This is a genomic window from Amycolatopsis sp. cmx-4-61 (genome assembly GCF_046548775.1).
Lineage (GTDB): Bacteria > Actinomycetota > Actinomycetes > Mycobacteriales > Pseudonocardiaceae > Amycolatopsis.
The window spans coordinates 281,280-337,929 of the sequence record NZ_JAEBEI010000008.1 but is presented as its reverse complement, the minus strand read 5'-3'; the positions used below and the strand labels follow the sequence as shown (position 1 = coordinate 337,929).

Below are 56,650 nucleotides of genomic sequence, written 5' to 3'. Positions count from 1 at the left end.
CGGGAACCTCGCCGCGGCGCCGGTGGCGGCCGTCCACCTCCCGCAGCGGGTGCCCGCGGGCTTCCACGGGAACTGGCTGCCGGACGCGTGAGGGCTCAGGCGAACTTCGTCTTCGGGCGGTCCTGGCGGACACCGTCGACGTAGACGTCGACCTTCTCGTCGAGGAACGCGATCAGCCCGGCGACGCGGGTGCTTTCGGGCAGCGGCGTCGGGTAGCTCCAGGCCAGGTCTTCCCGCCCGGCCACGTCGAAGTGCTCGGCGGCGCCCTTGTACGGGCAGTGCGTCACGACGTCGATCTTCGTCAGCAAGTCCATCCGCACGTCGACGCGCGGCAGGTAGTAGCGGGTCGGCAGGCCGGTTTCGAACAGCAGGTGCGGCCGCACCGAGTCGGCGACCGTGACGCCGCCGACCTCGATCCGCACGTGGCGCGAACTCGGCAGGATGTCGACGCGGACGCCGGGGTCGCGCGGGTGCGTGAAGATCTGTTCGTCCTCTTCGAACCAGTCGAACGCGCCGAACTCGAAGCGGACGTGGCCGCGGAGCTCTTCGATCGGCGAATCCGGGTACTCCAGCGCGCCGTCCACCGCCTCGGCTGCGGCACCCTTTATCGTCGACAGAACAGCTTCTCCGCGGCTCGGCGAGTGCGCCGTCCGGCCGGAGGGGGTGAGAACACCGCTCACGACGTCCGCGCGCGGGAGGTAGTACGTGGGGTAGTACGGGACTTCCCACACCAGGAGGGGGTGCACGGTGTCCGCGACGAGCTGCCCGCCGAGGAACACCCGTACCCGCTTCGCGCCCTGTGCCACGCGGACCCGGCCGCGTCCCGGAGTGCTCATGCTCCGCTCAACGGGCCGCGAAGTGCGGGTATTCCGGCGGGCTCGGGGGCGGGACGGCTAGCGTGGCAGGCAGCACGAGGACGACAGGAGGCGGGCACGGGTGGCCGGCGTAGAAATCCCCACGGTCGGTACCCCCGCCGGGATGCGCAAGATCAACCAGCGGGCGGTGCTGGACCTGCTGCGCCGCGGCGGGCCGGCGACCCGGCCACAGGTCGCGAAGGACACCGGGCTGTCGAAGCCGACGGTCAGCCAGGCGCTGCTGGCGCTGGAGGCGGCCGGGCTGGCCCGCCCGACCGGGCAGACGTCCACCGGCACCGGACGCTCGGCCGTGCTGTACGAGGCCGACCCGACCGCGGGGTACGTGCTCGGGGTCGACATCGGCCGCGAGCACCTGCGGGTCGCGGTGTCGGACCTGGGCCGCACGCTGGTGGCCCGGCGCGACGAGCGGAACACGGCACGGTCCGGTGCGGCGCTGGTGGCCGCGGTGGGGAAGATCGCGGCTTCGGCGGTCGCGGAGGCCGGTCTTTCGGCGGGCGACATCGTTGTCCGCGTGGTCGGCTCCCCCGGTGTCGCCGATCCGGAGAAGCGCTGCTTCCGGCACGCGCCGAACCTGCCGGGCTGGGGGCGCGCGGGGCTCATCGACGACCTCGAAGCGGCCCTGGGCCCGGACCTGATGGTGGAGAACGACGCCAACCTCACCGCCGTCGGCGAGTGGGAAAGCGGGGCGGCGCGCGGCGCGTCGGTGTTCGGCTGCATCACGATCGGCACCGGCGTCGGCATGGGCCTGATGGTCGACGGCCGCGTGTTCCGCGGCGCGACCGGCGCGGCGGGCGAGATCGGCTACCTCCCGTACGGCCGCACGCGCGCGGCCGACGAGCCCACCACCCCGCCGGCCCGCGGCCACCTCGAAGAGGCGACGGCGGCCCAGTCGGTGGTCCAGGGGGCCCGCGACCTCGGCCTGGGCACGGCGAAATCGGCCCGCGAGGTGTTCCGGCTGGCTCGCGAAGGCGACGAACTGGCGCGGCGCGCGGTGGAGACGGAAGCGGACCGCCTGGCGTACACGGTGGCCTCGGTGGCGGCGGTGATCGACCCGGAGCTGATCGTCCTGGGCGGCGGCATGGGCACGGCCGCGGACCTGCTGCTGGAGCCCATCGACCGGGCGTTGCGCGCGTTCACGCCGCTGGTGCCGAAGGTCGTCCAGGGCGAACTCGGCGAGGATGCGGTCCTGACCGGGGCGATCAGCGTGGGCCTGCAGGCGGCGGAGGGCCTGGTGTTCGACCGCCGGGTCGGTGCCGCCTGAAGCACCGGCCCTGGTGATCGGGACGCGGCCATTGAAGGCCACCCTGGCCGAAACTAATGACTAGTGAACTAGATACACTCCCCTGCTGCCTTGCGCTCGAGAATTGGTACTGAATATAGTACTAACTCGTGGACGACGAGACAGTGAAGGCGGTGCGCCGGAGCGTGCTCCGGCTGGCGCGGCGGTTGCGCGGCAGCCGCTCCGCGGGGGCCTTGAGCCCCGCCAAGGTCGGCGTGCTCGGGTACCTCTCCCGGCACGGCGCGAGCAGCCCGCGCGAGATCGCCGCCGCCGACGCGCAGCGGCCGCAGGCGCTGACGAAGGTGTTCACCGAACTCGAGGCCGACGGGCTGATCAGCCGGTCGCCCAACGAAGAGGACGGGCGCAGCGTCGTCCTCGGCCTCACCGCGTCGGGGGCGGCCGCGCTCGACGCCGACATGCGCGAACGCGACGAGTGGCTGGCCGCCGCGTTCGGCGCGCTCGGCGAAACCGAGCGCGGGGTCCTCCGGCTGGCCGCTCCCCTGCTCGAGCGCCTCTCCGACCATCCGGCCGCCGCCGCCGCCGCCAAGGAGGAAGCATGACCTTCCCGCTGCCCCGGGCATGCCCGTACACGCCGCCGCCCGGGCTGGCCGACCTGCAGCGCGAGGCCCCGATCACCCGCGTCCGGATCTGGGACGGGAGCACGCCGTGGCTGCTCACCCGGTACGCCGACGTCCGCGCGGTGCTCGCCGACCGCCGGTTCAGCGTCGATCCGGCCCGGCCCGGCTACCCCGCCCGCGGCCCGGCCGGCCGGGGCCGGCGGACGGGCCGCGGCTCGTTCATCTCCATGGACGGCCCCGAGCACCTCCGCCTGCGCCGGATGCTCATCGGCGAGTTCACCGTGCGGCGGGTCGAAGCCCTGCGGCCGTCGATCGAGCGCACCGCCGCCGAGCTGCTGGACGAGCTGACCGCCGGCCCCCAGCCCGCCGATCTGGTGGAGCGGTACGCGCTGCCGCTGCCGTCCATCGTCATCAGCGACCTGCTCGGCGTGCCCTACGAAGACCACGCCTTCTTCGAAGACCGCGCCCGCGCGATGCTGGACGACTCCGCCGGCGACGAGGCCAACCGGGCCGCCACCGCGGAACTCGCCCGCTACCTGGGCACCCTGCTGCACCGGCGAAGCACCCGCCCCACCGACGACCTGCTCGGCCGGCTGAGCGCGGAACAGGTCGCCACGGGCGCGCTGTCCCGCTCCGACGCGGTGGCCACCGCCATCCTGCTGCTGGTCGCCGGCCACGAAACCACCGCCAACCAGATCGCCCTCTCCACGGCGTTCCTGCTGGACAACCCGCAGCACGCCGAGGCGTTCCGGAGCGCGGACGGTCCCCCGGCGGCCGCGGTCGACGAACTGCTGCGGCTGCTGACGATCACCCACCTCGGCCGCCGCCGCGTCGCGACCGCCGACGTCCGGCTCGGCGACGTGACCATCCGCGCCGGGGAGGGGGTCATCGCCGCGGCCGACATCGCCAACCGGGATCGGCGCGAGTTCCCCGATCCCGACGAGGTGGACCTCCGCCGCAGCCCCAACCACCACCTCGCCTTCGGGCACGGCGAGCACCTCTGCCTCGGCCACCACCTGGCCCGCCTCGAACTCCGGGTCGCGCTGACCGCACTGCTGCGGCGGCTGCCCCGGCTCCGGCTCGCCGTCCCGGCGGGCGAGCTGCCGTTCCGGCACGCCCACCCGATCTACGGCATCGACCGGCTCCCGGTGGCCTGGGACTGACGGAACGCGGCAGCTCGGGACGGCACCGACACCGAGCGTCGGAAAAGCGCAGGTGCCCGACCACCTCCCGCGTCACCGGGGACTACGGCACCTCGCCGAACCGGGCCAGCTCGGCGCGGGAAGTGACGCCCAGCTTGGGAAACGCGTTGTACAGGTGGTACCCCACCGTCCGCGGGCTGAGGAACAGCTGCGCCGCGATCGCGCGGTTGGTCGCGCCCGTGGCCGCCAGCCGGACCACCTGGGCCTCCTGCGCCGTCAGCGCGTCCAGGGCCGCGGCCTGCCGGGCCGTCGTGCGGGGGCGGGCGCCGATGGCCGCCAGCTCGTGCTCGGCCCGCGCGAGCCACGGGGCCGCGCCGAGGCCGTCGAACAGGTCCGCCGCGGCGCGGAGCCGGGAGGCCGCGTCCGCGCGGCGGCGGGCACGGCGCAGCCATTCGCCGTAACCCAGGAGCGTGCGCGCCTGCTCGAACGGGCGGGTGCCGCCCTCGTGGTGCGCCAAGGCCCGCAGGTAGTACGGTTCCGCCTCGGCCGCCGGGGCCAGCAGAGCGTGGCAGCGGTGCGTCAGCTCCAGCGCCCACTCCTGTTCGCCCGCCTCCGCCCAGTCGCGGAACCGCGCGGCGTACCCGGCCGCCGCCTCCTGCTCGCCCACCCGGACCAGCGCCTCGACCAGGCTCGGCGTCGCGGACCGGCCGACGGCGGTGTGCCCGCCCGGCCCGGTCAGCAGGCCGGTCAGGTGCCGCACCGCGGCGGGGTGGTCGCCGCGGCCCAGCGCCAGGACGCCTCGGGCGTGCTCGCCCCACCACTCCCCCGCGGCCACCCCGCTCGCCTGCCCGGCGCACGCCTCGCACCGCGCCTCGTCGCCCTCGATCGCCGCCACGAGCGCCAGGATCCCGCGCAGGTGGCCGGCCCGGCGGGTGTGCCCGGTCGCTTCGGCGATGTGCAGCGCCTCCGCGCCGTCGGCCTCGGCTTCGGCGTGCCGGCCGTGCAGGATCCGCAGCTGGGCCCGGATCTGCAGCGCGTGGGTCAGCTCGCCGATCCGGCCGTGGTCCCGGCAGTACCGGACGAACTCGTCGGCGAGCGCGGCTCCCTCCCGGTCCGCGCCGGCGATGATCGTGGTGAACAACCGGTAGAGGAGATCGGCGTCCGGGGCCGTCCACGTCGCACGCAGGAGCCGGAACGCGCCGCGGTGGTCGCCGGACAGCAGCAGCGCACAGCCCCGGACGCCGGCGAAGACGTTCCCGGCGAGCTCCGGGTGCCGCCCGGTCACGGCGGTCATCAGCCGCTGGGCCTGCTGCACGGTCTCGACGTCGCCCGCGAGGTAGGCGTACGTGGCCGCGTCGCCGAGCATGGCCGTGGCCTTTTCCGGTGCCGGGGCGGCGATGGCGCCGACGGCGTCGACCGCGATGCGCCCCGCGGCCGCGGCGTTGCCGAGTTCGAACTCCCACGCCGCGCGCACGCCGGCCAGTTCCGCCAGGAGGCCGGGGTCGGTGGCGAGCCGGGCGCCGCGTTCGGCCAGCGCGCCCGCCCGGGCCAGCTCCCCGGCCTCGGCCGCCGTGACCGCGGCCCGGACCAGGAGCCGCGCCCGGGTTTCGTGGTCTTCGGTCAGCTGCGCGGCCCGCTCGTAGGCGGTCGCGGCCACGGCAGGAGCACCGCGGCGGGCGGCCCGGTCCGCGGCCTGCTCGACCAGGCGCCCGAGCGGCTCGTCGGTCCCGGTGGTCGCGGCCGCGAGGTGCTGGGCGCGCCGGTCCGCCGCCTCGTCGTCCCCGCCGGGCGCGAGCGCGGCGGCGAGCGCCCGGTGCGCGTTCTGCCGTCGCGCCAGTGCCGCGCCCCGGTAGGCGGCGGCCTTGACCAGCGGATGGCGGAAGACGAGCAGCTCGCCGTCGATCCGGACGAGCCCGGCGTGCTCGGCCGGTTCCAGGTCGGCGACGCCGGCACCCAGGGTGGCCGCGGCCCGCACGACCAGCGCGAGGTCCCCGGTGCCGTCGGCGGCGGCCACGGTCAGCAGGGTGCGGCTGCCGTCCGGCAGGGCGCCGATCCGCGCGCGGAAGGCGTTCTCCACCCGCCCGAGCGGTGACGACGCTTCGGTGTGCCACCCCAGCGGCGGCAGTTTCCCCGCCCGCTGCTCCGGCCCGAGCGAGCGCGCCAGCTCGATCAGGGTCAGCGGGTTGCCCGCGGACTCGGCGACGAGGCGATCCCGCACCGCCGGGGCGAGCTCGCCGCCGTGCTCGCCCAGCACGGCGGCCGACTGCGGCTCGTCGAGGCCCGGCAACGCCAGTTCGGGCAGCCCCGCGGCGGGGAACGGCCGGTCGCCGTCGCGTACCCCGAACACCACCGCCACCCCTTCCGCCTGCAGCCGCCGCGCGGCGAACAGCAACGCCTCGGCCGAAGCCTGGTCCAGCCACTGGGCGTCGTCGGCCAGGCAGACGACGGGCCGTTCCTCGGCGGCCTCGGCGAGCAGGGTCAGCACGGCGAGCCCGGTCAGGAACCGGTCGTGGCCCTCGGGCGCGGCGGCCAGGCCGAACGCCGCGCGCAGGGCGCCCGCCTGGGGACCGGGCAGCGTGTCCACGCGGTCCCGGAGCGGGCGGAGCAGGGCGTGCAGCGCGGCGAACGGGAGGTCCACCTCGGCTTCGGTACCCGTCACCCGCAGCACGCGCGCGGCACCCGCGGCCAGTCCCGCCAGGTGCGCCAGCAGCGCGGACTTCCCGATCCCGGCTTCGCCGTGGACGACCAGCGCCGCGCCGCGCCCCCGGGTCACGGCGCCGAGTACCTCCGCCAGGCGCGCCTTTTCCCGGTCACGACCGTAGATCACGTCCCGAACCTACCGGTCGATCCAGGTATGGATGACTGATTCGGTCAACCGTCCGGCCGCCTACCGTCGCTGCGGTAACCACTACCGAAGGGGATCGTGATGCCGGACGTGATCGTGGTGGGCGCCGGACCCACCGGGCTGCTGCTCGCCGGGGACCTCGCGGAGGCCGGGGCCGAGGTCACGCTGCTGGAAAAGCGTGACGGCACGGTGTCGAACCTGTCGCGGGCGTTCGCCGTGCACGCGCGCACCCTCGAGGTGCTCGACGCGCGCGGGCTCGCCGAGAAGCTCGAGGAGACGGGCGTGAACCGGCTGTCCGAGGCCCGGCTGTTCGGCCGGGTGACGGTGAACCTCGGCCGCCTGCCGAGCCGCTTCCCGTACCTATTGGTCACGGCCCAGTACAACGTCGAACGGGTGCTGCGGGAGCGCGCGGTCGCCGCAGGGGTGGAAATCGTGCCCGGCACGCAGGTCACCGCGGTCCGGCAGGACGACGACGGGGTGACGGCCGAAACGCCCGGCAGCGTCTACCGCGCGGCGTTCCTGGTGGGCACGGACGGGTTCCACAGCACCGTCCGGACCGCTCTCGGGCTGCCGTTCCCCGGCAAGTCGGTCCTGCGCTCGATCATGCTGGCCGACGTGCGCCTGCGGGAGGCACCGCCGGAAACCCTGACGGTCAACGGGTTCGGCAACGAGTTCGCGTTCATCGCGCCGTTCGGCGACGGCTGGTGGCGCGTGCTGGCCTGGGACCGGCTCCGCAGCGTGCCGGACGACGCGCCGCTGGACCTCGAGGAGATCCGCGCGATCACCCGGCGCGCGCTGGGCACGGACTTCGGCATGCACGACGCCCGCTGGATGTCGCGCTTCCACAGCGACGAGCGGCAGGCCCCGCAGTACCGCGTCGGGCGCGTGTTCCTCGCCGGCGACGCCGCGCACGTCCACTCCCCGGCGGGCGGGATGGGCATGAACACCGGCCTCCAGGACGCGGCGAACCTCGGCTGGAAGCTCACCGCCGTCCGCCACGGCGCGTCCCCCGCGCTGCTGGACACCTACCAGGCCGAGCGGCACGCGGTGGGCGAGGAGGTGCTGCGGATCAGCGGCACGATCATCCGCATGGCGATGCTGCGGTCCCCGGTCCTGCGCGCGCTGCGCGGGCTCGTCGGCGGGGCGGTGGTGCGGGTGCCCCCGGTCCACCGCACGCTGATCGGGCGGCTGAGTGCGGTCGGGTTCCGCTACCCGGCGCCGGGCGGGGAGCACAAGCTGGTCGGCACCCGGATGCCGGACATCCCGCTGGCCGACGGCACCCGCCTGTACGAGGCCCTCCGCGGCGGCCGGTTCGTCCTGCTCGGCGACACGAAACCGGACGGCTGGACCGGCCGCGTGCACGTGGCGGCGCCGGCCGAACCGGCGGGCACCACGGTCCTGGTCCGCCCCGACGGTTACGTCGGCAAGGTCTTCCCCGGCGCGCCCGGCCCCGCCGAACTGCACCGGACGCTCACCGCACTCGCGGGCCGCCCCTGAGCCCCGCCCGGCGGTCACGGTGCCGCGCCCTACGCCGCTCGCCAGGCCTCGCCGCCGGCCGAGAGCCGCCAAGGTGTCAGGCGCAGCACCGTGATCTTCGGGTCGCGGTGGTCCTCGCCGCCCAGGATCTTCGGGTCGAAACCCAACGGCTCCGGGGTCGAAGCGAACAGGTTCCACAGGTCTTCGCGCGTCCGCTCGTCGTTCTCGAACTCCGCGCGGCACTCGGCCACCGCCACTTCGTGCTGCGGGTCCCAGTACGAGCACGACACGTACGGCGACGCCGCCAAGTGGGCGAGCTTCAGCGGCGTCGGCCGGGTGAACAGGCGGCCGACCAGGCCGTCCGGCGTGTGCTGCCAGATCGGGTGGACGACGCGGGAGCGCGGCCGGCCCCGCCGGTCGACCGTCACCAGCGTGCACCAGACGATCCGGTGCGCCACGCGCACGAACGCTTCCGCCAGCTCCGCCGGCACTCTGCTAGATTCCACAACCATGGTTGTGCATCCTAGCAGCCTCGACCTGTCTCTCACGGCGCTCTTCGCGGGCTGGGCGATGACGGACGAGGTCCAGCGGCGGCTGGCCGGGCGCGGCTTCGGCGGCTTGCGCTTCAACGACGGCGTCGTGCTCCAGCACGTCCTGGCCGCCCCGTTGTCCGTCACCGCGCTGGCCGAGCGGATGGGCGTCACCCAGCAGGCCGCGTCGAAGGCGGTCGCGGACCTCGAACACCGGGGTCTGCTGCGCCGCGAACCCGACCCGGCGGACGGGCGCACGAAACTGCTGCACCTGACCGAGCACGCGCTGGCCGCCGTCGAAGCGACGCGCGTGCTGCGGCAGGAACTCCAGGAGGAACTGGTCGCCGAATACGGCACCGAGCGGGTTTCGGATGCGCGCGCCCTGCTGGCGTCGGTCATCGGCCGCTACGGCGGCGACGACGCGATCCGCGCGCGGCGGGTCCGGCCGCCGCGGTGAGCACCTCGCGCGTCATCCACACCCGTGCCGCGGGGGAACCCGGCCCGCTCGTCGAGCGCCGGAACGTGCAGCAGCCCCTCAGCGCGTGATGACGCAGGTCCCCGACGCCGTGGCCAGCAGTTTGCCTTCGGCGTCGCGGATTTCCCCCTCCGCGAAGGCGATCTGCGAGCCTTCCTTCACCACCCGGCCCGTCGCGCGGATCTCCCCGCGCCCGGCGTGGATCGCGCGCAGGTAGCTCACCTTCAGCTCCACCGACGCGTAGCCCACTCCCGCCGGCAGCGTCGTGTGCACCGCGCAGCCGATCACCGAGTCCAGCATCGTGGCCGCCACACCGCCGTGGACCATGCCGATCGGGTTGTACAGCGACTCGTCCGGCTCGGCGACCGCCACCACCTCGCCGGCTTCGACGCGCTCCCAGCGCAGGCCGAAGTGCGCGGCGATCGGCGCCGGCGGAACGCGGCCCCCGGCAATGGCCTGCATGTACGCCAGGCCGGACATCGTGGCGCCGAGCCGCGCGGACTCCAGGGGGTCCTGCCACGTGATGGTCTTCGAACGGACCTGCGCTTCGACGTCGGTCATCCCGGCTCCTCGATTATGACAACTGTCTTAAGGGTCGCCCGCGGGACGGCGAGCGTCAAGCACGCCGTGACCCAGACCACCGGTGGTCGCCCCGCGCCCCGGGTGGAATCATCCGGGGGTGAGCACCGACCGCAAGCCGATCGACCCGGGACGCGTCGCGGCCGCGGTCGACGGGCTCGGCGACCGCGCCGGCATCGACGAGTGGGCCCGGCGCTTCTCCGTGGTCGCCGACCCGTCCCGGCTGGCGCTGCTGGTGTCCATCCACTACGCCCGCGAGATCAGCGTCACCGACCTCGCCGCGGCCACGGGCATGACGGACACCGCCGTGTCACAGGCCCTGCGGCTGCTGCGCGCACACGGACTGGTCACGCCACAACGCGACGGCCGGGTGGTGCGCTACCGGCTGGCGGACGCCACGGTGCACGAACTCATCCACCACGTCCGCCCCCACGCCAAGCCCCCCGGACAGCACACTGAGACAACCGGGGCTCCGCCCCGAGCCGGGGGCTTCGCCACCCGGACCCCCGAACAACACACAGAGACAACCGGGGCTCCGCCCCGAGCCGGGGGCTTCGCCACCCGGACCCCCGAACAACACACTGAGACAACCGGGGCTCCGCCCCGAGCCGGGGGCTTCGCCACCCGGACCCCCGAACAACACGCGGGAGCCGCCGACGACCGGTAGCGTGCGGGCATGACGGGATTGCCCGAGACCATCACCGCCTGCCTGTTCGACCTCGACGGAGTATTGACCGGCACGGCCGTCCTCCACCGCGAAGCCTGGAAACGGACATTCGACGAATTCCTCCGCGCCCGCGACGGCGCCGGGTTCGCCGAGTTCACCGACCGCGACTACGCGGCCTATGTGGACGGCCGCCCGCGCGCCGACGGCGTGCGGGAGTTCCTGCGGTCACGGGGGATCACGCTGCCCGAAGGCGAGCCCGACGACCCGGTGGACGCCCCGACCGTGAACGGCGTGGGCAACCGCAAGAACGAGCTGGTCCTCAAGATCATCGACGAACGCGGGGTGAACCCGTACCCGGGTTCGGTGCGCTACCTCGAAGCGGTCAAGGCCGCCGGGCTCCGGGTCGCCGTCGTGACGTCGTCGGCCAACGGCGCCAAGGTCCTCGACGGCGCCGACCTGAGCAAGTACGTCGAGGCCCGCATCGACGGCATCGTCATCCGCGAACAGCACCTGAAGGGCAAGCCCGCGCCGGACTCGTTCCTGGCCGGCGCCGCGGCGCTCGGCGTCGAACCCGCGCACGCGGCCGTCTTCGAGGACGCCCAGTCCGGCGTCCAGGCCGGCAAGGCCGGCGGCTTCGGGTACGTCGTGGGCGTCAACCGGGCCGACCAGGCCGCCGAACTGCGCGCCCACGGCGCCGACATCGTCGTCGACGACCTCGCCGACCTCCTGGAGAACCGATGACCGAACCGCACGGCTACGAATGCTCGCCGTGGGAACTGCGGTGGCGCGGCATGGACGTCGACGCCCTGCAGCGCACCGAATCGGCGTTCGCGGTGTCCAACGGCCACATCGGCCTGCGCGGCACCCTCGAGGAGGCCGAGCCGCGCGGGCTGCCCGGCACCTACCTCAACGGCTTCTACGAACAGCACGAACTCCCCTACGCCGAGGCCGGCTACGGCTACCCGGAAGAGGGCCAGACCGTCGTCAACGTGACCGACGGCAAGATCATCCGCCTGCTCGTCGAGGACGAACCGCTCGACATGCGCTACGGCGCGGCCACCGCGCACGACCGCGTCCTGGACTTCCGCACGGGCACGCTGTGCCGGACCACCGAGTGGTCCTCGCCGACCGGACGGCGGGTCCGCGTCCGCACCGAACGGCTCGTGTCGTTCACCCAGCGCGCGATCGCCGCCATCCGGTACGAGGTCGAGCCGCTCGACGAGGACCTGCAGCTGGTCGTCCAGTCCGACCTGCTGGCCAACGAACCGATCGAGTCCGACACGAGCGACCCGCGGGTGGCCGCCGCCCTGAACTCGCCGCTGGTCGGCGAGTTCCACCGCGCGTCGGACTACAACGCCGTGCTGGTGCACCGGACCCGCCGCTCCGGGCTGCGGATGGCCGCGGCGATGGACCACAAGATCGAGGTGGACGACGGGATCCGCGCCCGCATCCACTCCGAGGACGACCTCGCGCGGCTGACCGTCGCGGTCGACGTCCCGAAGGGCGGCCGGCTGCGGATCACCAAGTTCCTCGCCTACGGCTGGTCGGCGCAGCGATCGGTGCCCGCGCTGCGGTCGCAGGTCGAGGCGGCGCTGGCCGGCGCCCGCCAGACCGGCTGGAAGGGCCTGCTCACCGAGCAGCGCGAATTCCTCGACGACTACTGGCGGACGTCGGACATCGAGATCGAGGGCGATCCCGAACTGCAGCAGGCGGTCCGCTTCGCGCTGTTCCACATCCTGCAGGCCGGGGCCCGCGGCGAGAGCCGCGCGATCGCCGGCAAGGGGCTGACCGGGCCCGGCTACGACGGACACGCCTTCTGGGACACCGAGTCCTTCGTGCTGCCGGTGCTCACCTACACCATCCCGGACGCCGCGCGTGACGCGCTGCGCTGGCGTCACTCCACAATGGACAAGGCGCGGGAACGCGCGCACCAGCTCGGGTTGCGCGGCGCGGCGTTCCCGTGGCGGTCGATCAACGGCGCCGAGTGCTCGGCGTACTGGCCGGCGGGCACGGCGGCGTTCCACGTCAGCGCCGACATCGCCGACGCCGTCGTGCGCTACCTCAACGCGACCGGCGACGAGGAGTTCGAGCGCGACTACGGCACCGAGCTGCTGCTGGAAACCGCGCGGCTGTGGGCGTCGCTGGGTCACCACGACCGCCACGGCGCCTTCCGCATCGACGGCGTCACCGGGCCTGACGAGTACTCGGCGGTGGCGGACAACAACGTCTACACGAACCTGATGGCGCGGCGGAACCTGCAGGCGGCGGCAGCGTCGTGCGAGCGGCACCCGGACGTGGCGGCGCGGTTCGGCGTCGACACCGTCGAGCTGGACTCCTGGCGCGCGGCCGCGGCGGCGATGTACCTGCCCTACGACGAAGAACTCGGCGTGCACCCCCAGTCGGAGGGGTTCCTGGACCACGACGAGTGGGACTACGAGGACACGGACCCGTCGGACTACCCGCTGCTGCTGCACTACCCGTACTTCGACCTGTACCGCAAGCAGGTCGTCAAGCAGGCGGACCTGGTACTGGCGCTGCACCTGTGCGGCGATTCGTTCAGCGCGGAGGAGAAAGCGCGCGACTTCGCCTACTACGAAGCGAGGACCGTGCGCGACTCCTCGCTGTCGGCGGCGACGCAGGCGGTGGTGGCGGCCGAGGTGGGGCACCTGGAGCTGGCCTACGACTACCTCGCCGAAGCCGCGCTGACCGACCTGCACGACGTGCACAACAACGTGCGCAACGGCCTGCACATGGCGTCGCTGGCCGGGGCCTGGCAGGGCGCCGTGGCCGGGTTCGGCGGTCTGCGCGACCACGGCGGAACACTGGCCTTCGCCCCGCGGCTGCCGCCGCAGCTGGGGCGGATCACCTTCCGCCTGATGTTCCGCGGCACCCGGTTCCAGGTCGAGATCGATCCCGACCAGGCCACCTACCACGTGGTGGCGGGCGAGCCCCTCGAGGTGCTGCACCACGGCGAGCGCTTCACCATCACGGCGGAGCCGCAGCGGTTCGCGATCCCGAAGATCGACGCGGGCCCGACGCCGAAGCAGCCGCCCGGGCGGGCACCGATGCGGCGGGACTCGGAAGCGGTGCGTCAGTACGCCGAGCCCGCCAATCCCATCACCGAGGAAGGTCGCTAGCGGCCTCGCGTCCGGGTGGGGCCGGGATTTCCTCGGTCCCGCCCGGGCTCACGTCCGGGTCCGGGGCCGTCGGCACGTCGTGCGTCAGCTTGCCGGGAGTGGGGAGCTTCGGGAGCTCTTCGTCTTCGTCGTCACGGCCGTGGAGGCGCTGCTGCTCGCTCATGCTTTCCGGAATACCCGGTTTCCCCGGGAACGGCCAGGGGTTCAGGCCGCGCGCTCGCCCGCTGCCGCGCGCGCCTTGTCCTGCAGGGTGAGCAGCAGGCCGTCGCGGGTCGACCACGGGCAGATCGTCACCTGGCCGCCGGCCACGGTCAGCAGGGCTTCCGCGACGATCGCGCCCGCCAGCGCCTGGTGGGCGCGGCTGCGGGAGATGCCCGGCAGCTCCGCCCGCTTCGACGGCGGCAGCGCGGCGAGCCGCGGGATCCAGGCGCGCAGGTCGTCGAGCCGCAGTTCCTTGCACTTGCCCGGCCGCGCGCCGGCCAGCCGCGCGAGCTGCTGCAGCACCTTCGAACAGCCGACGACCCGCGGGTCGTCGACGCCGGCGGCGCCCAGCGTGGTGGTCACGACGTCGAGCGCGTGCGCGCGCAGAGCCTTGACCTGCTTGTGCGACACGCGCTCGGACGGCAGCCAGTCCCGCGTCATCGAGCGGGCGCCCAGCGGCAGCGATCGCGCGAACGTGGCCTTTTCGCCGGAGCCCGCGGCCAGCTCGACCGTTCCGCCGCCGATGTCGAGCACGAGCATCGGCCCGGGTTCGGCGGCGTACCAGCGGCGGGCCGCGAGATAGGTCAGCTCGGCTTCGCAGCGGCCGGAGAGGAACCGCAGTTCGACACCGGTTTCGCCGGCGACGTGCCGGACGACGTCGGCCGCGTTGGCCGCGTCGCGGATCGAAGATGTGGCGAGCGGGTAGACGTCGCTGACGCCGTGGCGGTACGCCGTGGTCATGCCCGCCGCGACGGCGGCGGTCACGGCTTCGATGCCGCGGTCGGAGAGGCGGCCGTGGACGTCGAGCTCGCGGTCCAGGCGCAGCCGCGTCTGGTGGTTGACCAGTGGTTCGCGAGGTGAGCCGTTCACCGGCACCACCACGAGCCGAGCGCTGAACGAACCGACGTCCAGCACGCCCACCACGGGCTCTTTTCCTTCTCGCACGGCTCGGCCTACCTCCACTCCCGCCCGTGAATATCCCCAGTTCGACGGTTTCAAACCAGCAATGATGTCCGATCTCACGCCGGAATGCCGGGCATTTACGGGAATGCGGCCCTCCGGGCGCGCGTTCCTGATGCGAAGGTCACAGTGAGATAACCCGATCGAGTGAACCCCGAGGCGACCGGACACGATTCGGTAACGCCCGCGCTCGCTCGGCGATTAATCGGATATCGGAACCCACGTGGAGCAGGGGAAAGAGATGCAACGGCCCGAGCGGCGAGCCGAGCTCGTGCGGCCGGCCGCCGTCGTGCTCGCGGTCGTGGCCGGGCTCGGCTGCGTCCTGCTCGGCGTGACGTCGGTGCTCGCCCCGGCGCCCGCGATCGCCCCGGCCGCGGACCGGCCCACCACGGCGGGCTCCCCGCCCGCGGCACTGCTGATCCCCGGACTCGGCCTGACCCTCGACCACGTGGTCGCCCTCGGTCACCTCGGCGGCCGCCGCGAGCAGCCCGGCACGGCCCGGGGCGTCGGCTGGTTCGCCGACGGGCCGGCCCCGGGCGCGCCCGGGGTGGCGGTGTTGTCCGGGCACGAGAGCTTCGGCTACTCCCCCGGCGCGTTCGCCCGCCTGGCCAAGCTCGAGCCGGGCGCGGCGATCACCGTTCGCGACGCGGCGGGCCGGGAGTCCCGCTTCACGGTCCGCAGGACGGTGGTGTTCCCGGCGAGCGAGCCGGACAGCACGCTGGTGGCCCCGGAAGGCCCGGGCCCGCAGCTGAGGCTGATCACCAGCGACGGGACGTACGACGGCGACGGTCTCGGCGCCACGCGGGTCGTGGTCTACGCGACACCGGCTTAGCGGTCGCGACCCGCGGTTCAGCCTGTTGCGACCTGCTCGACCGGGCTCAACGCGTCGCGATCTACGCGACACCGGCTCAGCTCATCCCGGCTTACGCGATCCCGGCTCAACGGGTCGCGGCCTGCCTCACACCGGGCCAGCGCGGGTGCCGCCCTACGCGACCCGGCTCAGCGGGTGGCCACCTCGAGTACTTTGTGTTCCCCGAGGTGGCCGCCCGGGGCTCAGTCGATGAGCTCGCGCAGCTGCGAGACCGCCGCCACGCGGGCTTCGCGGCCCGGCTGCAGGGGGTTCACCACCAGCGTCGTCGCGCCCGCCTCGGCGAAGGCCGCCACGCGCTCCTTCACGTGGCTCGCCGGGCCGACCAGGGAGATCGCGCGCAGCAGCTCGAGCGGGACCGCGGCCGCCGCCTCCTCCTTCTTGCCGTCCAGGTACAGGTCCTGGATCAGCTTCGCCTCGGCTTCGTAGCCGTAGCGGCGGGCGAGGTCGTTGTAGAAGTTCTTGCCCCGCGCGCCCATCCCGCCGATGTACAGGGCCAGGACCGGGCGCACGTAGTCGAGCAGCGGCTCGACGTCGTCGCCGATGGCCAGGGGCACCGTGACGAACGTGTCCAGCTCGCCCAGGGCCGCGTCGCGCTTGGCCTTGCCTTCGGCCAGGGACGCGCCCCAGACGTCGGCGGCCTTCTCCGGGTGGAAGAAGATCGGCTGCCAGCCCTCGGCGATTTCGGCCGTCAGCGCGACGTTCTTCGGGCCGATCGAGGCCAGCAGCACCGGGATCCGCTCCCGCACCGGGTGGTTGATCAGCTTGAGCGGCTTGCCGAGCCCGGTGCCCTGCTCGGGCGGCAGCGGGATCGTGTAGTGCTTGCCCTCGTGCACCACGCGCTCACGGCACCACACCTGGCGGCACACCTCGACGATCTCGCGGGTGCGGCCCAGCGGCGCGTCGTACTTCACGCCGTGGAAGCCCTCGATGACCTGCGGGCCGGACGCGCCGAGCCCGAGGACGAACCGCCCGTCGGAGACGAAGTCGAGCCCGGCCGCGGTCATCGCGGTCAGGGTCGGCGTGCGGGTGTAGATCTGGAAGATCCCGGACGCCAGTTGGACGCGCTCGGTCTTCGCGGCCAGGTAGCCGAGCTGGCTGACGGCGTCGAAGGAGTACGCCTCCGGCACGAAGACGACGTCGAGGCCGGCCTTCTCCAGTTCGACGACATCGGCGACGCTTTCGGCGAAGCCTCCGGAGTAGCTGATCCCGGTCCCGATCTTCATGGGCGTCCTCCCGTGGTGAGCAAGCGCTTAGTCGCAGGTCATTATGCGCGCTGCCCGGCGCCGTGCGGTGTGCGCACCGCCACTTCCGCCCCGGTTCAGCCCGCGACCACCGTCCCCCGCACCTCGCCGAAGCCGATCCGCGTGCCGCCCGGGCCGGGCGCGGTCGCGCCGATCACCACCTCGTCGCCGTCCTCGAGGAAGGTCCGCGTGGTGCCGTCCGGCAGGGTCACCGGTTCCCGGCCGCCCCAGGACAGTTCCAGGAACGAGCCCCGCTGGTCGCGCTCGGGGCCGGTCACCGTGCCGGAGGCGAACAGGTCGCCCGTGCGCAGGGTCGCGCCGTTGACCGTCAGGTGCGCGAGCTGCTGCGGGGCCGTCCAGTACTGCGTAGCGAACGGCGGGCTCGACACGAGGTGGCCGTTGAGACGGACCTCCATGGCCAGGTCCAGGCCCCATTTTTCGGAGGTCCGGAGGTACTCGAACGGTTCCGGGTCCTGCGGCGGGCCGTCGACGCGCGCGTGCTCCAGCGCGGCCAGCGGGACGATCCACGGCGAGACCGAAGTGGCGAACGACTTGCCGAGGAACGGGCCCAGCGGCTGGTACTCCCAGGCCTGGATGTCGCGCGCCGACCAGTCGTTGACCAGGCAGACGCCGAAGACGTGGTCCGCGAAGTCCGCTGTGGACACCCGGGTGCCGGGAGCGGACGGGGTGCCGACGACGAACCCGACCTCCGCCTCGATGTCCAGCCGCTGCGACGGCCCGAAGGCGGGCGCGTCGGCGGCGCGGGGCTTGCGCTGCCCGTGCGGCCGGACGACTGGCGTGCCGGACACGACGACGGTGCCGGCCCGGCCGTGGTAGCCGATCGGCAGGTGCTTCCAGTTCGGCGGGAGCTCGGTCGCGTCCGGGCGGAAGATCTTGCCGGCGTTGAGGGCGTGGTGCTCGCTGGAGTAGAAGTCGACGTAGTCGGCGACCTCGAAGGCGAGGTGGGTGGTGACCTCGGCCAGCGGCACGAGGTGCGGCCGCAGCGGGTCGGCGTAGCGGGCTTCGGTCAGCCATCCGGTGACGCTCTCCCGGACTTCCCGCCAGGTGCCGGCCCCCGCGGCGAGCAGCGGGTTGAGCACGCCCCCGGTGAGCAGGGGCGCGAAGGAGGCGGCGGTCTCGGCGGCCGCGGCGGTCAGGTCGAGCACCTGATCCCCGACGAGCACGCCGACCCGCCGTTCGGGCGCCCCGCCGACGGAGAAGACACCGTAGGGCAGGTTGTCCAGGCCGAAGGGGGTGTCTTCGGCCAGCTCGAGCCAGGTCACGTTCACTCCTAGGTCCGGGCGGCTCGCGCCGCCGAGTAGTCGGCCACAGCGGTCAGGTGGGTCGCCGCGCGGGCGGGGCCGGATCGGGCGTCGGGGCATTCGCCTCGCGCCGCCGGTCGGGTCGGCCACCGCCATCAGCCGCCCAACCGGGGCCGCCCGCCGGCCCGCGCACACTCGGCGCCTCCGCGGCCCGCCCGCCGCCGCGATCGCTCCGGCCCCTCCGCGGCGCGTTGGCCGCCCGCCGCCGCGATCGTTGCGCCCCCCTCCGCGGCGTGCTTGGCCGCCCGCCGCCGCGATCGTTGCGAGCCGTCCGCGACCTGCCCGCCGGCCCACCGCCATCACGGGCCGACCGGCCGGCGGTGTCACTCGACCGCACGTGCTGCCACCCAATCCGCCACCACGTCCGCCAGGACCGGCAGTGGCAGGGTTCCGCTGCCCAGCACCGTGTCGTGGAACTCGCGGATGTCGAACCGCTCGCCCAGTTCGCGCTCGGCCTCCGCGCGCAGGCGCTCGATCTCCAGGCGGCCCACCATGTAACTGAGCGCCTGGCCCGGGTGGCCCGCGTAGCGGTCGATCTCCGCCTCGATCTCGATCTGCGCCATCGGGGTGTTCTCGACCAGGTAGTCCACCGCCTGCTGCCGGCTCCAGCCCAGCGCGTGCAGGCCCGTGTCCACCACCAGCCGGGCCGCGCGCATCGAATCCTGGGTCAGCAGGCCGAGGCGGGCCGCGCCGTCCGAGTACAGGCCCATTTCGTCCGCCAGGCGCTCGGCGTACAGGCCCCAGCCTTCGCAGAAGGCGTTGAAGAGGGCGACCCGGCGCAGCAACGGCACGCCGGTCAGCTGCTGGGCGAGCGTCAGCTGGAAGTGGTGGCCCGGCACCGCTTCGTGGAACGCCACCGACTCGCTCAGCGTCCGCTGCCGCTGGTCCGCGTCGCGCGTGTTGGCGTAGTACGTGCCCGGCCGCGAACCGTCCAGCGACGGCTCGATGTAGTAGGCGATCGAGCCGCTTTCGGCCTCCGCGTCCGGGACCGGGGCCACCTGGCACTGCTGCTCCGGCACGCGCGAGAACCACTGCGGGGCCACGGCTTCCGCCCGCCGGATCGCCGCACGGGCGGAGTCCAGCAGCTCGTCGCCGTCCCGCCAGCGCAGGGCCGGGTCCGTGCGGATCCGCTCGAAGATCTGCGCGAGTTCGGTCGTGCCGAACAGCTCGGCGCCCAGCTCGCGGTACTCCTCCGCCAGCTGCTCGATGATCGCCAGGCCCGTGTCGTGCAAGTCCTGCGGGGTGCGCTCGGTCGTCGTCTCGGCCCGGATCAGCGCCGCGTAGCGCTCCGCGCCGCCCGGCAGGTCGCCGATGCCCGGCGACGTCTCCGGCCGCGCCACCGGGATCACCTCGTCGGCCAGGAAGTCCCGGTACCGCCGGTACGCCGGGCGCACCACCTCGGCCAGCAGCCGATCGCGCTCGGCTTCGAGGCCGCGGACCGGCACCTTCAGCGGGTCGTTCTCCGGCGCGGCGAGGTACCGCTCGACGTAGCCGACGCCGATGCGCGCGAGGAACTCCGGCGGGGTCAGGCCCGCGGCGAGCGCGGCCCGCTGCCGCTCGACCAGCTGGTCCAGGTACGTGCCGATCGCGCCGAGCCTGCTCAGGTAGCCACGCGCCTTGACGTCGTCGTCGAGGATCGTCTGCGGCAGCGTCATCAACAGCTCGAGGGCCGGTGCGGCCAGCCCGTCGCTCACCGCGATGTCGGCCCGGCCGGAATCGAGGACGTCGATCTGGGTGCGGGCCTGCCAGATCACGACGTCCCGCGTGACGCGGTCGGCCGGTTCGAGCCCGGCCGCGTCGATCGCCTCCGCCCGCACGATCAGGGCGGCGAGCCCGGCGCGGAACCGGGCGGCGGCTTCGGCGGTCTGGTCGGCGAGCTTGTCGTGCGTGCCCGGCAGGCCGTACAGCGACGGGAACAGCGGCTGCGCCTCGAACATCAGCTCCAGGCACTCGTCCGCGAGCTTGCCCGGCGTGTCCCGGCGCTGCGCCACCCAGTCGGCGACGACGCCGGAGAGCACCGGCAGCGGCAGGGTTCCGCTGCCCAGCACCGTGTCGTGGAACTCGCGGATGTCGAACGCCTCGCCCAGCTCGCGCTCGGCCTCCGCGCGCAGCCGCTCGATCTCCAGCCGCCCCACCATGTAGCCGAGCGCCTGCCCGGGATTGGCCGCGTACCGGTCGATTTCCGCCTCGATCTCCAGACTCGCCATCGGCGTGTGCTCGGCGAGGTAGTCGACCGCCTGCTGCCGGCTCCACCCGAGCGCGTGCAGGCCCGTGTCGACCACCAGCCGCCCGGCCCGCATCGAGTCCTGCGTCAACATGCCCAGCCGCGAAACGTCGTCGGAATACAACCCCATCTCGTCGGCCAGCCGCTCGGCGTACAGCCCCCAGCCCTCGCCGTACGCGTTCACGTGCGCGATCCGGCGCAGCAGCGGCAGCCCGGTGAGGTCTTGGGCCAGGCACAGCTGGAAGTGGTGCCCCGGCACGGCTTCGTGGAACGCGACGGCCTCGCTGGTGAACCGCGGCCGCTTCTCCGCCTCGTGCGTGTTCGCGTAGTACGTGCCCGGCCGGGTGCGATCCAGCGACGGCGGCAAGTAGTACGCGATCGTGCCGCTGGTGGCCTCGGCCGCCGGCACCGGCTTGACCTCGCACTGCTGCTCCGGCACGCGCGAGAACCACTGCCCGGCCACGGCTTCCGCCCGGGTGATGGCGGCCCGGGCGCCGGCCAGCAGCTCCTCGCCGTCCCGCCAGCGCAGCGCCGGGTCGGTCCGGATGCGGTCGAAGATCTCCGCCAGATCCGTGGTGCCGAACAGCTTTCCGCCCAGCTCGCGGTACTCCCCCGCGAGCTTCTCGATCAGCGCCAGCCCGGTCTCGTGCAGCTCCTGCGCGGTGCGCTCGGTCGTCGTCTCGGCGCGGATCAGCGCGGCGTACCGCTCGGCCCCGCCCGGCAGCGCACCGATGCCCGGCGACGTCTCCGGCCGGGCCACCGGCGCGACCTCGTCGGCCAGGAACGCGCGATACCGCGCGTATGCGGGCCGGACGACCTCGTCGAGCAGGCGGTCGCGTTCGGCCTCGAAGCCGTCGAGCGCATACGCCGGTGTCACACGCAGCGGGTCGCTTTCCGGCGCGGCGAGGTAGCGGTCGACGTAACCGACACCGATGCGCACCAGGAAGTCCGGCGGCACCAGCCCTTCGGCCAGCGCCGCCCGCTGGCGGCCGATCAACCTGTCGAGGTAGTCGCCGACCCCGGCCAGCCGGGTGAGGTAGCCGCGCACCTTCGGCTCGTCGTCCAGCACCGTCTGCGGCAGGTAGAGCAGCAGCTGCAGCGCCGGGGCGCCGAGCCCGTCGCTGACCGCGATGTCGGCGCGGCGGGAGTCGATCTCGTCGATCGTCGTCTTCGCCTGGAAAATCACGACATCGCGGGTGACGCGCCCGGCCGGGGGCAGCCCGGCCGGATCGAGCGCCTCGGCGCGCGCGGCGAGCGCCGCGTAGGCCGCGCGGAACCGGGCTTCGGCCTCCGCGCTCGGATCGGGCAGGCGGTCGTGCTCACCGGGCAGGCCGAACACCGACGGGTACAGCGGCTGCCGTTCGAAGTTCACCGCGAGCAGCTCGTCGGCGAGCCCGTCGGGCGTGTCGAGCTGACCGGCCACCCAGTCGGTGACCACCTTCGCCAGTGCGGACAGCGGCAGCATGCCGTGGCCCAGCACGACTTCGTGGAACCCGCGGATGTCGAACCGCTCACCCAGCGCCTGCTCGGCCTCGGCGCGCAGCCGCTGGATTTCCAGCCGCCCCACCATGTACCCGAGCGCCTGCCCCGGCCAGGCGATGTACCGGTCGATCTCCGCTTCGATCTCCAGCCGCGCCATCGGCGTGTTTTCGACCAGGAAGTCGATCGCCTGCTGCCGGCTCCACCCGAGCGCGTGCAGGCCCGTGTCGACCACCAGCCGCCCGGCCCGCATCGAGTCCTGCGTCAGCATGCCCAGCCGCGAAACGTCGTCGGAGTACAGGCCCATCTCGTCCGCGAGCCGCTCGGCGTAGAGGCCCCAGCCTTCGGCGTAGGCGTTGAACATGCCGATCCGCCGCAGCAGCGGCAGGTCCCGCAGTTCCTGGGCCAGGCTGAGCTGGAAGTGGTGCCCCGGCACGGCTTCGTGGAACGCGATCGCCTCGCTGGTGAACCGCGGCCGCTTCTCCGCCTCGTGGGTGTTCGCGTAGTACGTGCCCGGGCGCGTGCCGTCGAGCGACGGCTGGAGGTAGTACGCGATCGTGCCGCTCGCCGCGTCGGCCTCCGGCACCGGCGCGACCTCGCACTTCTCGGCCGGGATCCGCGAGAACCACCGCGGCGCGACGGCTTCCGCGCGGGCGATGGCGTCCCGGGCCGCGGACAGCAGCTCGTCGCCGTCCCGCCAGCGCAACGCCGGATCGGTGCGCAGGCGCTCGAAGATCTCGGGGAGTTCCGTGGTGCCGAACACCTTCGCGCCCAGCTCGCGGTACTCCCCCGCGAGCTTCTCGATCAGGACCAGCCCGGTCTCGTGCAGGTCCTGCGCCGTGCGCTCGGTGGTCGTCTCCGCGCGGATCAGCGCGGCGTACCGCTCGGCCCCGCCCGGCACGTGGGAGATGCCCGGCGCGGTGTCGGGCCGCCCGGCCGGCTCGACCTCGGCCCGCAGGAAGTCGCGGTACCGCGCGTACGCCGGGTGGACCACCTCGGCGAGCAGCCGGTCGCGCTCGGCCTCGAACCCCTCGACGGCCGCGGTCGTGCCCACCTTCAGCGGGTCGGTGTCCGGCGCGGCCAGGTAGCGCTCGATGTACTCGATGCCGACGCGGGCCAGGTACGCCGGCGGCACGAGCCCCTCGGCCAGGCTCTCGCGCTGCCGCTCGGTCAGGTCGGCGAGGAACGGCTCGATCGCGGCGAGCCGCGTCAGGTAGCCGCGTGCCTTCTTTTCGTCGTCCAGCTTGTAGTACGGCAGGTACATCAGCAGCCCGAGTGCGGGCGCGGTCAGCCCGTCGCTGACCGCCAGATCGGCGCTCCGGGCGCCCAGCCTGTCGGCCTCGACCTCGGCCGAGGCGATGACGACCTCGCGCGTGACCGCTTCCTCCGGCGTCAGGCCGTCGGTGGCCAGTGCCCGCGCCCGGGCCGCGAGGGCGCGGTAGGTGGCCCGGAAACGCTCCTGCGCCGCCCGGCTCTGGTCGGCCAGCCGGTCGTGGTCGCCCGGCAGCCCGAACACCGACGGGTTCAGCGGCTCCTGCTCGAACGACAGCTCGACGAGCTCGCTCGCCAGGCCGTCGACGGTGTCGCCGTGCCCGGCCACCCACTCGTCGACGACCGTGGCGAGCACCGACAGCGGCAGCGGGCCGCCGGCCAGCACCAGGTCGTGGAACGCGCGGACGTCGAACCGCGAACCGAGCCGCCGCGCGGCCCGGGTGCGGGCCTGCTGGATCTCCCGCCGCCCCACCAGGTACCCGAGGGCCTGGCCGGGCCACGCGATGTAGCGGTCGACCTCGGTCTCGGCCTCGGCGCGCGCCTCGGGCGTGTGCTCCAGCAGGTAGTCGATCGCCTGCTGACGGCTCCACCCGAGCGCGTGCAGGCCGGTGTCGACCACCAGCCGGCCCGCCCGCAGCGAGTCGCCGGCCAGCATGCCGAGCCGCGCGACGTCGTCGGAGTAGAGCCCCATCTCGTCGGCGAGGCGCTCGCTGTAGAGCCCCCAGCCTTCGATGTACGCGTTGAACATGCCGATCCGCCGCAGCAGCGGCAGCTCGGTGCGCCCCTGCGCGATGCTGAGCTGGAAGTGGTGCCCCGGCACGGCTTCGTGGAACGCGGTCGTTTCGGCCATGTGCCGCAACCGCTCGGTGGCTTCGTGGGTGTTCGCGAAGTAGATCCCCGGCCGCGAGCCGTCGGCGGCCGGGCGCAGGTAGTACGCCGGAGGCGCGCCGGGCGCGGCCTCCGCCGGCACGGCTTCGACGGTGCACTCCTGCTCCGGGATCCGGCCGAACCACTTCGGCGCCTCGGCGGCCGCCCGGGCGACCGCCGTGCGGGCGGTCTCCAGCAGTTCCTCGGCACTGCGCCAGCGCAGCGCCGGGTCGGTGCGCAGGCGGGCGAAGATCTCCGCGAGGTCGTCGGTGCCGTACACCCTGCGCCCCAGCTCGCGGTACTCGACGGCGAGCGCCTCGATCGTCTCGAGGCCGATCCGGTGCAGTTCCTCCGGGGTGAGCTCGGTGGTCGTGTGCATCCGCGCCAGGCTCGCGTACGTTTCGGCGCCGTCCGGCAGCCACGACAGGCCGGGCCGGTCCGCCGGCCGCGCGTGCGGCTTGACCTCGGTGACGAGGAACTCGCGGTACTCGGCGAAGGCCGGCCGGACGACGTCGGCGAGCAGTTCTTCGCGCCGCCGCTCGAACTCCTCGTCCGGGGCCGGCTGGCGGCGCAGCGGGTCGGCATCGGAGTCGGAGTCGGAGTCGGCGAGGTAGCGGTCGAGGTGCGCGACCGCGGCGTCCACCAGGTGGGCGACCGGGAGCAGGCCGTCGGCGATGCCCTCGGCGTGCCGCCGCGCGGCCTGGCGCAGGTGCTCCGGGATCGCGGCCAGCCGGCCGAGCTGGGCTTCCGCGGTCTCGCCCGCCGTCACCGTCGTCATCGGCAGCGCCATGAGCAGGCCGGCCGCGACCCCGACGGAGAGGTCGGTGACGGTGAACTCGGCCATCCGGCTGTCGATCGCCGCGATGCGGTTCTCGGCCGTGGTGATCAGGACTTCGCGCGTGACGCGGTCCTCGGCGGACAGATCGTCGATCGCCAGTGCGCGGGCCCGCTCGAGGAACTGCGACAACCGCGCCCGGAACGCGCGCTCGGCCTCGGCGGACAGGTCCGCCAGGCCGGGCTCCGCCGGCCGGATGCCCAGCAGCGCCGGCATCAGCGGATCGGCGGCGAACAGCGCTTCGACGAACTCGTCGGCGAGTTCGGTGACCGCGGTCATGGCAGGACCCCCCAGCTTCGGCTGATGTGCTCACGGCCGACCCTAACGGAGATCACCGACAGAAACGCCGAGCCGTTCGCCGGGGGGCGGACGGCGTGCGGCAGCGCGGATCGGCGAAGCGGTAGCGTTCGAGGGGTGGCCGTGACCGATCCCGTCGACATCCGCCTGCTCGCCGCGCTCGCCGAACTCGGCAAGGTGGCGGTGCACGAGCTGGCGGCCAAGGTCGGCATGGATCCCCGCGAGGTCGCCTACCGGCTGGTCGCCCTCTCCGGCAGCGGGCTCCCGCTGCTCGTCGGCGTCGAAAGCGACCCGAACGGCCTGCGCGCGGCCATCGCCGGCGCCCCGCCGTCGTGGGCGAACCGGCCGCCGCAGCAGTTCCCGCCGCCGTCGCAGCCGGTGCCGCAGCAACCCGCCCCGCCGATGCCCCCGCCGGTGCAGGGCACGCCTTCGGGGCCGTACACCGTCCAGGGCGCCCCTTCCGGGCCCTACAGCGTCCAGGGCGCACCCTCGGGGCCCTACAGCGTCCAGGGCACCCCGTCCGGGCCGCACCACGTCCAAGGAGCACCGTCCGGGCCGCACCACGTCCAAGGAGCACCGTCCGGGCCGCACCACGTCCAGGGGACGCCGTCCGGCCGCTACCCCGGCCCGCCGCCGCAGCCGCCGTTCCCGCCCCGGCCCGGCACGCCGCCGCCGGTGCCGCTCGACCCGGCCGTGAGCACGTGGGGCGTCCCCCAGACGGCGTCGTGGGCCCGCGGCGACGAACCCGCCCGGCCGAGCGGGCCCGTGGGTGGCAAACAGGGCAGGCTCGGAGAAGCCATGGAAACCCAGGGCCTGGAGGGCGAGCAGCTGTCGGTGCAGCTGCTGGAGGTCCAGGACCCGGCCGACTACCTGTTCAGCGCGGCCGGGTACCGCCTGGAGGACGGCGAACGCGCGGTGGTGGTGCACACCGAGATCACCAACCGCGGGCCGATCCCGTTCGCGTCACTGCCGGACAACTACCTCGAGCTGCTCGCCGCCGACGGCCGCGCGATCGGCAAGGCGCCGGTGTCGCTGACGTCGCGGCCGCCGCACCGGATCGGCGTCGCGCCGGGCGAGACGCTGGGCGGCCACACGGTCTACGTCCTGCCGGACGCCACGCGCGTGGTCTCGGTGCGCTGGAGCCCGCGGCCGGAACCCGACGAGCGCACGCTGATCTGGTCGATCGACGACTAGTAGCTTTCCTCGCGCAGGATTTCCAGGGCCTTCGCCAGGTCGTCCGGGTACTCCGACTCGAACTCGACCCAGCGGCCGTCCGCCGGGTGGGCGAACGCGAGGGTCTTCGCGTGCAGCCACTGGCGGCTGAGCCCGAGGTGGCGGGCCAGCACCGGGTCGGCGCCGTAGGTCAGGTCGCCCACGCAGGGGTGCCGCAGTGCCGAGAAGTGGACGCGGATCTGGTGCGTCCGCCCGGTTTCGAGCTTGATGTGCGCGAGCGACGCCGCCCGGAACGCCTCGACGACCTCGTAGTGCGTCACGCTCGGACGGCCGCCCTGGACCACCGCGAACTTGTAGTCGTGGCGCGGGTGGCGGTCGATCGGGGCGTCGATCGTGCCGCGCATCGGGTCCGGGTGGCCCTGGACGATCGCGTGGTAGCCCTTGTCGACCGTGCGTTCCTTGAACGCGCGCTTCAGCACGGTGTAGGCGTGTTCGCTCTTGGCCACCACCATCACGCCGGTGGTGCCCGCGTCGAGCCGGTGGACCACGCCCTGGCGCTCGGCCGCACCCGAAGTCGCGATGCGCAGGCCCGCGGCGGCGAGGCCGCCGACGACCGTCGGGCCGGTCCAGCCCGGGCTCGGGTGCACCGCGACGCCGACCGGCTTCGAGATCACGACGATGTCGTCGTCGTCGTGCAGGACCTGCATGCCCTCGACCGGCTGCGCGACGACCTCGACCGGGTTCGCCGGCTCGGGCAGGGTGATCTCCAGCAGGCCGCCGCCGGAGAGGCGGTCGGACTTGCCCGCGGGACGGCCGTCGAGCAGCACGTCGCCGGCTTCGGCGAGCTCGGCGACGACCGTGCGCGACAGCCCGAGCAGCTTGGCGAGGCCGGCGTCGACCCGCATCCCGTCGAGCCCGTCGGGCACCGGGAGCATCCGCGAGCTCACGCCTGCTCCTCCGGGGTCGGCGCGGCCTTCTTCTTGTCCTTGGTCGACGTGCCGTCGTAGTCCTTGCCCAGCAGGGACAGCAGCACGATCAGGGCGCCGCCGACGCAGATGGCGGAGTCGGCGATGTTGAAGATCGCGAAGCCCCTGCCGTTGGGCGCGAAGGCCGAGATGAAGTCGACGACGTGGCCCTGCAGGCCGCCCGGCGGCCGGAAGATGCGGTCGGTCAGGTTGCCGGTGGCGCCGGCGAGCACCAGGCCGAGGCCGATCGCCCAGCCGATCGACCGCAGCCGCCGCGACAGCCAGATGATCGCGATGACCACGGCGAGCGCGACCAGGGCGAGCACCCACGTCATGCCGGTGGCCATCGAGAACGCGGCGCCGGGGTTGCGGATCACCTGCAGGTAGATCAGGCCGCCGAGGACCTTGACCGGCTCCTTGCCCTCCAGGTTGGCGACGACCAGGTTCTTCGTCACCAGGTCGATCGCCCAGAACACGACGGCGACCGCGAACACCCAGCCGACCCGCCGCTTCGGCAGCAGCGGCTTCGCCGGGACCTCCGGGTTCTCGGGCGCGTCGGCGGCCGGATCGGGCACCGCCTCGGCGGGGGCGGCGGTGTCGGGTTCGGAGTGGCTGGGCTCGGTGCTCACCGGTCCATTGTCCACGGTGCTGGTCAGGCTGCGGCGGGCCCGTCCGGCCGCGGGCGCAGGAGCACGGCGAAGGCGGCCGCGAACAGCAGGCCCGCCGCCGCGAGCGCACCGGGCACCGGCGGCAGGAACACCGTCGTGACCAGCGCGAACACGCCGGCGACGGCCGCCAGGAGCCAGCTGCGCTCGTACGCGGCCAGCACCAGCAGGCCGAGGGCGGCCACCAGTGCGCCGCGCACGTCACCGGGCAGCCGCAGTTCCAGCGCGCCGACCAGGTCGAGCAGCGGGACGGCGGCCAGCGCACCCAGGGTGCCGAGCAGGAACCGGCCGGGGCGCGGCGGCCGCAGCTGCCGCCAGTACCAGGCGGCCACGGCGAGGACCACGCAGGCGAGACCGGCGAGCCAGCCCAGCGTCGCCGGCGGGACCACGTCGACCCCGATGGCCACGCCGGAGAGCTCGTTGTCGGCGCGGCCGGTGCCGCCGACGCCGCCGGTCCCGAGGCCGTGCGGTCCTGGGGACAGCTGATACCCCTGCTGATACCCCTGCGCCACGCGGACGTCGGCCGGGACCAGTTGGACGGCCACCATCACGATCAACGCGAACCCCAGCGCCGCCAACGGGAACCAGGACCGCCGCGAACTCCCCATCACCGCAGGGTATCGGGCGGCCGGCGGAGGACGGCCGCGAAGGCGGCAGCCAGCACGAGGACCGCCGAGACCAGCACGCCCGCCGTGTCCGCCGAGAGCACCACGGCGACCAGGGCGAACGCGGCCGCCGCCAGCAACACGAACCGGCTGCGCTCGTACGCGGCGAGCAGCAGCAGGCCCAGCGTGGCCAGGAGCGGACCGCGCAGGCCGTCGCCGAGCCGGAACTGCCACGAGCCGACCAGGTCGAGCAGCGGGAGCGCGAGCAGCGCGGCGACCGTGCCGAGGGCGAACCGCCCGGTGCGGACGGGCCGCAGCGCGACCGCGTACCAGACGGCCGTGCCGAGGACGACCAGGCCGAGCGCGACCAGCCACGCCGGTCCGGTGGGCAGGTCGCCGCCCAAGGCGTGGAAGTCGTCCTGGGACATCCACTGCAGGCGGCCGTAGGTCGGCCCGGCCGGGACCGGGCGGAGGAGGAGGTTCGCCGCCTCGGCCTCGGCCCGGCTGCGGCGGGCCAGCAGCTGCGCCGCGGCCAGGCCGATCTCGGCGAAGCCCAGCAGCGCCAGCGGAAACCAGAAACGCGGCCCTCTCCCCATCGGCCCAGGCTAGCGCTCAGCAGAAGGGCGGCAGCTCCCGCGGGTCGCCGACCGGCGTCCAGCGCCCGTCCACCTTCGCGTACTCCCAGCGGGCTCCGCGGGCGACGATCTGCCGCAGCGCGAGGAGCACGCGGTCGACGTGTTCCTCGGTGCTGCCGAGGCCGAGGCTCACGCGGAGGGCCTGCTGCCCGGTGCCGCCGGTGACGCCGATCAGCCGCTTCGCCGCGATGTGGGCGCAGAAGGCGCCGTCGCGGACGCCGATGCCGTACTCGGCCGACAGCACCGCCGCGAGCCAGCCGGGGTCGAAGCCGTCGACGACGAAGCTGACCGTGCCCACGCGGTCGACCGGGGCGTCGAACAGCCGCAGTTCGGCGCCGCCCGGGATGCTCTCCAGGCCCTTGCGCAGCCGGGTGAGCAGGGCCTGCTCGTGCGCCACGACCGCGTCCCAGCTGCGGCTCAGGGTTTCGCACGCCACGCCGAGCGCGTACACGCCGACGGTGTTGGGCGAGCCGGCTTCGTGGCGCTCGGGCCCGGTGTTCCAGACGACGGCGTCTTCGGTGACGAGCTTGGTCGCGCCGCCGCCGGCGAGGTACGGGCGGGCCGCGCGCAGCCAGTCGGCGCGGCCGATCAGCGCGCCCGCGCCGAAAGGCGCGTACAGCTTGTGGCCGGAGAGGGCGACGTAGTCGACGTCGAGGTCCTTGATCGAGATCCGGCGGTGCGGGGCCAGCTGGGCGGCGTCGAGGGCGATGCGGGCGCCGTGTTTCCGGGCCACGGCGGCGATTTCGGCCACCGGCAGCAGCTCACCGGTCACATTGGACGCTCCGGTGACGACGACCAGCCGCGGTCCCTGCGGCGCGTCCGCGAGTGCTTCGTCCACAGCGGACACCGCGGCGAGGCGGGTGCGCGGGGTCGGGATCCGCCGCACGTTCGGGCCCGGCCACGGCAGCAGGGCGGCGTGGTGCTCGGTGTCGAACACGATCACGGTCGTGTGCCGCGGCAGGCTGCGGGCCAGGAGGTTGAAGGAGTCGGTGGTGTTGCGGGTGAAGACGACCGTGTCGGTCCGCCGCGCGCCGACGAACCGGCGCAGCACGTCGCGGGTGCGCTCGTAGAGATTGGTCGAGACCTGGGACGCGAAGCCGGCACCGCGGTGGACGCTGGCATACCAGGGCAGGAACTCGTCGACCTTCGCGCGGACGGCGTCGAGGCAGGGCGCGCTCGCGGCGTGGTCGAGGTTGGCGTAGCCGATGTCCCCGCCGGTCACCAGCGGCACCCGCAGCGACGCGCCCGCCACGGTGGGAATGCCTTGCGGGGTCACGGTTTCGAGCTGGGTGCGGTCGATGGCGAGAGTCATCGGGTGCCTCCTCGGCGATCCGGGGGACCCCGGCGAGGGGCCCGCGCTTGCCCGTCGCACGGCGCGACCGGCCCGGTCTTCACCCGGGGCACCCCACCGCGGTAGGAGGGTTGCCGGCCAGCAAGCCGGGGCTTCGCGCTGGCACTCATGACCTGGTTCGAAAGGTAACCGAACGCGCGCCCGGCCGCCAACCCCCGTCGCACATTCTGAGACGCCGGTCACAGAGGGCGCTCAGAGGCCGGCCTCACCCCGCCAGCGGGCCAGGCGCCCGGCCCGGTCGACGGCACGCAACCGGCGTTCGACGGCGTCGCGGACCGCGCTCGTCGTCACGACCAGCAGCTGGTCGTTCTCCTGCAGCCGGCTGGTCTTCTGCGGGGTGAAGCCCGCGCCGGCGCGGACCACCAGGCTGATCGTCGCCCCGACCGGCAGCCGCAGCTCGGACAGGTACACGCCGTGCATCTTCGACCCGGGCTGGATCCGGACCTGCAGCAGTTCGGCGCCCAGTTCGTCCAGCGGCGCGGAGTCGACCTCGATCTCGTGCGCCTCGGACTTCTTGGCCAGGCCGAGCCGGCGCGCCAGCGGCCCGAGCGTCGCCCCCTGGACCAGCGTCAGCACGATGACCAGCACGAACACCGCGTCGACCAGCCGCTGCGCCCCCGGCAGGCCGTGCGACAGCGGGATCATCGCGAGCACGATCGGCACGGCCCCGCGCAGCCCGGCCCACGACAGGAACGCCTGTTCCCGCCACGGCAGCCGGAACGGGAGCATGGACACCACGACGGAGATCGGCCGCGCCAGCAGCAGCACGACGGCGCCCGCGACCAGGCCCGGCACGATCGCGTCGAGCAGGCGCCCCGGCGAGGCGAACAGGCCGAGCAGCACGAACAGCCCGATCTGCGCCAGCCAGCCCAGGCCCTCGGCGAACGAGAGCGTGTCCGACCGGTGCGGCAGCCGCGAATTGCCGAGCACTAGCGCGGCGACGTAGGTGGCGAGCAGCCCGGACGCGTGCAGCAGCTGCCCGGACGAATACGCCACGACGCACACCGCGACCGTGGCGAGCGGGTAGAGACCGGTCGCCGGCAGCGCGGCCCGGCGCAGCGCCAGGCCGCCGAGCCAGCCGAAGGCCAGGCCGATGCCCAGGCCCGCGGCCAGCTCGTAGACCACCAGCAGCGGCAGCGTCCAGTCCACAGTGGCGCCTTCGGCCAGCACCACGACGGCGATGTAGGCCGGTGCGTCGTTGATGCCCGACTCGAGTTCGAGCGCGCCGGTGAGCCGGTTGCCGATCCCGGCGGTGCGCAGGACGGAAAACACCGCGGCCGCGTCGGTGGAGGCGAGCACCGCGCCCCACAGCAGCGCCAGCCGCCAGTCGAGGCCCAGCAACCAGTGCAGGCCCGCGCCGGTGACCGCCACACTCACCACAACGGCCACAGTGGACAGTGCGATTCCGGTTCCCAGTGCGGGTTTCACCGCCGACCACCGGGTGGTCAGCCCGCCTTCGGCGAGGATCATGACGAGCGCGGCGAGCCCCAGCGACTGGGTGAGTTCGGGGTTGTCGAATCGGATGCCGAAGCCGGCTTCGCCGAGCAGCACGCCCATCGCGAGGTAGAGCAGCAGCGAGGGGAGGCCGAGGCGGATGGACACACGCACGGCCAGCACGGAGGCGAGGAGCACGATGCCGCCGACGCCGAGCAGCACGGGGAGCTGGTCCATGCCGCCTCCCTCCCGAGTGCCGTGGGGCACTCAGAATAGTGAAGCGACGGGCCTAACTCGTTCGTGTACCGCTGCTCGGCTCGGGAGACCCGGTGTGTTAAGACCTGGTCGCAAAACTCTGCGTGTCGCTAGGTGAACCAACCGCCCGCCCCTGGCTCCGCACCGCCCGCCGGTGGGCCCGGCCGACGGACCGCGAGGTCTGTCAGAGAGACTGGAGGCCAGTGCCCGCCCTCTCGACCTGGAGCCGTTGATGCCGCAAGGGACCGTCCGTTGGTTCGACGTCGAACGGGGTTTCGGCTTCCTCGCGCCCGAAGACGGCTCGCCGGACGTGTTCGTGCACGCCTCCGAGATCGTCGGGGACGGCGGCGCGAAAGTGCTCCGCGAGGGTCAGGCCGTCGTGTTCGAGGTCGGCGAGAACGACCGCGGGCCCCAGGCGCTGCGCGTTCGCGTCACCGCCGATGCGGCCACCGGCAGCGCCGTGGGCCTGCTCGGCACCATCAACTGGTACGAGCCGGGCAAGGGGTACGGCTTCGCGTCGCCGGACGGCGGCGGCGCCGACGTCTTCGTGCACAGCTCCGCCATCGTGACCGGCGGCGTGGTCACCGAGGGGCAGCGGGTGGCCTTCCTGATCGTCGAAGGCGAGCGCGGCCCGCAGGCCGGGCACGTGATCCCGCTGGGAGAAGGGGCCGGCTCACCCGCTGCGGCTGGTGTCGCGGACGGTGCCGACGGCACGGTGGCCTGGTACGACGAGGACAAGGGCTTCGGCTTCATCAACCCCGACTCCGGCGCCGGGGACGTCTTCGTTCACGCCCGGGCCCTGGCCGAGGGGCTGACGTGGCTCGCGGAGGGCGACCGCGTCGCCTACGAGGTGGCCAGTGGAGACAAGGGCCCGCAGGCCCGCGACGTGCACCTGGTCCGGGGCGCCGAGCCCCAGACGGCGCCGCAGCGGTCGGCACCTGCCGCGGCCGCAGGGCCGGCGGCGCGGGACGTGCCCGTACGAGGCGGCGAGGGCGTCGTCGCGCGCTACGACGCCGACCGCGGCTTCGGCTTCATCACCCCGGACGCAGGCGGCGACGATCTCTTCGCCCACGCGTCCGTGATCATGGGGTCGGAGCCGCTGCAGAAGGGTGACCGGGTCCGGTACGCGGTGCGTCAGAGCGACCGGGGCCCGCAGGCCGACCGCGTCGAACGCCTCTGAAGAGGCGGCCCCACCGACGGCTGACCACTTCCCGGCGGGAGTGCTCGTCCATCCCCGTCGATGGTGCCGTCAGCAACGCGGCTGCAGCGGCCGCCCACCCGGGCCGCGCGGCGCTGGTCGGGACGGGATCAGGGCTTCGATCAGCTCCCAGAGCCGGTCTTCGACCCTCCGCTGCTGCGTCGTCTTCGCCACGACTGCCCACGATCGACGCCCAGGACCGGCGGGTTACGCAGTGACACTCCCTTGAGTTTCGAGACCAGGTCTACGGCGCGGTGGCACCACCGAGCGCGTCGAGATCGACACCGAGCGCCGCGAACGGCTCGCCCGCCGCGGGAAGCACCTTGACCGCGCGGTGCCGGTCCGTGGCCACCCAGCCGGCGTCGACGGCCCGGTCGAGCAGGGCCGCGGGCAGCGCCCCGGCGAGGTGCTCGCGTCGCTCCGTCCAATCCAGACAGTCGCGCAGCAGCGGCCGCCGCCCGGCGGGGACCGGCACGCCGAGCTCCCCCAGCACCTCGCGGCCGCGCCGGGTCAGTGCCAGCCCGTCGGCGGTGCCGACCAGGCCGGTGGCGAGCATGCCGTCGCGGAGGGCGACGCCGAGTTCGCCGGCGAGGTGGTCGTAGCAGGTCCGCGCGAACCCGAGCCGCCGCGCGCGCACCGACGACTTCAGGCCGGTCACCGGCCGGTGACCGGCCGTTTTCCGGGGGCTCCGGGCGGCGGAGCCCCCGGCTCGGGGCGAAGCCCCGGATGTCACTGCGTGCTGGGCCAGGTGCTCGATCAGTTCGGCCACGCGCGGGTCGGCGATCCGGACGTAACTGGCCCGCCCCTGCTTGACGCGGGCGACGAAACCGGCGCCGGCCAGCCGGGTGACGTGCTCACTGGCTGTCGAGAGGGCGATCCCGGCGGCCTTCGCGAGCTCGCCGACGGTCCAGGCCCGCCCGTCCAGCAGCACGAGGCACATGGTGGCCCGGCTCGGATCGGCGAGCACCGCGGCCACCTCGGCCAGCGCGATGGTCTCCATGCCCCCACGCTACGGCGGCCGGGCTTCGGCCACGGCCGAACCGACGGGCCACTTCCGCGTGGAAGTGCCCCCGGGGGACGGGCGCTAGAGGGACTTGAGGAACTTGGCGGCGACCTGGACCGCCGGGCCCGAGTCGTTCGACTCCTCCAGGACCACCGCGAAGGCCACGCTCCCGCGGTAGCCGACGAACCAGCCCGTGGCCTGCTTGCCGTCGCCGAACTGGGCCGTGCCCGTCTTGCCGAAGACCTCGCCCGCCGACGCCGCGGCGTGGCCGGTTCCGCTGGTCACCACCGCGCGCATCAGCTTCCGCACCTGGCCGAGGACCGGCGCCGGCGGCGGGGAGTAGCCCTTGACCACCGTGGTCTCGACGTCGTGCCACAGCCTCGGCGTGATCGCCTTGCCGGCCGCGACCGTGGCGGCCATCAGCGTGCCGCCGAGGGCGCTGGCCTGGATCCGGCCCTGGCCGAACCCGTCCTCGACCTGCTCGTCCTTGCTCGCCGCGGGCTCGACCTTGCCCAGTTCGGTGTTGAGCCCCGGGATCTCGAAGTCGGCGTTGAGGCCCAGTTCGTCGGCCGCCTTCTTCAGCCCGTCCGCGGGCAGGTCGAGCGCGAGCTTGCCGAACGTCGTGTTGCAGGAGCGCGCGAACGCCGTCTCCAGGTTCGTCGCGCCCAGTTCGAAGCCCTCGTTCCGGACCGTCCGGGTGCCGATCGTCGCGACGCCGGGGCAGTCGACCGGCGAAGCCGCGTTGAGGCCGCTCTGCTGGATCGCCGCCACCGACGTGGCGATCTTGAACGACGACCCCGGCTCGTACAGGCCGCTGAGCGCCTTCGGCGAAGCCCCGGCGGCGGTGTTCTGCGCGACGGCCAGGATGTCGCCCGACCCCGTGTCGAGGGCGACGAGCATCGCCGACCCCTTGTAGCCGTCCACCGCGGCCTGGGCCGAGCTCTGGGCCGTCAGGCTCAGGCTCGTCACCAGCGGCTTGGCCCCTCCGCCCGGCGCCTTCCCGAACATCCGCTCGACGCTCTTGCCGCCGGCGTCCAGCCGCTCGACGGCGAGGCCGCCACCGGTCGTGGCGGTGACCTGCCCCAGCAACGCCGTACGCAGCAGCGGCGCCGGGTTGCCGTCCACCAGCCGCGGGCCGCCGGTACCGCTGAAGACCACCGGCTTGCCGTCGCGGTCGGCGACCGCGACGGTGTCCGGTGCGGCCGTGCTGACCACCAGCCGCTGGCCCGCCTCCAGCTTCGGGTGCAGCAGCGACGGCGCCCAGTGGACCAGCCACTTGCCGTCGCTCAGCGCCAGCTGGAACGGCACGTCGTAGGTCCAGACCTGCCCCGGTTTCAGGGTCCACGACAGGCTGAACGTGCCGCCCGTCTGCTTCGCCCCGGCCGGCGCCGGCTGCAGGACGCTCAGCTTGGCGGTCACCGACGACGGGTTCAGCGCGTTCCGCGTGCTCCGCAGGGCCACCGCCGCCGCCGCGTTGTCGTCGGTCAGCCGGGCCGCCGCGTCGGGGTTGTTCTCGGAGACGTCCTGCAGGTACTCGGTGATCGCCGAGTTCGGGTCGTGCGCGCCGGGGCTTTCCACGGCGGTCGCTTCGGTCCCGGTGGCGGCCTCCGGTGCCGGCCCCCCGCTGTTCAGCAGGAAGAACGCGGCGGCCACGACCACCACGACCAGCAGCGCGCCACCGATCAGGATGCCGCGTCTCGTGCCAGGACTCATTCCGGTTCCCCTCCCCCAAGGAAACCACCCGAAGGTGGCCGGTCGAGTCTGCACCCTACCGGCCACCCCCGGCAATCAGGCCTTCGCCACCGCCACCGTGACCTTGGTGCCGTCGCCGACCGTGCCGGCGAAGCCCTCGCCGACCGGCTCGTGGGTCACCGACGTCGCCAGGGTCTCCGACGCGAGGAACTCCTCGTGCGTCCGAGCCGCCTCGACGACCTCGGCCGGGGCGTCGACGGTGAGCGCGATCCGGTCGGCGACGTCGAGCCCGGCGTCGCGGCGGGCCTGCTGCACGACCCGGACCAGGTCGCGGACCAGGCCCTCGGCCGCCAGCTCCGGCGTCACCTCGGTGTCGACGAGGACCAGCCCGGAGCCGCCGGGCAGTTCCGCCGCCGCGCCGCCGCCCTTGGCGACCAGCCGCCGCTCGAACTCGCCTTCGTGCAGGGCGATCCCGGCCGCGACCACGGTGCCGCCCTGGAACGACCAGTCCCCGGCCTTGACCGCCTTGATCACCGTCTGGACGTCCTTGCCCAAGCGAGGCCCGGCGGCGCGGGCGTTGACCGCGACCTCGAACCCGCCGTGCGCGGCGACGTCGGTGGTCAGCTCGACCGCCTTGACGTTCACCTCGTCGCGCAGGATGTCGGCGAAGGCGCCCATCGTCTCGGCGTCGTCGGCCGCCACCACCAGCGACGACAGCGGCAGCCGCACGCGCAGCTTGTTCGCCTTCCGCAGCGACAGCGCCGACGACGCCACCTGTCGCACCCGGTCCATCGCCGTCACCAGCGCCGCGTCCGCAGGCAGGTCGTTGGCGTTCGGCCAGTCGGTCAGGTGCACCGAACGGCCGCCGGTGAGCCCGCGCCAGACGACCTCGGTGGTCAGCGGCAGCAGCGGCGCCGCGACCCGCGACGTCACCTCGAGCACGGTGTGCAGCGTGTCGATCGCGTCCTTGTCCCCGGCCCAGAAGCGGTCGCGCGAGCGGCGCACGTACCAGTTCGTGAGGACCTCGAGGAAGTCCCGGACGGTCTGGCACGCGCCCGCGACGTCGTAGTTGTCCATCGCGTACTCGACGTCGGTGACCAGCTCGTGCGTCTTCGCCAGGACGTACCGGTCGAGCACGTTCGGCGAGTCCGTGCGCCACGTGCCTTCCACGCCTTCGGCGTTCGCGTACAGCGCGAGGAAGTAGTACGAGTTCCACAGCGGCAGCACGGCCTGGCGGACGGCGTCGCGGATGCCCTTGTCGGTGACGACGAGGTTGCCGCCGCGCAGGATGGGGCTCGCCATCAGGTACCAGCGCATGGCGTCGGAGCCGTCGCGCTCGAAGACCTCGTTGACGTCCGGGTAGTTGCGCAGCGACTTGGACATCTTCGCGCCGTCGGAGCCCAGCACGATGCCGTGCGAGACGCAGGTGCGGAACGCCGGCCGGTCGAACAGCGCCGTGGCCAGGACGTGCAGCAGGTAGAACCAGCCGCGGGTCTGGCCGATGTATTCGACGATGAAGTCGCTCGGGTAGTGGTGCTCGAACCACTCGGCGTTTTCGAACGGGTAGTGCACCTGGGCGTAGGGCATCGAGCCCGAGTCGAACCAGACGTCGAGGACGTCCGGGACGCGGCGCATGGTCGACTCGCCCGTGGGGTCGTCGGGGTTCGGCCGGGTCAGCTCGTCGATGTAGGGCCGGTGCAGGTTGTCCAGCCGCACGCCGAAGTCGGCCTCCAGCTCGTCGAGCGAGCCGTAGACGTCGGTGCGCGGGTACTCGGGGTTGTCGGACTGCCAGACCGGGATCGGCGTGCCGAAGTACCGGTTGCGGGAGATCGACCAGTCGATGGCGTTCTCCAGCCACTTCCCGAACTGGCCGTCCTTGACGTTCTCCGGGTACCAGGTGATCTGCTGGTTGAGCTCGACCATCCGGTCCTTGAACTGCGTCACGGCGACGAACCACGACGAAACCGCGCGGTAGATCAGCGGGTTCCGGCAGCGCCAGCAGTGCGGGTAGGAGTGGTCGTAGGTCTCGTGCCGCAGCAGGACGGCACCCTGCTGCGCCGCGGATCCCGTGCCGTTCTTGAGGTCCCGCACGATGTTCGGGTTGGCGTCGAAGACCTGCTGGCCTTCGTAGTCCGGCACGGTGGCGTCGAACTTGCCGTGCGCGTCGACCGGCGTGACCGGCGGGATGCCGGCCGCGTCGGTGACGAGCTTGTCGTCGGCGCCGTAGGCGGGCGCGATGTGGACGACCCCGGTGCCGTCGTCGGTGGTGACGTAGTCGGCGGCCAGCACCTGGTGGGCGTTCTCGGTGCCGACGAAGTACGGGAACGGTGGCACGTAACGGGTTCCGAGCAGCTGCGTGCCGGTGTAGTGCGCGACGACCGTCGGCTCCTCGCCGAGTTCACGCGCATACGCGGCAACCCGCGCTTCGGCGAGCAGGAACCGCTTGCCGTCGCTCTCCACGACGACGTACTGCACATCCGGGTGCACGGCCGTGGCGAGGTTCGACGGCAGCGTCCACGGCGTCGTCGTCCAGATCAGCAGGTGGGTGCCGTCGAGCTCGTTCCCGTTGCCCGCCATGCGGAAGCCGACCGTGACGGCCGGGTCCTGGCGGTTGCGGTAGACGTCGGAGTCCATGCCCAGCTCGTGGTTGGACAGCGGTGTCGCATCGCGCCAGCAGTACGGCAGGACGCGATAGCCCTCGTACACGAGTCCCTTGTCCCACAGGCGTTTGAACGCCCACAGCACCGACTCCATGTAGGTGACGTCGAGGGTCTTGTAGTCGTTGTCGAAGTCGACCCAGCGCGCCTGGCGCGTGACGTATTCGCGCCACTCGTCGGTGTAGCGGAGGACGGACTCCTGCGAAGCGGCGTTGAACTTCGCGATGCCCATCTCTTCGATCTCGGACGTCTCGGTGATGCCGAGCTGGCGCATGGCCTCGAGTTCGGCGGGCAGGCCGTGGGTGTCCCAGCCGAACCGGCGCTCGACCTTGCGGCCCTTCATCGTCTGGTAGCGCGGCACCAGGTCCTTGACGTACCCGGTGAGCAGGTGGCCGTAGTGCGGCAGGCCGTTGGCGAAGGGCGGGCCGTCGTAGAAGACGTACTCGTTTTCGCCGCTTTCGCCCGCGGGACGCGCGTCGATCGTCGCCTGGAACGTCCGGTCGCTCTCCCAGTAGGCGAGGACCTGCTTCTCCAGTGCGGGGAACGACGGCTGCGACGGCACTCCTGCGCCGTCGCCAAGCTGGGCCTGGGGGTACATCCGGGTGCTCCTCGGTTCGTCGCTCGCGTACGGACGACCGGCTCCCGCACCGGTCACCCACACGGGGACGAGACACCTTCCGGCGTTCCGCGGTACCACCCCGCTTGCCCGTTCGCACGGGCCACTTCGTTCGACGGCTGTCACGGGCCGCACCCGTCCGGTTCTACTGAGAGCGGAAAGCTCGGTTCTTCCGGAGGCTCCCCGGTGATGGCCGGATCGACGCCTGTTGCCTACCAGGTTAACGGGCCCGCGCAACCGGGTTGTCACGAGGGGCGCGTACCCCGGCGAGCGTGACGCCGATGGCCACCAGCCACAACGCCGCCGCGATGACGCCCACCGCGGGCAGCCCCGAGCCCGACACCGCGCCCAGCACCGCCACCCCGAGCGCGCCGCCGGCCTGGCGGGCCGTGTTGTTGATGCCGCCGGCGACGCCCGCGCGCCCGGCCGGGATGTCACTGACCGCGGCCGTCACCACCGCCGTGGTCAGCAAGCCCATGCCGACGCCGAGCCCGAGCAACGTGGGCAAGAGCGCCGGATAGCCACTGTTTCCGTCGAGCAGCACCAGGTTCAGCATGCCGAGGGCACCGAGGGCGAGCCCGGCCACCATCAGGGGCCGCGGCCCGAACCGGGCGACCAGCCGGCCCGCGACCGGCGCCAGCACCGACAGCGGGCCGAACAGCGGGAGCACCTCCAGCCCGGCTTCGAACGCCGACGCGTGCCGGACGCCCTGCAGGTAGAGCGTCAGCACGAGGATCGTCCCGATGCCGACGAAGTTCATCGCCGCCGAGACGAAGGTGGCGGGCAGGGTCCGCCGGGCGATGTCGAGCGGGAGCATGGGCTCCGGTGACCGGCGTTCGAGCACGAGGAACGCGGCCAGCGCGACGACCGCCACGACCGCGGCCGGAACGCTCCGGGCGATGACCGCGTAGACGCCGGCGCCCAGCGCGGGGGCCGCGGTGGCGACACCGGCGACGTCGATCCGCCGTCCGGGCACGCGCTCGCCACGCGGCACGACCCGCCGGGTCGCGAAGGCCGCCGCCAGCACGACGGGGACGTTGAGCCAGAACACCGGCCGCCAGCCCACCGTCGAGACGACCGCGCCGCCCAGCACCGGGCCCGCGGCCAGGGCCAGCGCCGAGATCCCGGCCCAGATCCCGAGGGCGCGGGCCCGCTGCGCGCGTTCCGGATGGGCGTTCGTGATCACGGCGAGCGTGCCGGGCAGCAGCAACGCCGCGCCCAGGCCCTGGACGGCCCGGGCGACGACGAGCAGGGGTGCGGTGGCGGCGAGCCCGCACACGGCCGACGCCGTGCCGAAGAGCGCGAAGCCCGTCAGGACGACCCTGCGGTGGCCTTGGACGTCGCCGAGGGCACCGCCGGTGAGCAGGAACGCGGCCAGGGTGACGGAGTAGCCGTCCACCACCCACTGCTGTGCGGCGAGGCCGCCGTGCAGGTCTGCGCCGATGGCGGGCAGGGCGACGTTGACGACCGTGACGTCCAGCTGGACGAGGAACATCCCGGCGCACATGGTCAGCAGGAGCATGGCCCCAGTGGACCGCGCGGACGCTTCCGCCGGGGTGGAAGTGTCGCGGGGGCATGCTGGAGGCATGGAAGGGGATGCCGACATCGCGCGCACGGCCGCGCTGTTCGCCGACCCGGCGCGGGTCCGGGTGCTGCTGGCGCTGGCCGACGGCCGGGCGCTGGCGGCGTCCGTGCTGGCCGCCGAAGCGCGGCTGTCCGCGCCGGGCGTCAGCGCGCACCTGGCGAAGCTGCGGTCGGCGGGGCTGGTCGTCGCCGAGAAGTCGGGGCGGCACCGGTTCTACCGGCTGGCCGGCCCGGACACCGCGGAGCTGCTGGAGGCGCTGGCGCGGTGGTCGCCGTCCCAACCGGTGACGTCCTTGCGCGAAGGGACGCGGGCGGAGGCGCTGCGGACGGCCCGGACGTGCTACGACCACCTGGCCGGGCGGCTCGGGGTGGCGGTCACGTCGGCGTTGCTGGCGCGCGGTGCGCTGACCGGGGCGTCCGACACGCGACGACGTCCCGGCGACCGGATTTCGGCTCCGCTGCGCGAGCACCCGTACACGCTGGGCCCGGCGGCGGCTTCGGTGTTCGGCTCGCTGGGGGTCGATCCGAAGTCCGTGGCGGCCGGACGGCGTCCGCTCCTGAAGTTCTGCCTCGACTGGAGCGAGCAACGCCACCACCTGGCCGGCGCACTGGGCGCCGCGGTGGCAACGCGGTTCCTCGACGCGGGCTGGGTCACCCGCCGCGCGCAGGCCCACCGCGCCCTGCGGCTGACCCCGTCAGGCGTCCAGGCCCTGCGAACCCACCTCGGCCTCGCCGACCTGGCCGCCTGACACCGTGTCGTCCCGCCAATCACGCGTGTCGACCCTCAGATCACGCGTGTCGACCCTCCAGACACGCGTGTCGACCCTCCGATCACGCGTGTCGACCCTCCAGACACGCGTGTCGTCCGTTTCGGCACGTGCCCGAACCCGGATCTCGCGTGATCGAGCCCGGAACTCGCGTGATCGGGGACGTAACTTGCGAGGTCCGGCTCCAATCACGCGAGTCCCGGCGGGCATCACGTGTGATTGGGAGGTCATCACTCGTGATTGGAGGGTCGACACGGGTGATTGGAGGGTCGACACGGGTCAGCGGTGGGGGGCGACCAGGGTGGCGTCGGGGGTACAGGTGGCGCAGGGGGTGAAGCCGAGCTGGCGGGCCTCGCCCACGCCGATCGGGATCGTGTCGCGGGTGCCGAGCCAGGGGCACGTGCGGAGGTGGTAGCGGGGGCGCTCGTCGACCACCACGACCTCGTCCTCGAGGTCGGTCAGGACGGCGACGTCCGCGTCCGGGGTTTCTTCCACGCCCGGCTCGGCATCGGGGTTCGTTTCGGCCTCGGCTGAAGCGTCCGGCTCGGGTTCCGGCTCGGGCTCGGGTACCGGCTCGGGTTGGGGCTCGGGCGTGTCGGCCGGGTCACCCAGCTCGCCGGCGGCCGGGATCAGGGTGGTTTGTTCTTCTTCGGCGGGTTCCGGCGCCGGGTCGGCCGGGGCCTCGGCCGGGGCCTCGACCGCCGCCTCGGCAGGCGAGGTGGCCGGCGGAGTGGCCGGGGACGCGGACCGGCGCCGGCGGCGCAGCCAGTCGGCGACCAGGATCAGCCCGGCCAGCACGGAAAGCCCGATGGAGACCCACGCCCACAGCGAAGACGCGGTGATGAGCGCGGTGACGAGCAACCCCAGCGCCGCCAGTACCAGGACCAGCACGATGTAAAGCACGCTGAATTACAACACGAACCACCCGGGAGCGGACCACGACCCGCCCACGGGCGGTACCGGATCGACTCCGAGCCGTGGTCCACCCCGCCGACGGGGCCGGCGGGGTGGACCAGGAGCGGAAATCAGCCGGCTTCGGCCCGCGGGCCGAAGGAGTAGCCCTGCCCGCCGCTCGTCGAGCCGGACGACTGCCCGGAGTTCGACGAGGCCGACGCGGGGGCCGCGGAACCGCGGTCGTCGAGCTCGCGCAGCTGGGACTCGAGGAACCCGCGCAGCCGGGTGCGGTACTCCCGCTCGATCGTGCGCAGCTCTTCGATCTTCTTGCCCAGCCCGCTCTTCTCGGAGTTCAGGCTGTTCATCGTCTCGGTGTACTTCCGCTGCGACTCGCGCTCCAGCGTCGTCGCCTTGTCGCGCGCCTGGCGCTCCAGGGTCTCGGCACGGGTCCGCGCGTCGTTCAGCATCGTGTCGACGCGGGTGCGCGCCTCGTTCACCATCGAGTCGGACTTCGCCCGGGCGTCCGAGAGCAGCTGCTCGGACTTGGTGCGGGCCTCGGCCAGCATCCCGTCGGACTCGGTCTTCGCCTCGGCGGTGAGCCGGTCGGCCATCTCCTGGGCCAGGCCCAGGACCTTGGCGGCCTGCACGTTCGGCTCGGTGCTGTCCGCGACCATCGAGTGCGCCTGCGTCTGCTCCATGGCCGACTGCGGCGGCGGCACCGGCGCCAGGCGCCGCGACGGCTCTTCACGCATCGGGGGCGCACCGACGTTCGCCTTGGCGCTCTCCAGCTCGCTGCGGGTCGATTCGAGCTCCGCGTCCAGCTGTTCCATCTGCTGGCGCAGCTCGTTGTTGTCTTCGATCAAGCGGGCCAGCTCGGTCTCCACCAGGTCGAGGAACGCGTCCACCTCGTCCTCGTTGTAGCCCCTCTTGCCGATGGGCGGCTTGCTGAACGCAACGTTATGCACGTCAGCGGGGGTCAACGACATCAGATCACCTCACGCACTCCATGGCCTGCAGGGTCCATCCAAGTTCTTCCCCGATCAACTTGGAGTCGCCAGTTGCATCGCGAAGAACACAACCAGCAGCAGCACCATAATCGACAAGTCCAGTCCGACGCCGCCGATTCGAACCATCGGAATGATTCGTCTGAACAGACGAACCGGCGGGTCCGTCACTGTGTAGATGGTCTCGAGCGTGACCGCAACCCCTCCGGCCGGGTGCCACTCACGCGCGAAGGTCCGGACGAGTTCGACCACGATCCGCGCCGTCAGCAGCAGCCAGAAGGCGAACAGCACGTACCAGACGACCAGCCACACAGCTTCCACGTACCTACTCTAACCGGGCGTCCTCTCCGAAGACGCAGTTGAGGCGGCCGACCCCGGATCGGGTCGGCAAAGTCACGTCTGCTTGCGCTCAGCGGTCCCCGTGACTTCAGCCCCGCAAAAACAATCCGCCCTCGGCAATCCGCCGGCGGTCTTCCGCCGTGACGTCCACATCGGGCGGTGAGAGAAGGAACACCTTGTTGGTGACCTTGTCCATCGACCCTCTGAGCGCGAACGCCAGCCCGGCGGCGAAGTCGACAAGCCGCTTCGCGTCCGCGTTCTCCATCTCGGTGAGGTTCATGATCACCGGGATGCCCTCGCGGTAGTGCTCCCCGATCGCCCGCGCCTCCGCGTAGCTGGTCGGGTGCAGCGTGGTGATGCGGCTCAACGGGTCACGCACCGGCTGACGGACGACCGGTTCGGTGACCGGTCGCAGGCGCGCCACCGGCTCCGGCTGACGGTCCATGGCGAGCGCGCCGTGGACAGCCGGCTCGGAGCTGGCCACGGAGCGTGACCGGCTGCGGCTGATGGGCTCGTCATACGTGTCGTCGACCTCGCGGTACCGTGAACGCGACGACCGCGGGGCCGGCTCCTCGTAGGAGTCGTAGTCGTCGTCGTAACCGCGCCGGTAGTCGTCCCCGTCGTCGTAGCCGTCGTCGTCAGCGGGCACCATCCCGAAGTAGGCCTTCAGCTTCTGCAGCGCGCTCATGCCTCTCCCTAGCCCTAGCCGCTCCCGCACTGACTGTTCTCCACGCCGTCAGTGCCCCGCGCGGGCGGCCACGAAACGTGACAACCGGGCGGGCTCCCTACGGCGAGGCTAAACCGCGCTCGCCGAGCAGCGCGGTTCCGACACGCACACACGTGGAGCCGTGCGTGATCGCCTGCTCGAGATCATGGCTCATCCCGGCGGAGACTTCTGCGGCATTCGGGTGATCTTTGCGCAACGCTTCACTCGCGCGAGCGAGCCGTTCGAAGGCGGCCGCCGGATCCGCATCCAGCGGTGCGACGGCCATCAGGCCACGAAGCCGCAGGTCATCGGACTGCGCGAGGTGATCGGCCAACGCGTTGAGCTCGCTGAGCGGGCAGCCGCCGCGTTCGGGATCGTCGTCGAGGCTGGCCTGGATGAGCACGTCGAGGGGTTGATCACGTTTACCGCCGTAACGCAGGGTGTGCACCGCCTTGGCGAGCGCGTCGGCGAGCCGCGCGGAGTCGACGGACTGCACCTCGTCGGCCCACCCGGCCACGGACTTCGCCTTGTTTCGCTGCAACCGGCCGACCATGTGCCACCGCAGCCCCGGGACTTCGGCCGCTTTCGGGCCGGCCTCCTGGTCGCGGTTCTCCCCCACGTCCGTGACGCCGAGCTCGGCCAGCAGCGCGACGTCGGAGGCGGGGAACGTCTTCGTGACGGCGATCAGCTTGACCTCGTCGCGGGCGCGCCCGGCGGCGCGGCACGCCGCGGCGATCCGCGCCTCGACCTCGCGCAGGTTTTCGGCCAGCTCGGCCTTCCGGGAGGTCACGCCTCGATCCAGGTGATGCCGGCGATGCGCCCGGTGGTGCCGTCGCGGCGGTAGCTGAACAGCGTCTTGTCCTCGTTCGTGCACCGCGGGTCGACGCCGATCTTGCCGACCCCGAGGTCGGCGAGCTGCCGCCAGAGCCCCGCGCGCAGGTCGAGGCCGGGCGTGCCCCGGCGGGTCCTGCACGCGCTGCCGGGGACGTGTTTCTCGACGTCGGCGGCCATTTCGGCGGGAACCTCGTAGCAGTCGCCGCAGATGGCCGGGCCGAGCAGGGCTTCGATCCGGCCGACCTGCGCGCCCGCCTCCTGCATGGCTCGCACCGCGGCCGGGACCACGCCGACCCGGGTGCCGACCCGGCCGGCGTGCACCGCCGAGACCACCCCCGCCTCGGCGTCGGCCAGCAGGATCGGGACGCAGTCGGCGACCAGGACCACGAGCGCGACGCCCGAGGTCGCCGTGACCAGGGCGTCGGTCGCTTCCGCCGCGGCGGTCTCCGTGCCGTCGACGATGGTCGCCGTGCGGCCGTGGACCTGTTCCATCCAGGCCAGCTTGTCCTCGGCGAGGCCCAGCTCGGCGGCCAGGCGCTTGCGGTTGGCGTAGACGTTCCCCTCGTCGTCGCCGACGTGGTCACCCAGGTTGAAGGTGTCGTAGGGCGGCTTGGACGCACCGCCCGCCCTGGTCGTCACCACTCGCCGAACCCGCACGAATCCTCCTGAAAGTCGCCGGCCGCCGGTTCCGAGCCGGCTGCCGGCACGTCCGGCCGGAATTGCCGGAGGCCACCACCCACGACTCTAGTTCGCGGGTGGTGGCCTCCGGAGCTGGTGGCTAGCGCCGCATGAACGGCGGGACGTCGACCTCGTCGTCCGACGGGTCGTCGTGCACCGGCATCGCGCGCCCGGGCAGGCTGCCCTGGGTCGCGTTGGAGCCGAGCGGGGAGTAGCCGCGCGAACCGCCGCCGGGCTGCGGGAGCCCGCCGGACGGCTGGTTGCCGCCCGCCGACGGGAGCGGCGAGTGCGTCCGCGGCGGCGCCACCGGGTAGCCGGAGCTGCCCGCGGACGGCACCGGGGTGGCCCCCGACGGCGGCGACTGCGGGTTCGAAACCTGGCCGGCCGAGGCCGACGCGGTGGTCCCCGACGGCCGCGAGCCGGAGCCGAACGTCGACGGGTCCAGCTTCTTGTGCGTCGGCGCGCCGGCGTCGAACCCGGCGGCGATCACCGTGACGCGGACCTCGTCGCCGAGGGAGTCGTCGATGATCGTGCCGAAGATGATGTTCGCGTCCGGGTGCGCGGACTCCTGGACCAGCGACGCCGCCTCGTTGATCTCGAACAGACCCAGGTCGGAGCCGCCCGCGATGGACAGCAGCGCGCCGTGGGCACCGTCCATCGACGCCTCCAGCAGCGGCGAATTGATCGCCTTCTCCGCGGCCTGGATGGCCCGGCCCTCGCCGCGCGCCGAGCCGATGCCCATCAGCGCGGAGCCCGCGCCGGACATGACGCTCTTGACGTCGGCGAAGTCGAGGTTGATCAGACCCGGGGTGGTGATCAGGTCGGTGATGCCCTGGACACCGGAGAGCAGCACCTCGTCCGCGGAGCGGAACGCGTCCATCAGCGAGACGCCGATGTCGCCGAGCTGCAGCAGCCGGTCGTTCGGGATGACGATGAGCGTGTCGCACTCGTTGCGCAGCGCCTGGATGCCGTCTTCGGCCTGCTTGCCGCGCCGCTTGCCTTCGAAGGTGAAGGGGCGGGTCACGACGCCGATGGTCAGCGCGCCGAGCTTGCGGGCGATCTGCGCGACGACCGGCGCGCCACCGGTGCCGGTGCCGCCGCCCTCGCCCGCGGTCACGAACACCATGTCGGCGCCCTTGATGACCTCTTCGATCTCTTCGCGGTGGTCTTCGGCGGCCTTCTGGCCGACCTCGGGGGCGGCGCCCGCGCCGAGGCCACGGGTCAGCTCGCGGCCGATGTCCAGCTTGACGTCGGCGTCGGACATGAGCAGTGCTTGTGCGTCGGTGTTCACCGCGATGAACTCGACACCCTTGAGGCCGACCTCGATCATGCGGTTCACGGCGTTCACGCCGCCACCGCCGATGCCGACCACCTTGATCACCGCAAGGTAGTTGTGCGGGGGCGTCATCGAAGTCCGCCTTCCTGATCGTTGTGCCCGTACAGCCCGTCGCCGGTGATCAACCCTCAACCCCAGATCGAGAGTTATGTCAACCGCCGACGTTAGGCAGGACGGTAGGCACCAGGCAGGCTCTAATCCAGTAGGCACGCCGTGTGTCGCAAAGGTGTTTTGCCACAACACGTTCGAGCGCGCAAGAGCGACGGGCCGCGAGCACCCCCGCCACCCGATCTGGTATGGCGGCGGATCAGGCGGGCGCGGGCATGCTCATCAGGACGTCGGAGGGTGCTCCGGTGGCCGACCCGCCGGCCGGTTCGACGCTCACCGCGACCTTGTCGGCGTTCCCGACGCCGTCCGCCACGACCAGGCCGCCCTGGTCCGCCGCCGCGATCACCCCGGCCGAACGCGGCGCGGCGCCGCCGCTGATCAGCCACGCTTCGTAGACCTTCCCGCCCGGCTGCGACGGCAGGCCCGCGTCCATCACCATCACCCGGTTCAGCGACCGCGACACCACGACCGTGACGCCGCCGCCGATCGGCGCCTCGCCGTGCGCGGTCTTGGCGTCCGGGGCCGCGAGCAGCGCCGCCACCGGCGCGAACTGCTGTTTCGCCTGCTCGAGACGGCTCTGCGCGGCCTGCAGCTCCTGCTGCTGGGTCAGCGCGATGCCGCCGAACACCCCGCCCGCGGCGAGCCCGACGACAGCGGCCGCGGCCGCCACGAGCACCGCCCAGCGCGGGGCCCGGGCCGGGCGGCGGTGCCGGTCCGGCGAGCCGGGCCGGGTCTGCGGCGGCAGCTGGCGGGTGGCGTGCACGGCGGTCATCACGCGGTCCTTGAAGCCCGGCGGCGGCTCTTCGGCCATCGCCGCGCCCAGCCGGGCCGCCGTCGCGCGCAGCTCGGCGACCTCCTGCGTGCACGACTCGCACTGTTCGAGGTGGCGGGCGAACTCCGCGCGCTCGACGTCGTTTACGGCGTCGAGCGCGTACGCGCCGGCCAGGGTGTGCATCTCTGGCGTGCTCACGCGGTCACCCCCAGGCAGTCCCGCAGGCGGATCAGCCCGTCCCGCAGCCGTGTCTTGACGGTCCCTTGCGGCGTCGACAGCACTTCGGCCACCTCGCGATACGTATAGCCCTGGTAATAGGCGAGCAGCACGGACTCGCGCTGCAGATCGGTCAGGAAGGACAGGCACCGGCGCACCTGGGAGCGTTCGAGCCGTGCGGTGACGGACTCGGAGACCTCGTCGAACGGGCGCCCGCGGGCGGCCTCGAAGGTCGCCTTCTGTTCGCGCTCGGTGCTGGCGCGCGCCGAGCGGACGCGGTCGACGGCCCGGCGGTGGGCCAGTGTCATCGCCCAGTTCAGCGCCGAGCCCTTGGCCGGCGCGTACCGCGTCGCGGTGCGCCAGAGCTCGACGAGCACCTCCTGGGCGACCTCTTCGGACTGGGCCGCGTCGCGCACGATCCGCCGGACCAGGCCGTGGATCGGGCCCGCGAGCCGGTCGTAGAGCAGCTCGAAGGCGCGCTCGTCGCCCTTGGCGACGCGCACCATGAGTTCTTCGGCCGTCGGACCCGCGGGCACTTCGGCGGGCACCGGCGCCAGGGGGCGCGGGCGGGCCTGCTCATCCATGCAGCTGACCTCCGGCGGTCTGCGGGGTGCGCGGGGCGACCGCGGCCTTGCGCAGCCACAGTGTGACGCCGTGGCGGCGGATCAGCGCGGACACCCGCTGCGGCAGCAGCGGCCGGGCCAGCACGAGCCGGGCCAGCCACCGCGGGTTCACCGGGCGGCGAACTCCCCGCAGCGTAGCGACCAGCGGCGTGGAGTTCCCGCGGCGGAGCGCCACGGTCAGGTCGAGCAGCGCGTCCGGGTGCGGCAGCCGCATCCGGTATTCGCCGTCCGGCTCCTGGAACGGCGAGACGTAGAACTCCTTCGCCGCGCGGGCCCGGCCGTCCTCGTCGGGGTGCAGCAGGTAGGCGTGGCGGCCGCCGTAGGTGTTGTGGACTTCGGCGACGACGCACGCCGGCCGGCCCCCGGCGTCGTGGCACCAGTAGACGCTGATCGGGTTGAACACGTACCCGAGCACGCGCGCGGCGGCCAGCATCACGACCTTCCCGCCGCCCAGGTCGACCCCGCGCTCGGCGAGCCACGCGTCCAGCTTTTCGCGGATGCCGCGCGGATCCGCGGCCCCGAAGTGGTCGCGGGCGTCGAACCGGGCGAGGGGCCGCAGCCACCACGGCAGCCGCGGCAGGTCGTCCAGGTCGACCTGCCAGAGGTACACGCGGTGGGCGAACGCGTGCGGCGGATCGATGCGCCGCACGTGCGCGACCGTGGCGTCGTAGAGCGCGTTCGTCACCACGTCACGCCCAGGCTTTCCGCGGCGCGGGCGCCCGAGGCGCAACCGTCCTCGTGGAATCCCCAGCCGTGGTAGGCGCCCGCGTAGGCGACCACGCCGTCGTTCAGTTCGGGCAGCCGGCGTTGCGCGGCAACGGATTCCGGGGTGTAGACGGGGTGCTCGTAGCGCATCCGCGCGACGACGTGCTCCGGGGCCGGGCCGTCGCCGGGGTTGAGCGTGACGACGTACCCGGTCGGTTCGTCGAGCCGCATCAGGCGGTTCATGTCGTAGCTGACCCGGACCGCGCCGGTCGGCGCGCCGCAGGCGGGGGCGCGGTAGTTCCAGCCGGCCCTGGCCCCGGCGAGCGAGGGCAGCACGCTCGTGTCGGTGTGCAGCCAGGCTTCGTTCCCGGAGTACCGGAACGCGCCCAGCACCTCGCGCTCGGCGGCGGTCGGGTTGGCCAGCAGCGACAGCGCCTGGTCGGCGTGCGTGGCGACGACGACCTTGTCGACGCGGTGCGGCGTGTCGGCGTCGTCGCGGATCTCGACCCCGTCCGCGGTCCGCAGGATCGACCGGACCGGCGTCGACAGGTGGACGGCCGTCAGCTGCTTCGCCGCCAGCTCGACGTACTCGCGGGAACCGCCCACGACGGTCCGCCAGGCCGGCGAATCCCGCACCGAGAGCATGCCGTGGTTGCGGAGGAACTCGAACAGGTACCGCGCCGGGTACCGCAGCGTGTCGGCGCGGTCGGCCGACCACACCGTGGACACCAGCGGCAGCATGAAGTGGTCGACGAAGTAGCGGCTGTAGCCGCCGATGGCGAGGAACGCGCCGAGGGTGACGTCCCCGGCGTCCTTCGCCGCCAGCAGCCGCTTCGCGTGCCGGTGGAACCGCTTCACCTCGGCCAGCATCCGCAGGTACCGGCCGCGGACGGCGTTGCCGCGCTGGGCGAACAGCCCGCCCACGCCCTTCGCGCCGGCGTACTGCAGGCCGCAGCCGTCGCAGCGGATGCTCATCGACATCTCGGTGTCGCGCGTGGTCACCCCGAGCTCGCCGAACAGCTTCAGCAGGGTCGGGTAGGTGCGTTCGTTGTGGACGATGAAGCCGGAGTCCACACCGATCGTGCCGCCGTGGTCGCTCGGCACGTCGTGCGTGTGCGCGTGCCCGCCCAGGCGGTCGTCGGCTTCGAACAGCAGCACTTCGTACCCGCGCTGCAGCAGGTAAGCCGCGGTCAGCCCGGCCACCCCGCCGCCGATGACGCCGATGCGTTCTCCCGTGATCTCCACACCGGTGCTTCGGGACCGCGGCCCGGCCGGATTGCCGGGCCGGCCGACCAATCCACGCGAGCGGGCGGAGCGAATCCCGGGCATGCCGCACACGACCGCGCACCGCCTCGCTTCGTTCGCCGAAAAGCTCCTCGGCGGGCCACTGCCCGTCGGCCTCCGCACCTGGGACGGCACCCGCGCCGGCCCGGAAGACGCGCCCACCGTCGTGCTCCGCAACCGCCGCGCCCTGCGCCGCCTGCTCTACGCGCCCGGCGAGCTGGGGCTCGCCCGCGCCTACGTGACCGGCGACCTCGACGTCGAAGGCGACCTCGCGGACGGCTTCCGCCGGATCTGGGCCCTCACCCGCGCGGGCGAGCTCAACCGGGTGGACCTGAAGCCGCGTGACTGGGCCGAGGCCGTCCGGCTGGCCGCCCGGCTCGGCGTCGCCGGGCTCCCGCCGAAGCCGCCCGCCGAAGAGGCCCGGCTGTCCGGGAAGCTGCACAGCCTGCTGCGCGACCGGTCCGCCATCGCGCACCACTACGACCTCGGCAACGCCTTCTACCAGCTGCTGCTCGACGAGTCGATGGCCTACTCCAGCGCGTACTTCACCGCCGAGTCGCAGAGCCTGGCCCAGGCGCAGCACGACAAGCTGGACCTGATCTGCCGCAAGCTGGGGCTGCGGCCGGGCATGCGGCTGCTGGACGTCGGCTGCGGCTGGGGCTCGCTGCTCGTGCACGCGGCCAAGCACCACGGCGTCGAGGCCGTCGGCATCACGCTGTCGGCCGAGCAGCTGCAGCACGTCCGCGGCCGGCTCGCCCAGCACGACCTCGAAGACCGCGTCGAGGTCCGCCGCCAGGACTACCGGGAGCTGCCGGACGCGCCGTTCGACGCGGTCGCCTCGATCGAGATGGGCGAGCACGTCGGCGAGGTGAACTACCCGGCGTACGCGGCGACGCTGCACCGCATGGTCAAGCCGGGCGGGCGCGTCCTGCTCCAGCAGATGTCCCGCGGGAACGTCGCGCCCGGCGGCGGGGCGTTCATCGAGCGCTACATCGCCCCGGACATGACCATGCGGCCGGTCGGCCGGACGATCGGCCACCTCGAAACCGCGGGCCTGGAAGTGCGGGACGTGCACGCGCTGCGCGAGCACTACGTGTGGACGGTCCGGGCCTGGGCCGACACCCTGGAGGAGAACTGGGCCGACGTCGTCGCGCTCATCGGCGAGCCGGGCGCGCGGGTCTGGCGGCTGTACCTGGTGGGCGGGGCGCTGGCGTTCGAGGAGAACCGGATGGGCGTGGACCAGATCCTGGCGGTGCGGCCGTTCGCGGACGGTACCAGCGGTATGCCCGCGACGCGGGAGTGGTGACGGTGCCGCAGCTGCTCGTCACGGCCGTCGTCACGCTCGTGGCGGTGACGGTGACCTTCGGGATCGCGCGGGCGCGCAAGCGGTACGACACGATCGACACGTTCTGGGGGCTCGGCTTCACGCTCGTCGCCCTGGTGGCGTTCGCGCTCGGGGACGGCCCGCTGCCGCTGCGGCTCGTGGTGACGCTCCTGACCGTCGTCTGGGGCGTGCGGCTCTCGGTGCACCTGCACCTGCGCAACCACCGATTGCCGGAGGACCCGCGGTACGCGCGGATGGGCCACCGGCCGTCCAAGATGTTCCTCCGCGTGTACCTGGTCCAGGCCGTGGTGCTGTACTTCGTTTCGCTGCCGGTGCAGTTCGCCGTGGACGGCACCGGCATCGGCGTGCTCGGCGGGCTCGGGATCGCGGTGTGGCTGCTCGGGTTCCTGTTCGAGACGGTCGGCGACGACCAGCTGCGCCGGTTCAAGGCCGACCCGGCGTCGCAGGGGAAGGTGCTCGACACCGGGCTGTGGCGCTACACGCGGCACCCGAACTACTTCGGCGACGCGTGCGTGTGGTGGGGCCTCTACCTGCTGGCCTGTTCGACGTGGCCGGGCGCGGCGACCGTCCTCTCCCCCGTGGCGATGACGTTCACCCTGGCCCGCGGGACGGGAAAACCCATGCTGGAGAAGGGAATGGCCCGCACGCGCCCGGCGTACGCCGACTACGTCGAGCGCACCAGCGGCTTCTTCCCCTTGCCGCCCAGGAAGGTCACTCCCCGGTGAGACCGTCGGTGAGTTCGCGCAACACGTCCAGGTGGCCGACGTGCCGCGCGGTCTCCTCGATCATGTGCGTGAGGACCCAGCGGACGTTGAAGGTCTCGCCCTTGTGGGTCACTTCGTCGGCGAGGTCGCGCTTCCCGAGGATCTCCCGGCTGCGGGCGCACTGCTTTTCGTAGGCCGCGAGGAGCTCTGCGACGGTGGTCCCGGGCGGGACCCGGAACTCCGCGTCCGGGTCCTGTTCGAGCTTCTCCTCCCAGGTGTCCGCTTCGCCGTTGACGACCACGCCGAACCAGAACCACTCGTCGAGGGTGAGGTGGGCGACGAGCCCCGCGACGGTCGTCAGCTCGCTCGGCAGGTGCACCCGGCGGGCCTGGTCTTCGGTGAGGCCGCCGGCCTTCCACGCGACGGTGGCGCGGTGGTAGTCGAGCAGGCCGGTGAGGATTTCGCGCTCGCCGCCGGTGAGCGGCACCCGCGGGCGCTCGGGTCGTTCGGTCATGGCCGGCACTTTGCCAGACGGGTCCGACAGTTCCGGATACCGCTGACCCGCCCCGCCGCCGCTGCTCGCCCGCATGGTCGACGCCGGCCTGCTCGGGCGCGAGACCGGGCGCGGGTTCCACACCTACGACCGGCCGTGATCCGGCACTGACCGGTCAGCCGAACGCGGCCAGGGCGAGGGGTTCCCACTTGCGCCAGCCGTCCAGCCGCGCGCGGTACTCGGCTTCGACCGCCGCGAATGACTTGCCGAAGAACATCCGGTGCGGCGGGTCGTCGGTGTCGGCGAGTTCCAGCATCGGCGCCCGCGTCGCCCGCGGATCGCCGAGGTCCCACTCGATGCGCGTGGCCTCGCGGACCGTGTCGTACGCCGGGTCCGGCGCGCTCTGCCGGACGCTGCCACCGCCGAAGTCCGTGCGGTACGGGCCGGGCTCCAGGCAGATGACGTCGATCCCGAACGCCGCGACCTCCTGCCGCAAGGACTCCGAAAGCCCTTCCACCGCCCACTTCGACGCGTGGTAGGCGCCGATGCCGGGGAACGCGCGGACTCCGCCCTCGCTCGTGACCTGGATGATCCGGCCGCGCCCCTGCCGCCGCATCACGGGCAGGGCGGCCTGGGTCAGCCAGAGCGTGCCGAAGAAGTTCGTCTCGAGCTCCGCCCGGACCTCCTCCTCGGTCAGTTCCTCGACCATCCCGAAGTGCCCGTAGCCGGCGTTGTTGACCAGCACGTCCAGCGTGCCGAACGCGGCCGCCGCCCGCTCCACCGCGGCGGCCCGGTCGGTGACGTCCAGCCGCAGCGGCAGCACGGCGTCGCCGTACCGGTCGACCAGCGGACGCAGGCTTTCGACGTCCCGTGCGGTGGCCGCGACCCGATCGCCGCGCGCGAGCGCCGCTTCGGCCCACTCGCGGCCGAAACCCTTGGAAGTTCCGGTGATGAACCAGCTCTTCGTCATGACGTGTCTTCCTGTTCGATTTCTACCTGACAAGCTAACAGTAGCACGGACTGTATTTTTGCCTCCGATGGTAAGCTCGCCCCGTGATCGCGAGTGACGGCCGCCGTGAGCGGAAGAAGGCCCAGACCCGGACCCGCATCCGGGAGGCGGCCCTGGACCTGTTCGCGAGCCAGGGCTACCGCGAAACGACGATCGCGCAGATCGCGGCGGCGGCCGACGTCGCGACCCGCACGGTCACGCTGCACTTCCCGGCCAAGGAAGATCTGCTGTTCGCCGACGACCCGTTCACCCCGGAGTCCCTGGCGCACCGGCTGCGCGGCCGGACCTCGGAGAGCACCCTCGACGCGATCCGCGACTGGATGCACGCGACCATGCGCGACCTCGACACGCGCGACCGCGAGTCCGGCGGAGACCCGGCGCACATCTGGCAGCGCCGGGCGCTGCGCGCGGAACTGCTGATGGCCGACGACGACCTGCGCGGCCACGCCCGCGCCGGCTACCGCGACCTCGAACTCCTGATCGCCGCGGGCATCGGCGAGGACATCGGCCTCCCGGGCGACGCCCTGCTCCCCCGCCTCGCGGCCACCACCGTGGTCACCGGCCTGCGGGAGATCTACGTGACCCGCGAGGGGCAGGCCCAGGCCGGGGCGGCGACGAGCGAACTGTCCGGCTTGGTCGACCAGGTCCTCGCGTTCGCCGCCGCCGGGCTCCGCGACGCCACGCGGCCCGACCGGTCAATCCCTCCGCGGGACTAACTTGCGTGTCGACACGCAAGTAAGTACCTCGGGCCATGAGCGGCCCGGCCCTTCTCGTCTTCGCCCACGGGAACCCCGAAACCGCCGCCGTCCGGAACCCGCTTATCGACGCACTCGGCGTCGGACGCCATGGGCGTCCTCGCGCCCGGGTTCATCTGGCACTCGATGGCCCGGGTCTGGCAGACCCCCGCAACCGGGGAAGCGTCCGCGCGCGAGCTCTCGGCGGCGACATCGACCACCGCCGCCGGGTGGTGGCGCGGCTGGGCATCACCGGTGACGCCGGCGAGGCCGTCGCCGCCGGGCTGAACCCCGGCATGGGCCAGGCCGTCCTGTCCCTGCTGCGGTCGGCCGCCCAGCCGGCCATGACCCGGCTGGGCGAAGACCTCGGCCGGGCCCGCGCGACCCCGGGCCTGGCGCTGCTCGCGGCCGAAGACACCGCCAACGGCAACGGCACGCCCGCGCAGCACCGCTGGGCCGCCGACCGCGCGGGCGCACAGGTGGCCGTCCTCGACGGCGCCCCGCACCGGTGGCCGTCGGAACACCCGAAGCCGGCCGCCGAGGCGCTGACCGCGTTCTGGCGCACCCGGTGAATCCGCTGCCGCATGATCGAAGCGGTTCGATCTTCACCTTGCCCGGTGAATGCGTTCCCAACAGCGGCTATCTGCTTGCACAACCCCGGACAGTGCTCTACTTTCGATGGTCGTCGATGCGGTTCGACGAACAGTGACGGGGTCGCCGTCTTCTGGGGGGCAGTCGAAAACGCCATGCGCAAGCACGGTCGCCACCGGCACGCCGGGGCCGGGGTCGCCACCGGCCACCGGACCAACGTCCTGGCCTTGGTCGTCCCGCTGCGCGCCGGCCCCCACGACGTCGTCGTGCGGGAGTTCGTGGCCGCCGCCATCACCGCGGCCGGCGCCCGCGACCACGCCCTGCTGCTGCTCACCGCCGAAGACGGCGCCGCCGCGCTGCGCCGCGCGGTGTCCTCGTCCGTCGCCGACGGTGTCGTGGTGATGGACGTCGAAGCGGCCGATCCGCGCGTGCCCGTGCTGCTCGGCCTGGGCAAGCCCGCCGTGCTGATCGGCGTGCCGGACCGGCCGCGCGGGCTCGGCTGCCTCGATCTCGACTTCGCCGC

49 protein-coding genes, 2 pseudogenes and 1 riboswitch (2 of these 52 only partly in view) are annotated in these 56,650 nt (G+C 73.1%); of the genes and pseudogenes, 19 read left to right on the top strand and 32 right to left on the bottom strand.

The window, feature by feature from the left end; all coding sequences use genetic code 11:
- Positions 1–91, top strand: partial view of a carotenoid oxygenase family protein gene (locus ACLJOU_RS24400; RefSeq protein ID WP_410570185.1) — the final stretch only. Its footprint begins 1,190 nt before the window's first position; only the last 91 of its 1,281 coding nucleotides appear in the window; the start codon falls outside the window, past its left edge; the stop codon is at positions 89–91.
- Between the two features lie 4 nt (positions 92–95).
- On the opposite strand, the gene ACLJOU_RS24395 is transcribed toward ACLJOU_RS24400, so the two are convergent.
- Positions 96–836, bottom strand: a complete 741-nt coding sequence (locus tag ACLJOU_RS24395) for a DUF427 domain-containing protein (RefSeq protein WP_410570183.1) — start codon at positions 834–836, stop codon at positions 96–98.
- A 100-nt stretch (positions 837–936) separates the two neighbouring features.
- On the opposite strand from ACLJOU_RS24395, the gene ACLJOU_RS24390 reads away from it, so the two are divergent.
- The 3 genes from ACLJOU_RS24390 (at position 937) to ACLJOU_RS24380 (ending at position 3,895) form a co-directional block, all read left to right on the top strand.
- Positions 937–2,136 (top strand): ROK family protein, encoded by a 1,200-nt coding sequence (locus ACLJOU_RS24390; RefSeq protein WP_410570182.1) that lies wholly within the window; start codon positions 937–939, stop codon positions 2,134–2,136.
- Between the two features lie 128 nt (positions 2,137–2,264).
- Complete coding sequence (locus ACLJOU_RS24385; RefSeq protein WP_410570180.1) at positions 2,265–2,714, top strand: MarR family winged helix-turn-helix transcriptional regulator; 450 nt, start codon at positions 2,265–2,267, stop codon at positions 2,712–2,714.
- A complete protein-coding gene (locus ACLJOU_RS24380) occupies positions 2,711–3,895 on the top strand; it encodes a cytochrome P450 (protein ID WP_410570178.1) in 1,185 nt (394 codons plus the stop codon). The genes ACLJOU_RS24385 and ACLJOU_RS24380 overlap by 4 nt, the downstream gene beginning before the upstream one ends.
- Positions 3,896–3,977: 82 nt before the next feature.
- Here ACLJOU_RS24380 and ACLJOU_RS24375 read toward each other — a convergent pair whose 3' ends face one another.
- Positions 3,978–6,701 (bottom strand): ATP-binding protein, encoded by a 2,724-nt coding sequence (locus tag ACLJOU_RS24375; protein WP_410570176.1) that lies wholly within the window; start codon positions 6,699–6,701, stop codon positions 3,978–3,980.
- A gap of 99 nt (positions 6,702–6,800) precedes the next feature.
- Here ACLJOU_RS24375 and ACLJOU_RS24370 point away from each other — a divergent pair, with 99 nt between their 5' ends.
- Positions 6,801–8,216, top strand: a complete 1,416-nt coding sequence (locus ACLJOU_RS24370; protein WP_410570174.1) for an FAD-dependent monooxygenase — start codon at positions 6,801–6,803, stop codon at positions 8,214–8,216.
- 29 nt (positions 8,217–8,245) lie between these two features.
- Here the strand turns inward: ACLJOU_RS24370 and ACLJOU_RS24365 are convergent, their stop codons facing one another.
- Positions 8,246–8,707, bottom strand: a complete 462-nt coding sequence (locus ACLJOU_RS24365; RefSeq protein ID WP_410570172.1) for a pyridoxamine 5'-phosphate oxidase family protein — start codon at positions 8,705–8,707, stop codon at positions 8,246–8,248.
- Here ACLJOU_RS24365 and ACLJOU_RS24360 point away from each other — a divergent pair.
- Positions 8,706–9,182 (top strand): MarR family winged helix-turn-helix transcriptional regulator, encoded by a 477-nt coding sequence (locus ACLJOU_RS24360; protein WP_410570170.1) that lies wholly within the window; start codon positions 8,706–8,708, stop codon positions 9,180–9,182. The genes ACLJOU_RS24365 and ACLJOU_RS24360 overlap by 2 nt on opposite strands.
- Positions 9,183–9,260: 78 nt before the next feature.
- Here ACLJOU_RS24360 and ACLJOU_RS24355 read toward each other — a convergent pair whose 3' ends face one another.
- Positions 9,261–9,761, bottom strand: coding sequence for a PaaI family thioesterase (locus ACLJOU_RS24355; protein WP_410570168.1), 501 nt, complete (start codon positions 9,759–9,761; stop codon positions 9,261–9,263).
- A gap of 118 nt (positions 9,762–9,879) precedes the next feature.
- Between ACLJOU_RS24355 and ACLJOU_RS24350 the strand changes: the two are divergent.
- From ACLJOU_RS24350 to ACLJOU_RS24340, 3 genes and pseudogenes are all read left to right on the top strand, one after another.
- Positions 9,880–10,227: pseudogene (locus tag ACLJOU_RS24350) on the top strand (ArsR/SmtB family transcription factor); the annotation flags it as partial.
- Positions 10,228–10,455: 228 nt separating this feature from the next.
- On the top strand, positions 10,456–11,187 hold the full coding sequence (locus ACLJOU_RS24345) for an HAD family hydrolase (protein ID WP_410570167.1): 732 nt from the start codon (positions 10,456–10,458) through the stop codon (positions 11,185–11,187).
- Positions 11,184–13,583, top strand: coding sequence for a glycoside hydrolase family 65 protein (locus tag ACLJOU_RS24340; protein ID WP_410570165.1), 2,400 nt, complete (start codon positions 11,184–11,186; stop codon positions 13,581–13,583). Before ACLJOU_RS24345 ends, ACLJOU_RS24340 begins: the two co-directional genes overlap by 4 nt.
- Here the strand turns inward: ACLJOU_RS24340 and ACLJOU_RS24335 are convergent.
- Complete coding sequence (locus ACLJOU_RS24335; RefSeq protein WP_410570164.1) at positions 13,564–13,746, bottom strand: hypothetical protein; 183 nt, start codon at positions 13,744–13,746, stop codon at positions 13,564–13,566. The two genes, ACLJOU_RS24340 and ACLJOU_RS24335, sit on opposite strands and share 20 nt — an antisense overlap.
- Before the next feature lie 41 nt (positions 13,747–13,787).
- Positions 13,788–14,729 (bottom strand): Ppx/GppA phosphatase family protein, encoded by a 942-nt coding sequence (locus ACLJOU_RS24330; RefSeq protein ID WP_410570162.1) that lies wholly within the window; start codon positions 14,727–14,729, stop codon positions 13,788–13,790.
- A 238-nt stretch (positions 14,730–14,967) separates the two neighbouring features.
- Between ACLJOU_RS24330 and ACLJOU_RS24325 the strand changes: the two genes are divergently transcribed.
- Entirely contained in the window at positions 14,968–15,576 is a 609-nt protein-coding gene (locus ACLJOU_RS24325) for a class F sortase (RefSeq protein WP_410570161.1), read from the top strand.
- A gap of 221 nt (positions 15,577–15,797) precedes the next feature.
- Here the strand turns inward: ACLJOU_RS24325 and ACLJOU_RS24320 are convergent, their stop codons facing one another.
- The 3 genes from ACLJOU_RS24320 to ACLJOU_RS24310 form a co-directional block, all read right to left on the bottom strand.
- Complete coding sequence (locus ACLJOU_RS24320) at positions 15,798–16,838, bottom strand: LLM class F420-dependent oxidoreductase (protein WP_410570159.1); 1,041 nt, start codon at positions 16,836–16,838, stop codon at positions 15,798–15,800.
- Between the two features lie 95 nt (positions 16,839–16,933).
- Positions 16,934–18,145, bottom strand: coding sequence for a fumarylacetoacetase (fahA, locus tag ACLJOU_RS24315; RefSeq protein ID WP_410570157.1), 1,212 nt, complete (start codon positions 18,143–18,145; stop codon positions 16,934–16,936).
- Between the two features lie 356 nt (positions 18,146–18,501).
- Positions 18,502–25,134 carry a DUF885 domain-containing protein gene (locus ACLJOU_RS24310; protein ID WP_410570155.1) on the bottom strand — a complete coding sequence of 2,211 codons (6,633 nt, stop codon included), beginning with the start codon at positions 25,132–25,134 and terminating at the stop codon, positions 18,502–18,504.
- A 135-nt stretch (positions 25,135–25,269) separates the two neighbouring features.
- On the opposite strand from ACLJOU_RS24310, the gene ACLJOU_RS24305 reads away from it, so the two are divergent.
- Positions 25,270–26,346 carry an AsnC family protein gene (locus tag ACLJOU_RS24305; RefSeq protein WP_410570153.1) on the top strand — a complete coding sequence of 359 codons (1,077 nt, stop codon included), beginning with the start codon at positions 25,270–25,272 and terminating at the stop codon, positions 26,344–26,346.
- Here the strand turns inward: ACLJOU_RS24305 and ACLJOU_RS24300 are convergent.
- From ACLJOU_RS24300 to ACLJOU_RS24275, 6 genes are all read right to left on the bottom strand, one after another.
- Entirely contained in the window at positions 26,343–27,272 is a 930-nt protein-coding gene (locus tag ACLJOU_RS24300; RefSeq protein ID WP_410570152.1) for an RluA family pseudouridine synthase, read from the bottom strand. The two genes, ACLJOU_RS24305 and ACLJOU_RS24300, sit on opposite strands and share 4 nt — an antisense overlap.
- Positions 27,269–27,919 (bottom strand): signal peptidase II, encoded by a 651-nt coding sequence (gene lspA / locus ACLJOU_RS24295; RefSeq protein WP_410570150.1) that lies wholly within the window; start codon positions 27,917–27,919, stop codon positions 27,269–27,271. The genes ACLJOU_RS24300 and lspA overlap by 4 nt, the downstream gene beginning before the upstream one ends.
- A 23-nt stretch (positions 27,920–27,942) precedes the next feature.
- Positions 27,943–28,563: a hypothetical protein gene (locus ACLJOU_RS24290; RefSeq protein ID WP_410570149.1), complete on the bottom strand. Its 621-nt coding sequence runs from the start codon at positions 28,561–28,563 to the stop codon at positions 27,943–27,945.
- Positions 28,563–29,156, bottom strand: a complete 594-nt coding sequence (locus tag ACLJOU_RS24285; protein ID WP_410570148.1) for a hypothetical protein — start codon at positions 29,154–29,156, stop codon at positions 28,563–28,565. Before ACLJOU_RS24285 ends, ACLJOU_RS24290 begins: the two co-directional genes overlap by 1 nt.
- A gap of 16 nt (positions 29,157–29,172) precedes the next feature.
- Positions 29,173–30,507 (bottom strand): aminotransferase class V-fold PLP-dependent enzyme, encoded by a 1,335-nt coding sequence (locus ACLJOU_RS24280; protein ID WP_410570147.1) that lies wholly within the window; start codon positions 30,505–30,507, stop codon positions 29,173–29,175.
- 38 nt (positions 30,508–30,545) lie between these two features.
- A riboswitch (SAM riboswitch) is annotated at positions 30,546–30,660 on the bottom strand.
- A 78-nt stretch (positions 30,661–30,738) separates the two neighbouring features.
- Positions 30,739–32,217, bottom strand: a complete 1,479-nt coding sequence (locus ACLJOU_RS24275; protein WP_410570145.1) for a potassium/proton antiporter — start codon at positions 32,215–32,217, stop codon at positions 30,739–30,741.
- A 250-nt stretch (positions 32,218–32,467) separates the two neighbouring features.
- On the opposite strand from ACLJOU_RS24275, the pseudogene ACLJOU_RS24270 reads away from it, so the two are divergent.
- A pseudogene (locus ACLJOU_RS24270) lies at positions 32,468–32,665 on the top strand (cold-shock protein); the annotation flags it as partial.
- A 30-nt stretch (positions 32,666–32,695) separates the two neighbouring features.
- Positions 32,696–33,415: a cold-shock protein gene (locus ACLJOU_RS24265; protein WP_410570299.1), complete on the top strand. Its 720-nt coding sequence runs from the start codon at positions 32,696–32,698 to the stop codon at positions 33,413–33,415.
- Positions 33,416–33,677: 262 nt separating this feature from the next.
- Here the strand turns inward: ACLJOU_RS24265 and ACLJOU_RS24260 are convergent, their stop codons facing one another.
- The 4 genes from ACLJOU_RS24260 to ACLJOU_RS24245 all read right to left on the bottom strand — a co-directional run bounded on the left by ACLJOU_RS24260 (position 33,678) and on the right by ACLJOU_RS24245 (position 40,923).
- Positions 33,678–34,433 (bottom strand): ArsR/SmtB family transcription factor, encoded by a 756-nt coding sequence (locus ACLJOU_RS24260; protein WP_410570143.1) that lies wholly within the window; start codon positions 34,431–34,433, stop codon positions 33,678–33,680.
- 84 nt (positions 34,434–34,517) lie between these two features.
- The gene (locus ACLJOU_RS24255; RefSeq protein ID WP_410570142.1) at positions 34,518–36,149 is read right to left on the bottom strand and encodes a penicillin-binding transpeptidase domain-containing protein; all 1,632 of its coding nucleotides are present in this window, start codon (positions 36,147–36,149) and stop codon (positions 34,518–34,520) included.
- A gap of 75 nt (positions 36,150–36,224) precedes the next feature.
- A complete protein-coding gene (ileS, locus tag ACLJOU_RS24250; RefSeq protein ID WP_410570141.1) occupies positions 36,225–39,383 on the bottom strand; it encodes an isoleucine--tRNA ligase in 3,159 nt (1,052 codons plus the stop codon).
- A 238-nt stretch (positions 39,384–39,621) separates the two neighbouring features.
- Positions 39,622–40,923 (bottom strand): MFS transporter, encoded by a 1,302-nt coding sequence (locus tag ACLJOU_RS24245; RefSeq protein ID WP_410570140.1) that lies wholly within the window; start codon positions 40,921–40,923, stop codon positions 39,622–39,624.
- 64 nt (positions 40,924–40,987) lie between these two features.
- Here ACLJOU_RS24245 and ACLJOU_RS24240 point away from each other — a divergent pair, with 64 nt between their 5' ends.
- On the top strand, positions 40,988–41,734 hold the full coding sequence (locus ACLJOU_RS24240) for an ArsR/SmtB family transcription factor (RefSeq protein ID WP_410570138.1): 747 nt from the start codon (positions 40,988–40,990) through the stop codon (positions 41,732–41,734).
- Between the two features lie 297 nt (positions 41,735–42,031).
- On the opposite strand, the gene ACLJOU_RS24235 is transcribed toward ACLJOU_RS24240, so the two are convergent.
- The 11 genes from ACLJOU_RS24235 to ACLJOU_RS24185 all read right to left on the bottom strand — a co-directional run bounded on the left by ACLJOU_RS24235 (position 42,032) and on the right by ACLJOU_RS24185 (position 51,212).
- Positions 42,032–42,655 carry a hypothetical protein gene (locus ACLJOU_RS24235; protein ID WP_410570136.1) on the bottom strand — a complete coding sequence of 208 codons (624 nt, stop codon included), beginning with the start codon at positions 42,653–42,655 and terminating at the stop codon, positions 42,032–42,034.
- 122 nt (positions 42,656–42,777) lie between these two features.
- On the bottom strand, positions 42,778–43,632 hold the full coding sequence (locus tag ACLJOU_RS24230) for a DivIVA domain-containing protein (RefSeq protein ID WP_103352439.1): 855 nt from the start codon (positions 43,630–43,632) through the stop codon (positions 42,778–42,780).
- A gap of 54 nt (positions 43,633–43,686) precedes the next feature.
- Complete coding sequence (locus ACLJOU_RS24225; protein ID WP_013224824.1) at positions 43,687–43,962, bottom strand: YggT family protein; 276 nt, start codon at positions 43,960–43,962, stop codon at positions 43,687–43,689.
- Between the two features lie 115 nt (positions 43,963–44,077).
- Positions 44,078–44,677: a cell division protein SepF gene (locus tag ACLJOU_RS24220; protein ID WP_410570134.1), complete on the bottom strand. Its 600-nt coding sequence runs from the start codon at positions 44,675–44,677 to the stop codon at positions 44,078–44,080.
- A 97-nt stretch (positions 44,678–44,774) separates the two neighbouring features.
- Positions 44,775–45,485, bottom strand: a complete 711-nt coding sequence (locus ACLJOU_RS24215; RefSeq protein WP_410570132.1) for a YggS family pyridoxal phosphate-dependent enzyme — start codon at positions 45,483–45,485, stop codon at positions 44,775–44,777.
- The gene (gene pgeF / locus ACLJOU_RS24210; protein WP_410570130.1) at positions 45,482–46,186 is read right to left on the bottom strand and encodes a peptidoglycan editing factor PgeF; all 705 of its coding nucleotides are present in this window, start codon (positions 46,184–46,186) and stop codon (positions 45,482–45,484) included. Before pgeF ends, ACLJOU_RS24215 begins: the two co-directional genes overlap by 4 nt.
- A gap of 121 nt (positions 46,187–46,307) precedes the next feature.
- On the bottom strand, positions 46,308–47,615 hold the full coding sequence (gene ftsZ, locus ACLJOU_RS24205) for a cell division protein FtsZ (protein ID WP_410570129.1): 1,308 nt from the start codon (positions 47,613–47,615) through the stop codon (positions 46,308–46,310).
- Positions 47,616–47,850: 235 nt separating this feature from the next.
- Positions 47,851–48,606 (bottom strand): anti-sigma factor domain-containing protein, encoded by a 756-nt coding sequence (locus ACLJOU_RS24200; protein ID WP_410570296.1) that lies wholly within the window; start codon positions 48,604–48,606, stop codon positions 47,851–47,853.
- Between the two features lie 11 nt (positions 48,607–48,617).
- A complete protein-coding gene (sigK, locus tag ACLJOU_RS24195; RefSeq protein WP_410570128.1) occupies positions 48,618–49,223 on the bottom strand; it encodes an ECF RNA polymerase sigma factor SigK in 606 nt (201 codons plus the stop codon).
- Complete coding sequence (locus ACLJOU_RS24190) at positions 49,216–49,950, bottom strand: DUF1365 domain-containing protein (protein ID WP_410570127.1); 735 nt, start codon at positions 49,948–49,950, stop codon at positions 49,216–49,218. Before ACLJOU_RS24190 ends, sigK begins: the two co-directional genes overlap by 8 nt.
- Positions 49,944–51,212, bottom strand: a complete 1,269-nt coding sequence (locus ACLJOU_RS24185; protein WP_410570126.1) for an NAD(P)/FAD-dependent oxidoreductase — start codon at positions 51,210–51,212, stop codon at positions 49,944–49,946. The genes ACLJOU_RS24190 and ACLJOU_RS24185 overlap by 7 nt, the downstream gene beginning before the upstream one ends.
- 82 nt (positions 51,213–51,294) lie before the next feature.
- On the opposite strand from ACLJOU_RS24185, the gene ACLJOU_RS24180 reads away from it, so the two are divergent.
- Both ACLJOU_RS24180 and ACLJOU_RS24175 read left to right on the top strand, forming a co-directional pair.
- The gene (locus ACLJOU_RS24180) at positions 51,295–52,557 is read left to right on the top strand and encodes a class I SAM-dependent methyltransferase (protein ID WP_410570125.1); all 1,263 of its coding nucleotides are present in this window, start codon (positions 51,295–51,297) and stop codon (positions 52,555–52,557) included.
- Complete coding sequence (locus ACLJOU_RS24175; RefSeq protein ID WP_410570124.1) at positions 52,551–53,321, top strand: DUF1295 domain-containing protein; 771 nt, start codon at positions 52,551–52,553, stop codon at positions 53,319–53,321. The genes ACLJOU_RS24180 and ACLJOU_RS24175 overlap by 7 nt, the downstream gene beginning before the upstream one ends.
- On the opposite strand, the gene ACLJOU_RS24170 is transcribed toward ACLJOU_RS24175, so the two are convergent.
- Positions 53,308–53,814: a DinB family protein gene (locus ACLJOU_RS24170; protein ID WP_410570123.1), complete on the bottom strand. Its 507-nt coding sequence runs from the start codon at positions 53,812–53,814 to the stop codon at positions 53,308–53,310. The two genes, ACLJOU_RS24175 and ACLJOU_RS24170, sit on opposite strands and share 14 nt — an antisense overlap.
- Positions 53,815–53,968: 154 nt before the next feature.
- Positions 53,969–54,763 (bottom strand): SDR family NAD(P)-dependent oxidoreductase, encoded by a 795-nt coding sequence (locus ACLJOU_RS24165; RefSeq protein ID WP_410570121.1) that lies wholly within the window; start codon positions 54,761–54,763, stop codon positions 53,969–53,971.
- Between the two features lie 83 nt (positions 54,764–54,846).
- Between ACLJOU_RS24165 and ACLJOU_RS24160 the strand changes: the two genes are divergently transcribed.
- From ACLJOU_RS24160 to ACLJOU_RS24150, 3 genes are all read left to right on the top strand, one after another.
- Positions 54,847–55,518 carry a TetR/AcrR family transcriptional regulator gene (locus ACLJOU_RS24160; protein WP_410570119.1) on the top strand — a complete coding sequence of 224 codons (672 nt, stop codon included), beginning with the start codon at positions 54,847–54,849 and terminating at the stop codon, positions 55,516–55,518.
- Between the two features lie 248 nt (positions 55,519–55,766).
- The gene (locus ACLJOU_RS24155) at positions 55,767–56,108 is read left to right on the top strand and encodes an alpha/beta fold hydrolase (protein ID WP_410570117.1); all 342 of its coding nucleotides are present in this window, start codon (positions 55,767–55,769) and stop codon (positions 56,106–56,108) included.
- Positions 56,109–56,282: 174 nt separating this feature from the next.
- Positions 56,283–56,650, top strand: the start of a protein-coding gene (locus ACLJOU_RS24150) for a LacI family DNA-binding transcriptional regulator (protein ID WP_410570116.1). Its footprint extends 547 nt past the window's final position; only the first 368 of its 915 coding nucleotides appear in the window; the start codon lies at positions 56,283–56,285; the stop codon falls past the right edge of the window.

Bases quoted from the DNA above. Each gene is read 5' to 3' on its own strand.
- ACLJOU_RS24395 (WP_410570183.1), bottom strand. From the start codon at position 836: ATGAGCACTCCGGGACGCGGCCGGGTCCGCGTGGCACAGGGCGCGAAG.
- ACLJOU_RS24380 (WP_410570178.1), top strand. From the start codon at position 2,711: ATGACCTTCCCGCTGCCCCGGGCATGCCCGTACACGCCGCCGCCCGGG.
- ACLJOU_RS24370 (WP_410570174.1), top strand. From the start codon at position 6,801: ATGCCGGACGTGATCGTGGTGGGCGCCGGACCCACCGGGCTGCTGCTC.
- ACLJOU_RS24360 (WP_410570170.1), top strand. From the start codon at position 8,706: ATGGTTGTGCATCCTAGCAGCCTCGACCTGTCTCTCACGGCGCTCTTC.
- ACLJOU_RS24365 (WP_410570172.1), bottom strand. From the start codon at position 8,707: ATGGTTGTGGAATCTAGCAGAGTGCCGGCGGAGCTGGCGGAAGCGTTC.
- ACLJOU_RS24355 (WP_410570168.1), bottom strand. From the start codon at position 9,761: ATGACCGACGTCGAAGCGCAGGTCCGTTCGAAGACCATCACGTGGCAG.
- ACLJOU_RS24345 (WP_410570167.1), top strand. From the start codon at position 10,456: ATGACGGGATTGCCCGAGACCATCACCGCCTGCCTGTTCGACCTCGAC.
- ACLJOU_RS24340 (WP_410570165.1), top strand. From the start codon at position 11,184: ATGACCGAACCGCACGGCTACGAATGCTCGCCGTGGGAACTGCGGTGG.
- ACLJOU_RS24335 (WP_410570164.1), bottom strand. From the start codon at position 13,746: ATGAGCGAGCAGCAGCGCCTCCACGGCCGTGACGACGAAGACGAAGAG.
- ACLJOU_RS24320 (WP_410570159.1), bottom strand. From the start codon at position 16,838: ATGAAGATCGGGACCGGGATCAGCTACTCCGGAGGCTTCGCCGAAAGC.
- ACLJOU_RS24310 (WP_410570155.1), bottom strand. From the start codon at position 25,134: ATGACCGCGGTCACCGAACTCGCCGACGAGTTCGTCGAAGCGCTGTTC.
- ACLJOU_RS24290 (WP_410570149.1), bottom strand. From the start codon at position 28,563: ATGGGGAGTTCGCGGCGGTCCTGGTTCCCGTTGGCGGCGCTGGGGTTC.
- ACLJOU_RS24285 (WP_410570148.1), bottom strand. From the start codon at position 29,156: ATGGGGAGAGGGCCGCGTTTCTGGTTTCCGCTGGCGCTGCTGGGCTTC.
- ACLJOU_RS24280 (WP_410570147.1), bottom strand. From the start codon at position 30,507: ATGACTCTCGCCATCGACCGCACCCAGCTCGAAACCGTGACCCCGCAA.
- ACLJOU_RS24275 (WP_410570145.1), bottom strand. From the start codon at position 32,217: ATGGACCAGCTCCCCGTGCTGCTCGGCGTCGGCGGCATCGTGCTCCTC.
- ACLJOU_RS24260 (WP_410570143.1), bottom strand. From the start codon at position 34,433: ATGGAGACCATCGCGCTGGCCGAGGTGGCCGCGGTGCTCGCCGATCCG.
- ACLJOU_RS24255 (WP_410570142.1), bottom strand. From the start codon at position 36,149: ATGAGTCCTGGCACGAGACGCGGCATCCTGATCGGTGGCGCGCTGCTG.
- ileS (WP_410570141.1), bottom strand. From the start codon at position 39,383: ATGTACCCCCAGGCCCAGCTTGGCGACGGCGCAGGAGTGCCGTCGCAG.
- ACLJOU_RS24245 (WP_410570140.1), bottom strand. From the start codon at position 40,923: ATGCTCCTGCTGACCATGTGCGCCGGGATGTTCCTCGTCCAGCTGGAC.
- ACLJOU_RS24240 (WP_410570138.1), top strand. From the start codon at position 40,988: ATGGAAGGGGATGCCGACATCGCGCGCACGGCCGCGCTGTTCGCCGAC.
- ACLJOU_RS24230 (WP_103352439.1), bottom strand. From the start codon at position 43,632: ATGTCGTTGACCCCCGCTGACGTGCATAACGTTGCGTTCAGCAAGCCG.
- ACLJOU_RS24220 (WP_410570134.1), bottom strand. From the start codon at position 44,677: ATGAGCGCGCTGCAGAAGCTGAAGGCCTACTTCGGGATGGTGCCCGCT.
- ftsZ (WP_410570129.1), bottom strand. From the start codon at position 47,615: ATGACGCCCCCGCACAACTACCTTGCGGTGATCAAGGTGGTCGGCATC.
- ACLJOU_RS24200 (WP_410570296.1), bottom strand. From the start codon at position 48,606: ATGCACACCCTGGCCGGCGCGTACGCGCTCGACGCCGTAAACGACGTC.
- sigK (WP_410570128.1), bottom strand. From the start codon at position 49,223: ATGGATGAGCAGGCCCGCCCGCGCCCCCTGGCGCCGGTGCCCGCCGAA.
- ACLJOU_RS24180 (WP_410570125.1), top strand. From the start codon at position 51,295: ATGCCGCACACGACCGCGCACCGCCTCGCTTCGTTCGCCGAAAAGCTC.
- ACLJOU_RS24170 (WP_410570123.1), bottom strand. From the start codon at position 53,814: ATGACCGAACGACCCGAGCGCCCGCGGGTGCCGCTCACCGGCGGCGAG.
- ACLJOU_RS24165 (WP_410570121.1), bottom strand. From the start codon at position 54,763: ATGACGAAGAGCTGGTTCATCACCGGAACTTCCAAGGGTTTCGGCCGC.